This is a genomic window from Novosphingobium sp. ST904, from assembly GCF_001298105.1.
Classification (GTDB): Bacteria; Pseudomonadota; Alphaproteobacteria; order Sphingomonadales; family Sphingomonadaceae; genus Novosphingobium.
This window is the reverse complement of the sequence record NZ_LGJH01000165.1, coordinates 114,709-171,104: the sequence shown is the minus strand read 5'-3', so window position 1 is coordinate 171,104 and position 56,396 is coordinate 114,709. Positions and strand designations below refer to the sequence as shown.

Below are 56,396 nucleotides of genomic sequence, written 5' to 3'. Positions count from 1 at the left end.
ACCTGACGGTCTTCGAACTGTCGATGCCTTCGGGTTCGTGACAGGCGATCCTTTGCGCCGCCCCGGAACCGCTCCGGTGCGGCGCATGTCTCAGTATTCGGCGAGCAGGCGGCCCATGCCTTCGATCCGGTCCGCGATCCCCTGCGCGCGCAGGGCGTGCCAGTAGGTTGCGGTGTTGATCGCGATCACCGGCTTGCCCAGTTTCGCCTCGTATTCGGCCGCAAGGTCCACCATCGAGAGATTGGTGCCGACCTGCACGATGGCGTCGACATCATCCCCGTCCAGCTCTTCGATCACCTCGCGCAGGCGGTCTGGGCCGACTTTGGCGATGTCGGTCCAGCAGCGGCATTCCAGCGGCACGTCGCGCTTCACGGTGAAGCCCGATTCCTCCAGGAAATTGCGCACTTCGGCATTGGCGACCGGGTAATAGGGCGAAACGAAGCTCACCGTCTTCGCGCCGTAGGCATGAAGCGCCGCCGCCACCGATTCCGCCCCCGTCGAGGCGCCGACGCCCGCCAGTTCCTCGACCTGCCTCTTCCATTTCCGGCTACCCTCGACCCCGCCGTAGAACGTAATCGCCGACATGCCGAGCACGAGGTAGTCCGGCTTGCAGGTCATCACCGATCGCACCGCGTCCAGCGTGTTTTCGGCGATCGCCGTGGTTCCGGCGATGAAATCCTCGTTCGAGAGCGCCAGCGGGTCCTCGACATAGATGCGCGAGAAATGGTTGGTCACGCCCGCAGGGCGCATGCGCTCCATGTCCGGCTGGACCACGGTGTTGGTGGAGGGGGCGATGACACCCAGCAGCTTTCGCCAACCGAGAACGTCTCCCATTGCAGATACTCCTGTTGCGGACCGGTGCCGGTGCCGCTGGTTGATGGGGTGCCGGGGGTCTGGTTTACGACCTGGTTCAGCGGATCTCGGCCGCCTGGGCGAGGCTCTCGTACATCGCCTGCCGCAGCATGTAGGCGCGGCGGCGCGTATCGTCCTGCTTGATCGCCAGCATGGCTTCGCGGCGGCGCTTGTGCGCCTCGTCCTGCCCGCCGCGGATCATCGCCATGTTTTCCTTGGTCTGCATCTGCGTGAAGCTGTGCGTCACTTCGCGGCGCTGCCGGTCGTAAAGCGCGAGGTTCTCCTCTGCCCCCGAACCCGTCTTCTGCCCCTTGAGCACCGGCAGCAGCTTCTCGAAAAGGTTGAAGGCATCATGCACGCCCGAATTCATGCCGAAGCCGCCAAGCGGGTTGTTGAGATGCCCGGCATCGCCCGCCAGCAGCACGCGGCCCTCGCGGAAGGATTTCGCCACGCGCTGGTGGACCCGGTAGAGCGTGCGGTGCTCGGTCTTCACCATCTCCCCGTCGCCCACCAGCCTGCCGAAGATCGCGTTCTTCATCGCATCCGAGCGCAGTTCCTCGTCACTGAGCGAACCGTCGGTCGGCACCAGCACGCGCCAGAGCGTGGGCACGCGCAGCAGCACCAGCCATTCGTCCGGGTCGGACACGTAGTTGACCCAGGCCAGGTTGGGGATGTGGTCGCCCAGTTCGAACGCGGTCGAGAGGCAGAGGAAGCGTTCGGGATAAGTGAACCCGTCGAATTCGATGCCCAGCCACTTGCGCACGATGGAATTCGCGCCGTCCGCACCGATCAGGTAATCGCAGCGCATCTGCGCGATGCCGGTCATCGTCTCGACCGCAAGGTTCACGCCGTCCGCGTCCTCCTCGAAGGTCAGCAGGCGCTGGCCGAAGCGGACATCGGCATTGCCCTGCTTCTCAAGCCCCGAGGCAAGCGCACGCGACAGGTGATACTGTTCGCACTGGATGCGGAAAGGGTAGCGGGTGACGTCGTCGATCTCGGCAAGGTCGAAGTCGATCACTTCGCCCGAGTGACGGTCTCGCCAGTGATAGACCGGCGCCTTGAGCCCCTTCTCCAGCAGCATCGGCGTCACCCCGATCTGGTCGAGCATTTCCAGCGTCGGCGGATGGAACGTGGAGGCGCGCAGGTCCTGCGCACAATCGCCGTTCACTTCCAGCACCACAACGTCGATACCCGCCTGCGCCAGCAGCGTCGCCAGAACCGTTCCGACCGGTCCCGCCCCCGCGATCGCCACCTGACACCGTTCAACTGCCGCCATATCGAGCAGACTCCATTTCCTGTTCCGTCCCCCGCTATGGACCGGGCGGTCCGGCGGGGCGGGCGAAGTCGCGGAACTATCCGAGGTTCGGGGAGGCGCGCCGGTTGGCGGACACTCCGCCCGCGCGCAGCCGGTCCGGGGGGGCGGCCGGCACGGAGCGGCGCAGGCAGGACAACGAAAAGGGGCGCACCTTGCGATGCGCCCCTCCTCCCTCAACCCGCAATGATGCCCCCGATCAGACGACCGCGCAGACGGTCTTCCATTCAAGGTAGTTTTCCAGCGCCTGCCGCCCGCTGTCCCGGCCCCAGCCGGACTGCTTAACCCCGCCGATGGCAAGAGTGGCGTCATACATGGCGTGGCAGTTGATCCACACCGTGCCCGCCTTGATCGCGCTCGACATGCGGTGGGCGTTCGACAGCCCCTCGGTCCAGACGCTGGCGGCAAGGCCGTATTCGCTGTCGTTGGCGGCGGCGATCACTTCCTCCACATCGTCGAACGCCTGCGCGACCAGCACCGGGCCGAACACTTCCTCGCGCACGATCTCCATGCCGGGCTTCACGTCGACGACCACGGTGGGGGTGATGAAGGTGCCCGCCTCGCCGGTGCGTTCGCCGCCCGCCAGCATCGTCGCCCCCTCGGCCCGCGCGCGCTGCAAGAAGCCTTCGACCCGCTCGGCATGGCGCAGCGAGACCACCGGGCCCATCTGCGTATCGGCGGCAAGGCCGTGGCCGAGCTTCAGGCCCTTGGCATATTCCGCCACGCCCTCCACCACCTGGTCATGGACCGAGCGGTGGACGTAGAGCCGCGATCCGGCGATGCAGACCTGCCCGCCGTTGAAGTAGATGGCATTGGCCACGCCGGGGATCGCCAGCGAAAGGTCGGCGTCGGGCATGACGATGGAGGGCGACTTGCCGCCCAGTTCCAGCGTCACGCGCTTAAAGTTGGTCTTGGCGGCATCGAGCACCGCGCGGCCGGTGGCGGTGGAGCCGGTGAAGGCGATCTTGTCCACCCCCGGATGCGCGGCCAGCGCCGCGCCGGTCTCGCCGCCAAGGCCGGTCACCACGTTGATGACGCCTGCCGGAACACCGGCCTCCACCATCAGTTCGGCCAGCCGCAGCGCGGTGAGCGAGGTATCCTCGGCGGGCTTGAGCACCACCGTGCAGCCCGCCGCCAGCGCGGGCGCCAGCTTCATCGCGGTGAGCACCAGCGGCGAGTTCCACGGCACGATGGCCGCCACCACGCCCACCGGCTCGCGCACGGTCCAGGTCCGCATCTGCTTGCCCTGCGGCTGGTAGTTGATCGAGCTTTCGAGGGTGCTGCCCTCGATCGCCATGGCCTGCCCGGCGAAGAAGCGGAACTGGTTCACCGCGCCGGGGATCTCCGCCCAGCGGCCGACGAACAGCGGCTTGCCCTGGTCGAGCGTTTCCAGTTCGGCAAGGTCTCGATGTTCGCTTCTATAAGGTCGGCGATCTTCCACAGGATGCGCGCGCGCTCCACCGGCACGGTGGCGCCCCAGCCGGCCAGCGCCGCGCGGGCGGCCGAAACGGCGACATCGACATCGGCCGCGCCCGCCTTGGCGATTTGTCCCAGCTCGCTGCCGGTGGCCGGATCGAGGGTAGCGAAGGTGGCGCCTTGCGCAGCCGTGCCCCATGCCCCGCCGATAAGCAGGCCCTCACCGCCCGCGCGGCGGGCGAGAAACTCCTTCGTGCCGGGGCGAAGCGTGCTGAAGTCGAGTGGCATGGCTGTCTCCTTTGTTGCGACCTTTCCTAATCTGGTGAACGGCGCGGCGGCCCCCCGCCACCCCAAAAATTCGCTTGGCGGATAACTCTGTCCGAAACCGCAGCGCCCGACCCCCGGCGCGGTACGCAGACTGCAATGCGGCCTTGCCGTATTGTCATATCAATATACCATTTCATCACCCGGAGTCGTCGGCCGCAATCCGCGCCCGAGATCCGGAACCGAACACTGCCTGAGGGCAAAGCCGGATGGGGAACGCATGACCTATCGTTTGGGCGTGGACGTCGGAGGGACGTTCACCGATCTGCTTCTTTTCAACCAGGACAACGGCGAGTTCTGGCGTCACAAGACGCCATCGACCCCGCATGACAGTTCCGAAGGCATCCTGAACGGTGTCACCGCGGTCTGCGAAAAGGGCGGCATCGCCCCGTCCGACGTGGAATTCTTCCTGCACGGCACCACCGTGGCCACCAATGCGGTGCTTGAAGGCAAGGGCGCGCGCGTCGGCCTCATCACCACGCAGGGCTACCGGCAGGTCATGCAGATCGCCCGTTCCTTCGTGCCAGGCGGCCTGGCCGGCTGGATCGTCTGGCCCAAGCCCGAGCCGCTGGCCGCGCTGGAGGACACTTTCGAGATCAGCGGCCGCATGAACGCGCGCGGACAGGAAACCGCCGGAATCGACGAGGGCGAGATCCGCGCCGCGCTCGAAGCGCTCAAGGCTTCCGGCGTCGAGGCGCTGACCGTCGCGCTCGTCAACGCCTATCTCAACGGCGCGCACGAGGCGCGCGTGGCGGAACTGGCGGCAGAGATCATGCCCGAGGTGCCGATCTCGCTCAGCCATCTGGTCCTGCCCGAAATGCAGGAATACGAACGCACGCTCACCACGGTCGCCAATGCGGCGGTGCGTCCGGTCGTCGGCAAGTACGTGCGCAACTTGCGCGCATCGCTGCGCGGCGCCGGCATGGCGGGTTCGCTCTCGCTGCTGCGCTCCGACGGCGGGCTGATGTCTTCCGAAAAGTCGGAGGAACACCCCGTCTCGCTGCTGATGTCGGGTCCGGCAGGCGGCGTGACCGGGGCGATCTGGGTCGGCCGCAATGCCGGCATCAGAAACATCCTCACGCTCGACGTGGGCGGCACCTCGACCGACGTGGCGCTGATCGAGAACCTGGAGGCGCGCCGCCAGCGTACCACCGAAGTCGGCCACCTCTCGGTCCGCGCCTCGGCGCTGGACGTGAAGACGGTGGGCGCGGGCGGCGGCTCGATCGCCTATGTGCCGGAACTGACCAAGGCGCTGCGCGTCGGCCCGCAATCGGCAGGCGCGGTGCCCGGCCCGGTCGCTTACGGCAAGGGCGGCAAGCTGCCCACCGTGACCGACGCCAACGTCGTGCTGGGCTACCTGCCCGAGAACCTCCTCGGCGCACCTTCAAGCTCGACCGCGAAGGCGCCAAGGCGGCCGTCCAGACCATTGCCGACGCGCTCGGCATCGGCCTGATGGAAGCGGCGCGCGGCATCATCGACATCGTCAACGAGAACATGTTCGGCGCGCTGCGCATGATCTCGGTGCAGCAGGGCTACGACCCGCGCGACTTCGCGGTGATGGGCTTCGGCGGTGCCGGGCCGCTCCACGTCAATGCCGTATCCAAGCTGATGGGTTCCTGGCCCGCCGTCTCGCCGGTCTCGCCCGGCGTGCTCTGCGCGCTTGGGGATGCCACCACCCGCATGCGCACCGAAACCGCGCGCTCGTTCTCGCAGCGCGTGGCGGACACCAGCGAGGCCGACGTGCTGGCCCTGCTGGAGGAAATGGCCGCGCAGACCCGCGCCGAACTCGCCGCCGAAGGCATTGCCGAGGCGGACATCACCAGCCAGTTCGAACTCGACGTGCGCTATGAAGGCCAGGCCTTCGAAGTGCCGCTTTCGATCGACCCGGAAACGCTGCGCGCCGACGGCCTTGCCGGCGTCACCGCCCGCTTCGATGCCGAGCACCTGCGCCTCTTCACCTTCAACATGGACAGCGCCCATGAACTGGTGAACCTGCGCGCCGTCGCCATGGGCCCTGCCCTCGAACTGCCCTCGCCGCCGCTGGAGCAGGGAGACGGCGATCCGATCCGCGCCAAGATCCGCGACCACGAACTGTGGACCGGCACCGAAATGCAGGCCGCCGTCATCTACGACCGTGCGAAGCTGCGCGCCGGAGACGTGATCCCCGGACCCGCCGTCGTCACCGAGATGGACTCCACCACGCTGATCGAGGCCGACTGCGTCGGCACTGTCGATCACGCCGGCAACATCCTCATCAACCTCGCCTGAGGGGAGCCAAGACCATGCCCGCACGTATCATTCAGGCCACTGAAGCCCCGTTCCAGACGGTTCCCGTCGATCCCGTAACCCTCGACATCATCGAGAACGCCCTGCGCAACGCCCGCATCGAGATGGACGCCACGCTGGTGCGCACCGCGATGTCGCCCGGCATCCGCGAACAGGGAGACGCCTTCCCGCTGATCGCCGACCATCAGGGCAAGATGATCGTCGGCCAGTTCGGTTCCTACATCGGCCCCTTCCTCGAAGGGTTCGACGGCACAGTGGAAGACGGCGACCTGATCTTCCTGTCGGACCCCTATTCGGTGGGCGGCGCCATCAGCCACTGTAACGACTGGCTGGTGCTGCTGCCGGTGTTCAAGGACGGGCGCCTGATCGCCTATACCTCGATGTTCGGCCACCAGAGCGACATCGGCGGCATGGTCCCCGGCTCGATGCCGATCCACGCCACCGAGATTTTCCAGGAAGGCGTGCGCATCCCGCCCGTGAAGATCTGGAAGAAGGGTGAATACAACGAGGATCTGGTCAAGCTGGTCATGCACCAGTCGCGCACGCCGGACTGGTGCAAGGCGGATCTCAACGCGCTGATCGCCTCGTGCCGCGTCGCCGCGCACCGCGTGGTGGAAATGGTGGAACGCTTCGGCGACGACGTGTTCGTCTCCGCCACGGAAATGCTGCTCGAACGCAACCACCGCGCGATGAAGCACCTGATCGAAACCTCCATCGGCGAGGAGAAGGTCACGTTCGAGGACTACATCTGCGATGACGGCATGGGCTACGGTCCCTACCGGATCAAGTGCACGATGTGGCGCGAAAACGGCCGCGTGGTGCTCGATTTCGACGGCACCGACCCGCAGTCCAAGGCCTCGATCAACATGCTGCTGAACGAGAACATGATGCGCATGTTCTTCGGCATCTACATGATCATGATCTTCGATCCGCAGATCCTGTTCAACGATGGCTACTACGACCTGATCGACGTGCGCATCCCGGAAGGCTCGCTGCTCAAGCCGAAATTCCCGGCCGCGCTTTCGGGCCGCACGCACGTCCTGGGCCGCCTGTTCGACATCCTGGGCGGGTTGCTCGGCCAGAAGACGCCGGAATTCCTCAACGCCGCCGGTTTCTCGTCCTCGCCGCACCTGTTCTATGCCGGGCACGACAAGGCCGGTAAGTGGTTCCAGCTGTTCCAGATCGGCTTCGGCGGCATCCCCGGCCGTCCGCTGGGCGATGGGCCGGACGGACACTCGCTGTTCCCCGGCTTCACCAACGTTCCCAACGAGTTCCTCGAACGCTATTTCCCGCTGGAGATCGTCAAGTACGAGACAGTGGCGGATTCGGGCGGCGCGGGCCTCCATCGCGGCGGCAACGGCATCAACATGGTGTACCGCTTCCTCGAGAGCGGCGTGATCGCGATCCATGACGACCGCTGGTTCGTGCCGCCCTGGGGCGTCAACGGCGGCCTTCCGGGCAAGCGTGCGAAGAAGATCCTCACCAAGGCGGACGGCACGCAGATCGTGGTCGGCAACAAGCTGGAGGACTATCCGGTCGAGGCCGGTGACGAGCTGCAGTTCATCACCTGGGGCGGCGGCGGCTGGGGCGACCCGCTAGACCGCGATCCCGCGCTGCTGGCCAAGGAACTGAAGCAAGGCCTCGTCACCGCCGAAGGCGCGAAGGACTACGGCGTGGTGCTGGTGGATGGCGCGGTGGACGAAGCCGCGACGCAGGCCCTGCGCGCCGAAATGCGCAAGGCTCGCGGCGAAATCGGCGTGTTCAACTTCGGCCCGGACATCGAGACGCTGCGCGCCAACTGCCTTGCCGAAACCGGCCTTCCCGCCCCCATCGCGCCGCAGTGGACGCATGTGGCCGCTCCTGCTTTCGCAGAAGCCGCCGAATAAACAGAACACAGGAGAGAACCATCATGGCCAATCCGATTTTCCGCCAGAAGCTGGAGAGCGGCAAGTTCTTCGTCATTCCCGGCATCCAGGACATGATCACCGCGGTGATCGCCAACAAGGTCGGCTTCGATCTCGTCTATGGCACCGGCTACTGGCTTACCGCCTCGGCCTGGGGCCTGCCCGACGCCGGGATCGCCACCTACACCGAGATGAAGAACCGCATGGAAACGCTGGTGCGCACCAGCAATGCGGCGGTCATCGCGGACGGCGATACCGGCTATGGCGGCCTGCTCAACGTCCATCACACCGTGAAGGGCTACGAGGCCGCCGGCGTCACCGCGATCCAGCTCGAGGATCAGGAATTCCCCAAGAAGTGCGGCCACACGCCGTTCCGCCGGGTGATCCCGGTGGAAGACATGGTGGAGAAGATCAAGGTGGCGATCGCCGCGCGCGAGAGCGAGGACTTCCTCGTCATCGCCCGCACCGACGCGCGCCAGAGCGAGGGGCTGGACAGCGTGATGCGCCGCCTCGAAGCCTACGACAAGGCGGGCGCCCACGTCCTCTTCCCCGAAGCGCTGGAAAGCGAGGAGGAAATGGCGAAAGCCTGCTCCGCTTTCGACAAGCCGCTGATGGCCAACATGGCGAACGGCGGATCGACGCCGATCCCGCTCGCCTCGGTGCTGGAGGAGATCGGCTATGGCTTTGCGATCTACCCCTCGCTCACCAGCCTGGTCGCCTGCACCGCCATCGAGAAGTCGCTGCGCGATCTCAAGGACCACGGCATCGGCGAGCCCGAGGGCATCTTCAACTTCAAGGAGTTCTGCTCGCTGATCGGCTTCGACGAAGTGTGGGACTTCGAGAAGCAGTGGGCACCTGCTCCGGCTCCGGTGAAGTAAGCCGATGAAGCGCCGGATCGCCGCCGCCGTCCTCTCCCGCTCCGGGGACCATCCCCGGCCCTATGCCGAGAACGAGCCGCTGGCGGTCCGGCCGCTCGATCTCTCCGATCCGCTGCCCGGCGAAGTGCTGGTCCGGATCGACGCGGCGGGGATCTGCCACTCGGACCTCTCCGTCATCAACGGCGACCGGCCCCGGCCGATGCCGATGGCGCTGGGGCACGAGGCGGCGGGCACCGTGCTGGCGCTGGGCGATCCCGATGAACCGGACCTCGCGGTGGGGGACCGCGTGGTGCTGGTGTTCCTGCCGAGCTGCGGGCAATGCGCGGCCTGCCTCTCGGGCGAGGGCTACCTCTGCGCGAAAGGCGCCGCCGCCAACGGCAAGGGCGAACTGATGCGCGGCGGCAGCCGCCTCTCCTGCGAGGACGGCGTGGTCCACCACCATCTCGGCGTCTCGGCCTTCGCGACGCAGGCGGTGGTGGACCGGCGCTCGCTGGTGAAGATCGACGCCGATATCCCGCCCGAGACCGCCGCACTGTTCGGCTGCGCGGTGCTCACCGGGGTCGGCGCGGTGATGAACACGGCCAAAGTCCAGCCTGGCGAAAGCGTGACCGTGATCGGGCTGGGCGGCGTCGGGCTTTCCGCGCTGCTCGGCGCGCTGGCGGCGGGCGCGCAGCCGGTCCATGCGGTGGACCCGTCCCCTGCCAAACGCGCGCTGGCGCTGGAACTGGGCGCGGCCAGCGCTTCCGCCCCGGGCGAGGACGATGCGGCCATGGGCAGCGACGTGGTGGTGGAAACGGTCGGCAAGGCCGCCGTGCTGGCCCATGCCTATCGCTCTGCCCGGCGCGGCGGCCGGATCGTGACGGTGGGCCTCCCCAACCCGTCGGAGGATCTGGCCATCAACGCACTGTCGCTGGTGGCGGACGCCAAGACGCTGATGGGCAGCTACATGGGCTCCTCGATCCCCGCGCGCGACATTCCGCGCTACATCAAGCTCTGGCGCGCGGGACGACTGCCGGTGGAGAAGCTGCTGACCTCGGTCGGCCCGCTGGAGGAGATCAACGAGGCCATGGACAAGCTCGCCTCGGGCGAGGCGATCCGCCAGGTGATCGTGCCCGGCTGGTAAGCAGCGAATCGTTACCGCATGCAGGCGCCGGCCTTTGCGATCAGGCCCTCACGGCACCCCCGGCGCGAAATTAATTTTCGTTCCGATCAAGAAAAAGGGCGCTGGCGGAAAACTATGAACCCGTTTTGGTTCCGCCTGTCGGCATATCTATCCGACAGGCGGATATCGTCTTGATTATTTCGAGCAAAACGTCATTCCCTTGTCACTCTTCCGATAACACAAAAAACGGACGGGGTCTGACGATGGAAAAAGGGGTTCCAATTCGCTCTATCACGCGGTCAATCGCGGCGCTGAAGGCGATCAACCGCCACGGCTCGCTCTCCATGATGGAGATCGCCAAGGCATCCGAGGTGCCCTATCCCACCGCCTGCCGCATCGTCCAGACCTTGCTCTATGAAGGCCTGATCGAACAGGAACCCTCGCGCAAGCGCTACCGCGCCACGGCCATGGTGCAGACACTGGCAACCGGCTTCCAGCATGACGACGAACTGGTCCGTCTCGCCCGGCCGCACATCGTGGGCCTGACCAAGCGTCTCGGCTGGCCGGTGTCGATCGCCATCCGCGTGGGCCGCGAGATGATGCTGCGCGACAGCACCCATTCGAACTCCTCGCTGACGTTCGAACACTATTACCCCGGCTTCACCCTGCCGATCCTCGACAGCGCCTCGGGCAAGGTGTCGATGGCTTATGCGCCTGATGACGAGCGCGAGATGATCCTGCGCTTCATGCGCGTCTCGCAGGACATCGACCTCAATTACCTCGCCACCGCCGAAGTCAGCCTCGATGTCGATCGCATCCGCGCCGAGGGCTACGCCGTGCAGGGCCGCAACCACTTCAACCTCACGCCGGGCAAGACCTCGTCGGTCTCGGTGCCGATCTTCCGCAACGGCCACTTCGAGGCGGCGATGACCATGGTGTTCTTCGTGGCCGCCATGCGCCTGTCGCAGGCGCTGGAACTCTATCTCGACGATCTCAAGTCGACGGCGGCGGCGATCAGTCACGATCTGTCGAACCCCGTTCCGATGGGAAATGCCTGAAGCCCGGGATAAAAAAAAGGGAGGTCCCGATGGGCCTCCCTTTCCTGTTTCCCGATGTAGCGCCCGTTCAGAGCCGCGCGGTTACCGCCTTGGTTTCCAGGTAACCGTCCAGCCCTTCCTTGCCGAACTCCCGGCCCCAGCCGGACTGGCCGTAGCCGCCGAACGGAATGTTCGTCCCCACCGCGCCGTGGCAGTTGATGGAGACATGGCCCGACCGGATACGCTTCACCAGCCGGTGCGCGGTGGACAGGTCCTTCGTCCAGACCGAGCCGGAAAGCCCGTAAGGCGTGTCGTTGGCCAGTGCCGCCAGCCCGTCGAGGTCGGTGGTTTCCACTTTCATCACCGCCATCACCGGGGCCGAAGATCTCCTCCTTCACCAGCGCCATGTCCGGGCGGCAGTCCGTATAGATCGTCGGGCGCACGAAGTTGCCGGGACGGTCCAGCTTCCCGCCGCCCGTCACCAGCCTGGCCCCGGCCGCCTCGGCCCCCTCGATATAGCCCATGACCTTGGCGCAATGGGCGTCGGAGATCATCGGCCCCTGCATCGTCGCAGGGTCCAGCCCGTGACCCAGCGTCATCGATTCCGCGAAAGCCTTGAGCCCCGCCACCAGTTCGTCATGCACATCGGCATGGGCGAAGATGCGCGTTCCGGCCATGCAGTTCTGGCCCTGCAGGAAGAACGTGGCCATCGCCGTGCCCGGCACTGCCAGCGCAAGGTCGGCATCGGGCATGATCATGACCGGGCTCTTGCCGCCCAGTTCGAGGCTTACCTTCTTGAGATTGCCCAGCGCCGCCGAAACGATCTTGCGCCCCGTTGCGGTGGAGCCGGTGAACGAGACCTTGTCGATCCCCGGATGCGCCGCGATCGCCGCCCCGGCATCGCCGCCAAGGCCGTTGACGATATTGACCACGCCCGCCGGAAAGCCCGCATCGAGCACCATCTGGCCCAGCGCCAGCACCGAAAGCGGCGTCTCTTCCGAAGGCTTGACCACGACCGTGCAGCCCGCCGCCAGCGCCGGGGCCAGCTTGAGGATCGCGGTGGAGAGCGGCACGTTCCACGGCACGATCTGGCCAACCACGCCCACAGGCTCGCGCAGGGTATACGTCAACGCCTCGGTCTCGGCCGCGATATGGCGCGGCGGGGCAGTGGTGGTGCCCTCGATCCGCATCACCGCGCCGGCATAATAGTCGATCATCTCGACGCAGTTGGCGGTGGTGAGCCCGGCGATGAAACCGGGCATGCCGTTGTCGAGAATGTCGAGCTGGCTGAGCAGCGTGGCGTTCTGCTCCATGATCCGGGCCAGCCGGTGCATCAGCGCGGTACGCTCCGCCACGGTCATGCGCGACCACGGCCCGTCGAAGGCGCGCCGCGCGGCGGCAACCGCAAGGTCCACTTCCGCCGCGCCGCCGGTCTGCACGCGGGTCAGTTCGAGGCCGGTCGCCGGATCGCGGCTGGCCAGTTCCCCGCTGCCTTCCACCCATTCGCCGCCGATCAGCAGCTTGTGGGTCTGGCCGAGAAACGCCTCGGTTTCAGGCGCGATCTTATGGCCATCAAAGGGAACGGGGGCAAAGGGAACCGCGCTCATACCGGTACTGTCCTGCAATCGTAGTTGAACAGGCCCAGCGATTCCTCGTCCTTGGTGCCTTCAAGGCCGAAGAAGTCGGTGTTCTGGCCCTGCATCCGGTCGGCGTTGGCGTTGCTTTCCGCCTGGATGAAAGTCGCGCGTTCGTGGCGCGCGGCCTCGTAGCGACGAAGACCCTCGCCGATGGTGGCCGATGCCGCCAGCGCGCGGGCAAGGACCACGCCGTCCTCGATCCCGCAGGCCGCGCCGTGGCCGAGGAACGGCGTCATGGCATGGGCGGCATCGCCGATCAGGGTCACGTTGTCGTCGATGATCCAGCCCGGCAGCGCGGTGCGGGCGTTGATCGCCCACTTGTACATCGGCTGCTCGCAGGCCGCGGCGATCAGCTTCTGCGCATCGGTGCACCAGCCTTCGTAGACCTTGCGGACCTCCCCGGGATCGACCGGAGTGGTCCAGCCTTCCTCGTTCCAGCCGTCCTGCCGCGAGAAGAACACCAGGTTCATGGCCGTGGACCCGCGAATGTTGTAGCGCGTGATCATCGCGCCGGGGCCGATGATGATGCCGGGGAAGTCCGAAAGTTCCTGCAATCCCGGCGTCACCGGCACCAGGCAGCGCCAGGCGACATGGCCTGTGAAGTGCGGCGGCGTGGTCTCGAACCGTTCGCGGATCACCGACTTCACACCGTCCGCGCCGACGATCAGGTCGCCGGTCACGGTAGAACCGTCCACCAGCGTCACCGTATTGCCTTCGCTGGAGACCACGCCCGCGCTGGTGCGCAGATCGACGCCCGCCCGCCGCGCCGCGCCCAGCAGGACTTCGTGCAGGTCGGCGCGGTGGATGGTGACGTAAGGCGCGCCGTACTTGTCGCGCTGGTCAGATCGGTCCTTGGCGACGATGGTGCGGCCGTCCTGCCAGTGCTGGATGCGCTGGCGGCTGGGCTCCACGCCCGCGCTCGCCGCTTCCTCGCAGACGCCGATGAAGTCGAGGCCCTTCATGGCGTTCGGGGAGAGCGTGACGCCCGCCCCGATCTCGCCGAATTCACGCGCGCTTTCCAGCAGCGTGACCTTGAAGCCTTCCTGCGCAAGAGCGGCGGCGGCGGTCATGCCCGCGATGCCGCCGCCGACAATGACGATGCTTTCGGCGCGCGCCATCGTCAGGCCGCCGATCCGCCGGTCAACTGACCGGGAATGTGGCTCTCATGGTTCTGGAGATACCATTCGGCGATCTCTTCGCGGGTGGCCCACCAGACACCGGGGAGCGACTTGGCGTGTTCGATGAACTCCCGCAGCGCGCGAACGCGGTGGGCACGGCCGGAGACGTGCGGATGCAGGCCGACGTTCATGATCCGGCCGGTCTTGCCGCCTTCTTCATAAAGCACATCAAGTTCCTCGATCAGCGCATCGCGGAACTGGTCGGTGGTGAAGTTCTTTCGAGTAATGAAAGTGAAATCATTGATTTCATTGGAATATGGCACCGAAACAATCGGGCCGTTGGGCGTGCGCAGCAGGAACGGCTGATCATCGTTCATGATGTCGCAGTAGAATGTGCAGCCCTGCTCGGCGAGGATATCGGCGGTCTGCATCGTGCCCCGCAGGCTGGAGGAGAGCCAGCCCTTGGACTTGCGGCCGGTGTACTTCTCGAACTGCTCAAGGCTGCGCAGGACGATGTCGCGCTCCTTTTCCGGCTGGTGTGCGAAGTTGGTCAGCAGTTCGCCCTGTTCCCAGTTGTGGGTCAGCAGTTCCCAGCCGCGTTCGAGCACGGCGTCGGTCATCGCCTTGCGGCGTTCGAAGGTCACGGCATTGGTGGTGCAGCTGGCTGGAACGCCCAGTTCGTCGAACAGGTCGAACAGGCGCCAGATGCCTACGCGCTGGCCATATTCGCGCCAGGTGAAGTTCGGGAAATCGGGCGTGTTGCCCGGCAGCACGTCAGGCAGGATGGCCGGGCCGCCCGCGTAATAGGGCTTGTCGGTATCCTTGGTGAGGTCCCAGGTTTCGAGATTGAACGTCAGGATCAGGGCAACCCGCGCGCCGTTCGGCCACTTGAGGGGCTGGCGCTGCGGAAGGGGAACGTAATCGTATTCCATGGGACAATTCTCGCTTGCGACGTGTTGTTGGACCCGAACCATATTCCGGGCACCCTTCCCCACCCTCGCACCGCAACTCTCCGCCTTGCGAACAGCGGCTTGGCCTGTCAGCGGGCGCGGGGGCGGCACTTCATGGCATTCACATGCCGAGGACTTCAAGAGCGACGCGCTCGGACGATTCCAGAGCGCCTTCGAGGCCGCGCGCGCCCGTGGCGGTATGCTCGCCGCAGAAGAACAGGCTGCCCGCGGGTTTGGCGATCTCGTCCATCCAGGCGACCTGCCCGGGCGCGATGTACGAGAAGTCTCCGAGGTTGAACTTTTCCTGCGACCAGCTGAAGTAGGAGTGCGCGGCCAGCTTGCCTTTCGCCGCCGGACGCAGGGCCTCGATCCGGGCGACGACCATGGCCTTTACCGCCTCGGCCCCCATCCGGTCCCAGTAGTTCGCAAGGTTGGCGCGGGCCTGGACGATGAAGCCGGTGATCTGCTGCGGATCGTCGCCATAGCGCTGCGGGATGACGTTGCCGAGCACGCCGTCCGTCCACATGCCGGGCGAGAGGCCGTCCTGTTCCCAGAACGGGGCCTCGGCCGTGACGAAGACCATCGAGATCGGCTGATATCCAAGCTGCGCCACCGCCTGCGCCTGCACGCCCGAAAGGCCGGGCTCGATCCGCACGTTGCGCAGGGCGGAGAACGGCAGCGAGCAGATCACCCTGGGGGCGGAGAAGGTCGCGCCGTCAGCGCAGTGTACCGTTGCGCGGCCGCCGTCCTGCGTGATCGCCACGATCTCGCGGCCAAGCAGGACGTCGCCCTTCATCTGCTTCGCCAGCGCCATCGGCATGAGCAGGTTGCCGCCCTTCACCGCGAAGGATTTGGGCCCCGCCGCGATCTGCGCCTTCACGAAGCCGTCGTTGTACTCGCTGAGCAGGGCGGAAACGTCATAGGCGTTCATGCCGTAATAGGGCGCGATATCGTAAGAGAGGTGGATCGCCTGGTCGGACAGCCCCTGCTGGCGCAGGAAATCGTGCAGCGAGATATCGAGCTTCGCATTGACCGGGTCGTGCCACGAATTCCAGTCCTCCAGCCGTGTCTTCTGGGCGACCAGCATCGGCACCAGCTCTGCCGGCAGCACCGATTTCAACGCATCGGGGAAGGGGTTGCCCGGAAACTTCGCCCATTCCTCGCGGGTGAGCGGCTGGTCGCCGATATAGAGCAGGCTGGGCGGACCGATGCGGTAGCGCGCGCCCACTTCCTGCATCTCCACACCCGCACGCTGGGCGATATCGAGGCCGCGGCCATAGCCTTCGCCCATCGAATTGAAGCCCATTTCGGGATAGCCGGGCTGGTCCAGCAGGGTCATGATCCGCCCGCCCACGCGGCTGCGCCCCTCGATCACGGTGACCTTGAGCCCCTGCTCCTCCAGCAGCCAGGCCGCCTGAAGCCCGGAAATGCCTGCGCCCAGCACCAGCACGTCCGGCTCTCCCGAACGCGCGGCGCCCTTGCCAGCGCCCTTCGCCGGCGCCGCGCGGGGGGAGGCGACGGCGGGCAGGCCCGATGCCAGCGCTCCCATGCCGAACGCCGCCGCGCCGAGCGTGAACTTGCGCCTGTCCATCACCATGCCTGCCTGCTCCTTTGGCTCGCCGGTCCACATCGGGGAGATATCGTCCCGATGGCCTGCCGCGAACGGTTCTAGAGCCATCGACGGTACAGACGGCAGCCCGTGTTCGAAGCCGCGCTGCATGGATGCCCATCAGGCGGATAAACGGGCGGCGATTTCGGTTGAAACCCCCTGCCCGAATGCGCGAATGACGCTTGACTCTATTTGTCTGACAAATTATTTATCCGATAAATAAGAACCGAAGCTGGGAGGGGAATTATGAAATCCGCAATCCGGCGCCGCATGGGCGGTGCCAGCTTTCTCGCCATCGCACTCGTTGCCACGCCCGCCGTCGCCCAGACGGCCGGGACCGAAGGCAATACGACGGACGAGGAAATCGTCGTCACCGGCCTGCGCGCCTCGCTGCGCGACGCGCTGAACGCCAAGCGCGCGGCCTCGGTCGTTACCGAGACGATCAGTTCCAAGGACATCGGCGCGCTGCCGGACGTCACCATCGCCGATTCGCTGCAGCGCCTGCCCGGCGTCACCGCCACGCGCGATCGCGGCAACGCCAGCCAGGCGGCCGTGCGCGCCTTGGCCCGCGCCTCGTGCTCGGCCTCATCAACGGCCGCGAAGTCGCCTCGTCCGAGCCGGATCGCAATGTCCGCTGGGAAATCTATCCCTCGGAAATCGTCTCGGGCGTGACCGTCTACAAGTCGCAGTCGGCCGACATCATCTCGGGCGGCGTCGCGGCCACGATCGACATCCGCACCGTGCGCCCGCTGGACTACCAGGGCCCCGCGCTCACGGCGCGCGCCGGCGCGCTCTACAATGACAGCGGCAAGGACATTCCCGGCTATTCCGGCTGGGGTTCACGCGGCAGCGCGCAATATGTCGGCAAGATCACCGACAATCTCGCCGTCGTCGTCGGAGGCACCTTCCAGCGCCAGAAGAACGGCTACAACTCGTTCCAGGGCTGGGGCTACAACACTTACGACATCAATGGCGAAGACGCCCCCACGCTGAACGGCCAGCCGGTCAACGCACCCTGGGGCGCGCAGACCGAGATCAAGGCGCTCAAGGAAACCCGCTGGTCCACCACCGGCGCGATCCAGTGGCAGCCCACCGCGAACTGGGACATCAACCTCGATGTCCTCTACTCGAAGGTGAAGATCGACGAGCACCAGTCGCAGCAGTGGTACGGCCGCCAGAACGGCTGGGGCGACTGGGGCGGCGAGATCGGCGCCCCCGGCGATATCTACCAGGACGGCAGCTACACACTGTCGGGCAACACGATCACCGGCGCCACGCTGAACAACTATTCCTCCGTCACCAATGTCCTTGCCCGTTACCAGGAGGACAAGGACCTGTTCGTGACCGGCTTCAACGCCAAGTACGACGACGGCGACTGGACGGCCAAGTTCGACGGCTCCTACTCGCGCGCGCGCCGCGACAATTCGTGGGGCGCGATCGCCACCGAACTCTATCCGGCGAGCACGACCTTCTCGACCGGGCGCGGCTCGGTGCCCAGCGTCTCCGTCAGTTCCAACCCGGGTGACGTCAACAACCAGGTCATCCCGAGCTACTACGCCGGCCAGTACGACGGCCCGCAGCGGCTCAAGGACGACCTCGGCGCCGCGCAGGTGGACGTCTATCGCCACATCCACGACGGCTTCTTCACCGGCTTCGGCGGGGGTCTTCGCTACTCCAACCGCGTGAAGAGCTACGACGCCTATACCGCCACGGTGAACACGAAGACGCTCGGCAACCTGACGATCGATCCTTCGTACCTGACCGAATTCTCGGTGGGCACCTTCAACGTGCCCAACCTGGTCTGGGGCAATTACGAAACGCTCGCGGCCGAATACCTCGCAATCGGCACGCCCGAGCGCGACAAGTCGAAGTACTGGCGGGTCAAGGAGGATAACTTCGAAGGCTACGTGATGTCGGACTTCGCGGGCAACGGCTTCACCGGCAACCTCGGCGTCCGCTTCGTCAACGTCTCGACCCATTCGAACGCCTTCTCGGGCCGGACCTACTGGGACAACGATCTCCAGCAGAACGTCACCGTGTTCGATCCCGTGCGCGAGAACGACAAGTACTTCCGCGTCCTGCCCAGCCTCAACCTCAACTTCGAGCTGACCGACAGCCTGAAGCTGCGCGCCGGCGCCGCCCGCGTCCTGTCCCGCCCGCCGCTCGACGAGCTGCGCGCCAGTATGGCGCTGAGCAACTACCCGCCGACCAACACGGGATCGGGCGGCAACCCGCACCTCAAGCCATTCATGGCGACCCAGGGCGACCTCTCGCTGGAATGGTACTTCCACAAGGACGCGCTCGTTGCGGTGGCGGGCTATTACAAGGACGTCAGCAGCAACGTCGGCTACACGCAGACGCAGGAAACGATCGGCGGCGACACCTACCAGATCACCTCGCCGCGCAACGGCAAGGGCGGCTACATCGCCGGTGTCGAGGCGACCTTGCAGACGCCGTTCTACTTCATCCCCGGACTCAACAAGTTCGGCCTCTACGCGAACGCCAGCTTCGTGGATTCCAACGTGAAGGAACTGGCCCCGGTCAGCAATCCGTTCCCGGGCGTGGGCCTCACCAAGTTCACCGGCGAAATCGACCTGTGGTATTCCGACCATGGCATCGATGCCGCGTGGCGCTCAAGCATCACAGCCCGTTCACCGTGATCTACGGCTGGGACGCCTCGCAGCTCACCCGCCTCGAATCCGAGACGACGCTGGGCGCCAGCGTGTCCTACGCCGTGACCAAGAACTTCTCGGTGCGCCTCCAGGCCAACAACCTGACCAACCAGGTCGCGCGGTTCTACTGGAACAACGATCCCGACCAGATCGCCCGTTACGAGAAGTACGGCCGCAGCTACCTGATGGACGTGACCTTCAAGTATTGATCTCCCAACCGGCCCCGTGCGCAAGCGGGGCCGTCATTCCTGCCCTCCATGAGGGCAGGAAACACGAAAAGGGGCGCCATCTCCTCCCGGCGCCCCTTTTTTTGTGCGCGCCCGCGGCGCGAAACGCCCGCCCGCCAGCGCCATCGCCGCCAGCGATTCGCGCGCGGCGCGGAAGAAAATACAATTTTTTCAGGGTATCCCGCACAAGCCGGCGCGGGAAAATGCATCCTCTGCAACCCGCCGGAAGCCCGGAAAAGCGCGCTTTGCACCGGCACCTTATCCAACCTGTCACATTTGTGAATGGTGCCCATACGGCTCATTAACTTTGAGTACAGTCTTGGAACGACATAGGGAACTCGTCCCAAGGCATTGTTCAAGATGCTATATTTCCTGAGAAATATATACGAAATTTTTCAGAAATATTAATTCCTGAACGATGATCGCGAATATCTGCGCTCATCTCAGAACAATAACTTTGCCGTGGAGATAAGACGACCTTTGTGTCGCAGGACTATTATGAGGATTACCATGAAGTACATTGCACTTTCGGCCGCTCTTGCCGCTTCGTTTTCGGTTCCCGCCATGGCGCAGGACACCGAAGCGTTCACCGGCCCCCGCGCCGGCGTCACCATGGGCTTCGACAAGATTCAGGGCGATGAAGGCTTCTCCTACGGCGTGAACGCCGGCTACGACGTTGCCGTCGCGCCGCGCATCACCGTGGGCCCGGAAGTCTCCTTCGGCGACTCCACCACCGACAGCGCCACGACCGACGTGAGCCGCGACATCACCGCCTCGCTCCGCGCGGGCTATGTGGTCGCCCCCAAGGTCCTGGCCTTCGGCAAGGTCGGCTACACCAGCACCCGCTTCGAGCCGGTGGCCGGCGGCAACTATTCGCTTGAGGGCGTGCGCTACGGCGGCGGCCTGGAATATGCGGTGACGCCGAAGACCTACATTTCGGCCGAATACCAGCGCACCGAATACGAAGCGAACTTCGGTGGCCGTGACGCGGCAGTCGTCGGCGTGGGCATGCGTTTCTAAGAGCTTCCAACCCGCCACCGAGACGGGAAGGCAAAAGGACGGGAAGGGTTGCCCCCCCAGGGGGACGCCCTTCCCGTTTTGCGTTACTTCGAGGCCTTCACGTAAGTCTTCGAGAGGAAGTCGATGCCCGGCACCACTTCGTGCTTCCGCAGGTCGAACCAGGCGGCGTTTTCCCAGTTCGATCCGGTGCCCCAGCGCGTCTTGCACTGCGTGGAAACCCAGTCCGGCGCCCAGTAGACCACGCCGTTCCCGCCCGCATCGACCACGGTCTGCGTCAGGTCCTCAAGATACTTCAACTGCCCCTTCGGCGTTGCCGGATAGCCGGGAATCAGCGAATCCGTGCCGAGCAGGTTGGTAGAGGCATCGGCGCTATCCTCGGTGAAGGGATAGGCCGTCTCCACCACCATGACATCCGCACCGTAGCGCTTGTGTGCGGTGTCGATGACCTTGGCCAGGCCCGAGAGGTTGTATTTCGACCACTTGGAGTAATAGCTCACGCCGATGATGTCATAGTCGAGCACGCCCGCCGCCGTCGCATCGTCGAACCAGGGCAGGACGTTTTCGGGCTGGGCGATGTGCAGCATGACCCGGATCGGCTTGCCCGTCTCCTTCGAAACCTCGCGCACGGCCGCGACGCCGGCGTTGAGCAGGCTGGCATTGCGCTTCCAGTCGATCGGCTTGTCCTTGGTGCCGCCCATGACTTCGGGGTTGGTCTCGTTGCCGACCTGCACCAGTTCGGGCAGTTCCCCCGCCGCGTTCAGCTTCGAAAGCACGTCGCGCGTGTAGTCGTGCAGCGCGCGCACCTGCTGCTGGGTGTCCATCTTGGCCCAGGCGGCCGGCACGATCTGCTTGTCGCCATCGGCCCAGTCGTCGGAGTAATGGAAGTCCAGCAGTACCTCCAGCCCGGCGGCATGGGCGCGGCGGATGGTCTTGAGCACGTCCTCGTAGTTCGAATACTTCGTCCACTGCGGATCGTTCCAGATCCGCACACGCATCAGGTTTCCGCCCTTTGCCTTCAGAAGCACGAAAGGATCCACGGGCTTGCCGTTCTGGCGGAACACGGCGCCGCAGTCCTCCATCTCGTTGGCAAAGGACAGGTCGGCGCCGAGATAGAGCTTGGTCTCGGCATGAGCCGAAGTCGCCGCCAGCAGCGTGGAGGCCGCAAGCGCGGCGCGAATGACGTTCTTCACCGGTATTCTCCTGCGGCCGGTCAGTGGAAAAAGAGATCGATGGCGGCGGGCGAAAGCCCCTCGCCGGACACGGTGACGCGGGCCGAGCCGCTGGAACCGCTGCCCTGCACGATGGCCTGTGCAAGGCCGTTGAACGCCTTGCGGCTGTCGCCCTTGTCGGCCTCCAGCGAGGTGGGATTGCCGTTGCCCAGCCCGATGATCCGCGCCGGGCCGCTGACGCTGAAGCGCAGCGCATTGTCCGCCGTGGGCACCGGATTTCCGGCCTTGTCGAGCACTTCGACCCGCAGCACCGAAAGATCGGCGCCGCCTGCGGCGAGACGGACGCGCTCGGCGGTAAGCTTGAGCTTCGCCGGGGCCGATGCCGTCACCCGCTGGTCACGGGCGACGACCTTGCCGCCGTTGTACCCGCGCGCCTCCAGCTTGCCGGGCGCATAGGGCACCTGCCATTCGAGGTGGCCGTTGCGCGGCATCGGCTTGCGCCCCAGCGACTTGCCGTTGAGCAGCAGTTCGATCTCCGCGCAGTTGCCGTGCGCCCGACACCGGGATCGGCTGCCCTCGCGGCCGCCCAGTTCCAGTGCGGTAGGAGATGGACCAGCGGCTGGTCCGGCCGCCACCACGCGCGGTAGTAAAAGTAGTTGTCCTTGGCGAAACCGCAGCTGTCCATCGCGCCGAAGTAGCTGGCAACGCTGGGAAACGCCGGATAGGGCGTGGGCTCGCCGCGATAGTCGAACCCGGTCCAGATGAAGCCGCCGGCGATGTAGGGCGCGTTCGCCACGATCGTCCACCATTCCTCGGCGGTCGATGCCCACCAGGGATGCTCGGTGTCATAGGCCTTGACGATGTGCCGGGCCTCGTCGTTCTCGTACGCGCCGCGCGTGGAGACCGTGCTGCCCGTCTCGGTGCCGATCACCGGCTTGTCGGGGTGCCGTTCGTGCCAGGCGGCGATCTTGTCGGTGCGGTAATTGAAGCCGACGACATCCACCGCCTCGGCAGCGCCGCCGTCCCAGCCCTGGTCCATGGCCTGGGTGGTGAGGCGGGTGGGATCCAGCGCCTTGCAGCGCGCTACCAGTTCGGCCGAGATGCGGCGGCCGCGCTCCGAACCCTGATGGCCTTCCTCGTTGCCGACCGACCAGAGGATGATCGAAGGGTGATTGCGCGAGGAGAGGATCATCCGCTCCAGCTCGTCCATCGCCTCGGGGTTGGTGGTGTTGAGCCGCGTTTCCGCGATCATCATCATGCCCTTGCGGTCGCAGATGTCGAGCAAGACCTGCGCGGAGGGATTGTGTGCGCTGCGCCAGGAATTGGCGCCCATTTCCAGCGTGCGGTCAACGCGCCATTCGTGCAGCGCATCGGGGATCGCGGCGCCGACGCCGGCGTGGTCCTGATGGTTGCAGACGCCGAGCAGCTTCACGTTCTGCCCGTTGATGGTGAACCCGCGAACTGCGTCGAAGGTCACGGTGCGCACGCCGAACGCGGTCTCGGTCCTGTCCACCACCACGCCATCGCGCAGGACTTCGGTGGTGAGCCGGTAGAGATAGGGACTTGCCGGAGACCAGAGCCGGGGCGCCCGGATGCGTGCGGTCTGCTCGAACTCCACCTTGCCGAGCGCGCCCGGCTCGGCAAGGTGATCGGCCGCCATGGCAACCTGCCGCCCTTCCGCATCATGGACCGCGTGGCGCACGGTCACTTTCGCCGGGCTTTCGGCGTCGTTCGCCAGGGTGGTGAGGATGGTGACAGCGGCCCCTTCGCCGTCCACTTCCGCGCGGACGCATGTGCCCCACTGGGGAACGTGGCAGGCAGCCGCGCTGACCAGTGTGACGTGACGGTAAATCCCCGCCCCCTCATAGAACCAGCCCTCGCCCAGCGAGGCATCGACGCGCACCGCAAGCTGGTTGGCGCCGCCTTCGTAATCGAGGAAATCGGCGATATCGACGCGGAACGGAGCATAGCCGCTGGCGCTGCCGCCCGCCTCGAAGCCGTTCACGAAGACCTTGCAATTGCGGAACACGCCATCGAATTCGAGCCAGACCGCGCGTCCCTTGTCAGCCGCGCCCACCGGCAGGCGGCAGCGATACCAGCCAACGCTGTTCTGCGGGAATGCGCGCCCGATCGCCTTGAAGCCGTGCGCGGCGACAGCGTCTTCCTTGTCCTTCTCCGCAGGCGCGGCGGGCCCGGCGAAGGGCAGGTCCACCGCCCAGTCGTGAGGAACGCGGATTGCGCTCCAGCCGCTGTCATCGAAATCGGCCAGCGTGGCGGGCGAAACGTCGCGGCCGGGCTTGGCATACGTGCGCTGGTTCAGGCCGAAATCGAAATCCTTCGCCATGTCCGCGGCATGGCCGAGATGGAAGCGCCACCCTTCCGCCAGCTGCACCGAACGGCGCGGAGATGCCTCTGCCCGCCCCTGCGCCGTCGTTTCGGCCAGGGCAATGCCGGGAAGGCTCGCCGTGCCGAGGCCCGCAAGGCCCAGCGCCATGGCAGTGCGGCGGTCGGTGGAAATCGTCTGGTCGTCCATCATCGGTCTGGGCTCTCACGGCAGCTGCGTAGCTGGGAGGGCGACGATCCTTGCGGATCGCAGTCCTTGCCGGTTCAGGCCCTCCCGTCTTCTTTCCATTTATATGATATATATGGTTACGGCGGTCAATCGTTTGCGGCAGATCGTTTTCCGTCCTTCCCCGCCGCCCTTTGGCCTTCAGCTCTCGCCTTCGTTATGCTCGATCGCATCGAGGGCATCGACGATGATGAGCTTCATCGCATCGTGAGCAGCCTCGGGATCGCGAGACAGGATGGCATTCTTCACCCGCTCGTGAGACTCAAGATCGGCGCTGCGCCCGACGATCCGGTTGGTGTAGCGGATCGAGGTCTTCAGGGCGGTGGACACCACGTCGCGGAACTGCCCGAAGAACGGATTGCCCGAAGCGCTCAGGATCGCGACGTGGAAGGCGACATCGGCCTCCAGCACATCGTCCCGGCCTTCTTCGGCAGCCTGCATCCGGGCGAAGCCGGCAGCGATCGATCCCAGCCCTGCCTCGTCCGCCTCCCTGGCCGCCAGCGCGGCGGCGGCAGGCTCGATCGCGACGCGCAACTGGCTGAACTGCTTGAGCAGATCGATCGAAAACCGTTTTTCCAGCATCCAGCGCAGCACATCGGTATCGAACAGGTTCCATTCGCTGGAAGGCTGGATCACCGTGCCTTGTCGGGGCCGGGCACTGACCAGCCCCTTGGCCGTCAGCATCTTCACCGCTTCGCGCGTGACCGAGCGGCTGACGCCGTTCTGCACGGAAAGTTCGGCTTCCGTCGGAAACGGCTTTTCGGCATATACACCGCCGATGATCTGCGAACCCAGTCGATCGAGCAGGCCGTAAGTGAGGTTCCGCCCCAGAGAACTGCGGGTCTCCTGCTGCTTGACTTGCATCTGGTTGCGCTCTCCCATTATATCTTTAATCATATAAATAGACCCGGCGCCGCCAGCACAAGTCCTTTAAGCATTTCATTGCTTGGCACGAATGCATTTGCCCGCACCATCGCTGCCTTGGCCTCCGCGCTGGCATGTCGGCCTTTCGCAGGCTAGCAAGCCGGGATGGACGATCTGTTTTCCGCCGCTGCCCTGACCGGCCGGACCCTTGCACGCGGGGACATCCGCAACCTGTGCGGCACGCCGCGCACGCTGGCCGAATGCGATCTGGAGGAAGCCGACCTGTCCGGCCTCGACCTTTCGGGCTGGCAATTCGAACGCTGCAACTTCCGCAAGGCCGATTTCGGGGGCGCGATGCTGGAAGATACGGCCTGGAAATCCTGCCGGGGCGCCTTTGTAAACTTCATCGCCGCCGACCTCACCGGCGCGGCCTTCACCGCTAGCGATTTCAACAACGGCGCTTTCAGGAAAGCCACCCTGCATTCGGCCGCCTTCACCGGATGCAAGCTGACCGGCGCCGACTTTTCCGATACGAAAGGCGTGGAGATCCGGTTCGAGGAAACCTTGCTGATCGATGCCAAGCTGCCCGGCCACTCTTTCCGCAGGACCGTTCTGAAGCGCGTGGATTTCTCGACGGCGGACTTGCGGAAGTGCGATTTCCGGCAGGCGACCTTCGAAGCATGCAGCTTGCGCGAAGCCGGCCTCGACGGCGCCCGGTTCGACGCGCCGACTTGCGCGGCGCCGACCTCGGCGGCCTGCGCCTCGTGGACGCCGCCCCCTTTCGCGGCGCGACGATTTCGGCCGATCAGGCAGGCCTGCTTCTGCGCGAACTGGGCCTCAAGGTCAGCTAGAGCGCGTGAATCCGGCGCGGTCAGGCCGTCGTCAACGAGCCGATGCGTCAGCTCGAAGGGCCGCGACCACGTTTGAGCCGATAGGCGATTGTCCCGCTCCGGCTTTCACCCGGTGATGGAAAACACCGCGACCATATCGCTGGACCAGGTTCGACATGCGCACTAACTAAATGCTCATGTGCTCGGCGTCCTCGAACCAGTCCAACATTTCCGGCTCCTGTCTTTGCGGAACAGTTCGCTTCGACATCAACGGCAGCTTCGACAGCTTCTTCCTGTGCCATTGCTCGCGGTGCCGGAAGGGAAGCGGCACGGCCCATGGCGCCAATCTCTTCGCGACTGACGCATCGCTCCATTGGGTGGCCGGAGAGGCTGAAGTGAAAATTTTTCGGCTGCCCGGCACCCGGCACCAACGCAGCTTCTGCGTTGAGTGCGGGTCAGCGCTCCCCGATGTCCAGATGGATGGCGCACTGCTCAAGGTTCCCGCCGGCTGCCTCGATGGTCCCATCGAAATTCGACCGACAGCACACATCTGTTGCGCCAGCCGTGCAGACTGGGATGTCGATCTGGAAAAGGTTGTCACGATGGATGGATTGCCCGGCTGAACGCCCCGGATACGTGGATATCGATCCCTCGCGGAATTCGTCCAGGTGTCCCCCACGTCAAGCGACCGACAGGGACGCGCGGCGGTTGTTAAAGCGCCCTCGGCCCTGCGTCCGCTATCAGGCGCATCGGAAAAAGGCGGGTTTCAATCGGCAGGCCGTCTCGGTCGGACTTTCACACGCGCCGCGCAAGTCGCAACCGCCGCTGCGTTACCTCACCGGCAACTTCGCCTCAGCCCCTTGCCTAACGCCGCGAAATTACGGACATCTGCCAGCCTGCGCAGCGCGGATCGGGAGGCGATGACATGAGTTGGGTGCGTCGGGGCCTGCTGGAGCTTTGGGCGATGGTCATCCTCGCCGGGATCGTGGGCTTTCTCGGCCCATTCGGCACATATCTCGATGCCGAGTTTCCGGCGCGGGCCTGGAACTGGTTCACGCACCTCATGGGCGCCTATGTGCTGGTGCGCCCCACGATCTGGCTGCTGATCGCCATCGCCAATGCCACCTCGCTGCCGCGAAATGCGCTGCTGTTCTGGGGCGTTCTGCTGTCCAGTTTCCCGCTCACGCTCGTCTGGGTCTGGGGCGGGGGCGTGTTCTTCCATGCACTGGGCGGCTTTACGGGAATTCTCCCTCTCGCACTGCTCAGTGCGGTCGCGATCCTCGTCGTGGTCTGGTGGGCCAAGCGGATCGACGCCCAGTTGAGCGACGGACACCAACCTCACCGCGACCGGATCGCAAGCTTCGCGGACGATACCCCCGTTCGCGCCGCGGCGCCTGAACGCGACGAAGCCCTGGGCGAACCGCTGGACGACAGCGGCATGCCCCGGCTGCAACGCCGGCTCAGCAAGGCTTTCGCGGGACCGATCCTGGCGCTTCAAAGCGAGGACCACTACGTTCGCGTCCACGGGGCCGGGTCGAGCGAACTGCTCCTGATGCGCCTTCGCGATGCCATCGCGGAAATGGACGAATGCCCCGGCCAGCAGGTCCATCGAAGCTGGTGGGTTGCCCGCGAGGGCATCGCCTCGGTGGAATCGGACGGACGAAACCGCGTAATCCGGCTGACCAACGGCGAATTCGCCCCGGTTGCGCGGGATTCCATTTCCAGTCTCGAAAGGCAGGGCTTCCTGAAAACGTCCAGCAACTGAGAAGCTCCGGGCGGGCAGAGCGAAGGAGCCCTGCCCGCCCGGATACCGGATCAGGCGTTCAGCGTCGCGTTGTCGATCACGAAGCGGTACTTCACGTCGCTTCGCTGCATGCGATCGAAGGCTTCGTTGATATCGTGGATGTCGATCAGTTCGATATCGGCAACGATGCCCTTCTCGGCGCAGAAATCGAGCATCTCCTGCGTCTCGGCGATGCCGCCGATCAGCGAGCCGGCGATGGTCCGGCGGCGGAAGATCAGGGCGCCCACGTTCGGTGACGGGTGGGGATGCTCGGGTACGCCCACCAGCGTCATCGTACCGTCGCGCTTGAGCAGCGCGGTGAAGGCATCGAGATCGTGGCTGGCGGCAACGGTGTTGAGGATGAAGTCGAAGCTGTTCGCATGGGCGTTCATCTCGTCGGGATTACGCGAGACCACCACCTCGTCCGCGCCGAGCGCCAGCGCGGCTTCGCGCTTGCTGTCCGAAGTGGTGAAAGCCACGACATGCGCGCCAAGTGCATGGGCAAGCTTGACGCCCATATGTCCCAGACCGCCGATGCCGACCACGCCCACTTTCTGGCCCGGGCCGACCTTCCAGTGGCGCAGCGGCGACCATGTGGTGATCCCCGCGCAGAGCAGCGGCGCCACGGCGGCGAGCTGTTCCGCCGGGTGGCTGACCTTGAGGACGAACTTGTCGTTGACGACGATGGCCTGCGAATAGCCGCCCTGGGTATGGCCGGGGGCATCGGCGGTTGCACCGTTGTACGTGCCGATGAAGCCTTCGTCGCAATATTGCTCAAGGCCTTCGTCGCAGGCGCTGCAATGCTGGCAGCTATCGACCATGCAGCCCACGCCAACGGTATCGCCCACCTTGAAGGCGGTCACTTCGCTGCCTACCGCACTGACGCGGCCGACGATTTCGTGCCCCGGCACGCAAGGGTAGAGCGTGCCCGCCCACTCGCCGCGCGCCTGATGAAGATCGGAATGGCAGACGCCGCAATAGGCGATATCGATTGCGACATCGTGTGCCCCCGGCTCACGGCGTTCGATATCGAGCGCCACGAGCGGAGTGTGTTCGGTGACGGCACCAAATGCCTTCGTCATCGGAATTTGTCCTTGAAACTGAGAGAGTATGCGCGGCAGACCGTCGCCGCGCCCTTCAGGTAGGCGTCCGCCCCCGCCGGATCAGCCCGCAGGCAATCGAACAAAGCGATGAACGAAACTCATCGTGACCGTCCCTTGCAGCCAGTCGGAGCGCCGCGCCCTCACCCGCGAAAGAACCGATGAAACGGGCCAGCCGGTCTTTTTACCGATCGTCCATTTCTTTCGGCCACGATCCGCAGATGGTTCGATCGCCCGCTCCCTATTCGATCCGTGCGCTACGCCGCCGACGGTCGCGTTCCGTATGGCAGACGGTGGGCGGATACTTCCTCGTCGCGATCTGCATCGGCGGCACAGCCGGTCTGGCGCTTAATGCCTTTGATCGATGGCGTACCGAAAGCGCTGCCCGCCAGGCCCTGCTGGACACGCTGCCAGAGGGCTATGTTTTCCGGACTTGCGGCGAAGTTGAAGCGAGGGGGATGGCACCGCTTTATCGGGGTGAGCGCGGCTTCGGGCAGCACCTGGACAGCGACCATGACGGGACCGGCTGCGAACCCTACCCCTGATCCCGCCCGGTCTAGAACCCGAGCGGCCTCATTTCGCGGATGAGGTCCACCAGCAGGCGCAGGCCGGAGGGCACCTGCCTGCGGCTCGAATAGTAGACATTGAAAGCCTCCCCCATGGAGCCCCATTCGTCCAGCGCGATCGCCAGCCTGCCTTCCGCGATGGCACCCGCAATAGAAGGTTCGGCGGCTTAGATGAGCGCGGCGCCGCTGAGCGCCATGTGCAGGCCGATGCGGGAATTGCCGATGGTGAGCGGACCGGGAACGGCGAGCGCCACCGCCTCGTCGCCCTTTTCGAACTCCCAGTGATAGATGCGGTCGTTGCCGAGCCTGATCTTCATGCAGCGGTGATTCATGAGATCCTGCGGGACCTGCGGCGTTCCAAAACGCTCGAAATAGGCGGGCGAACCAGCGACGACCCAGCGCATCGGCGGCGAGATGCGCTGCACGATCATGTCTTCCGGCACCGTGCCGCCATAGCGAATGCCGGCGTCGTACCCCTGATCGATCACATCGATCATGCGGTTGTCGATCGAGAGGTCGATCTCGATATCGGGATAGAGTTCGACGAAGCGGGGCAGCACCGGGGCGAGGATCAGTTCGGCCGCATCCTCCGGCACGTTAAGCCGGATGCGTCCGGCCGGCGCATCGCGAAAACGGTTGAGCACTTCCGCAGCGTGATCGATCGCGTCGAAATGCTCGGCGATCGCGTCGCGGAACGCCTCTCCCGCCGCTGTCAGCGTAACACTGCGGTTGGTGCGGTTGAGCAGGCGCACGCCGTGGCGCTCTTCCAGCCCCTTCAGCGCATGGCTCAGGGCCGAGGCGCTGATGCCGAGTTCAAGGCTGGCCCGCCGGAAACTGCGATTGCGCGCGATGGCGAGGAAATAGGCGAAATCGGCAAGGTCCGATCGACTGAACTTCATGGAAACCTGGTTCGCCCTTCGCTGGGATGCATGGAGAGCTACTCTAGCACGGCCCCGACGCGCAGGCGCAAGATGGCCCTGCATGAAGGATGCCGCGGCCTGTTTGTGGCCGATCAGATTTTCGGGAATAAAGGGTATCTGGTGAAATGGTGGAGCCTAGCGGGATCGAACCGCTGACCTCCTGCATGCCATGCAGGCGCTCTCCCAGCTGAGCTAAGGCCCCAATCATTTCAGCGGATCAACCTGGGAGGTTCGATCCGGTTTCCCTGCCGTAACCGGCTTTGAAGGCCGTGTTCCGCTTGGGAGGCAGCCCTTTAGATCGGCTTTTCCGGCATGACAAGAGGGACAATCGCCCTGCGAAAAACTTTTTCGATCTTTTTCCACAGCCCGTTTCCGCCCTCTGGCGAGACCGCTGCAGACCGCCTGCCTTGACGATAAAGTCGACGCGCGGTTCCTTCAGGAATCCCCGTCAGGACGGATGTCCGGGTTGGGCAATCCCAACCCGGTCCGCGCGACATGTCCGGCACATCGGTGGCGTGACGAGGACAATCGCTGCGGAACGATGACCCGGGGGGACAGGTCATCCGAACCTCCTGGCTTCCTCAGGCAGCCGGCCGGCTCTACTTGAGGCCGCCGCCGATGGCGCGATAGATCTCGACCATGTTGCTGGCGCGGGTCAGCCGCGTCGTCACCAGGGTCTGTTCGGCGCTGTAGAGCGTGCGCTGCGAATCCAGCGTGGTCAGGAAATCGTCCACGCCCGCGCGGAACCGCGCGTCCGAGAGGCGATAGCTGACCCGCGCGGAATCGCGCAGCGAGGTCTGGGCTTCGAGCTGGTTGGTCATCGTCGCGCGCCGGGCAAGCGCATCGGCGACTTCCTTGAAGCCGGTCTGCACGCTCTTCTCGTAAGTCGCCACCATGGCATCATACGTCGCGCGGGCATAGCGCAGGTTGCCCTGGTTCCTGCCGAAGTCGAAGATCGGCAGGCTCGCCGAAGGTGCCACCGACCAGTAGTCGCTGCCCGACTTGAACAGGTTCGACAGGCCGAGGCTCATCGTGCCGAATGCGGCGGTCAGCGAGATCTTCGGGAAGAACGCCGCGCGGGCGGCGCCGATATTGGCGTTCGCACCGATAAGCTGATGCTCCGCCGCGGCAATGTCGGGACGGCGCAGCAGCAGGCTGGAGGGCAGGTCCGCCGGCAGGTTGGCCAGCGTGACGTCGCTTTCCGGCAGCGCGGTCGGCAAATCTTCTGCCGAAAGGCTGGTTCCCGCCAGCAGTTCCAGAGCGTTCCTGTCCTGCGCCACCAGCGTCGTGGCCTGGGCGATATCGGAACGGGCCTGATCGTAGCTGGTCTGCGCCTGTCGCACTTCCAGTTCCGAGGCGATCCCCTTGGCGAAGCGCGCCTTGGTCAGGTCGAACGTCTGGCCGAACGCCTTTTCGAGATTGCGGGCGATCTGGAGCTTTTCCTGATCGGCCGCCATCGTCAGCCACGCCGTTGCCGTTTCGGCGATGAGCGCGGTCTGCGCGGCGTTACGGTTCTCGACCGAGGCAAAGTAGCTTTCCTGCGCCGCCTTGGTGAGATTGCGCACGCGGCCGAACAGGTCGATTTCCCAGGCCGAAACCCCGACCGAGGCGGTGTAGATATCGGTCCGCCCGGATACGCCGCCGGCACCGCCCGCAGCCTGCTGGGCAAAGGGCTGGTCCTGGTAGGTCGCGCTGCCGCTCCCCGCGAGCGTGGGCAGAATATCTGCACGCTGCACGCGGTACTGGGCACGGGCCTGTTCGACGTTGGCAACGGCAATCCGCAGATCGCGGTTGTTGTCCAGCGAGGTCTGGATGACCCGCGCCAGGCGCGGATCGGTGAAGAAGTCCTTCCAGGCGGTATCGGCCGATACCGCCTGCGCCCCCTGCCCGTCCGGCGCGGCCAACCCTTGCGGGCTGGTCGCCGGAACCGGCAGGTCGGGACGGACATACTTGGGGGCCATGTTGCAGGCCGCCAGCGCCAGCGCCAGCGACGTGGCCGTAAGCGCTTTCACGTTTCGCATTTTCATGCCTCCTGAGGCGCGGCCGAAGCCTCGCCGTCGACAGGTGCCCCGTCCTTTCCGTGATGTTCACGGAACACGCGCTTCACGACGGTGAAGAAGACGGGAACGAAGAAGATGGCCAGGATGGTGGCCGAGAGCATGCCGCCCACGACAGCCCAGCCGATCGCGTTCTGGCCGCCCGCGCCCGCCCCGGTCGAAACCGCCAGCGGCAACACGCCGAAGATGAACGCGAAGCTGGTCATCAGGATCGGACGCAGGCGCAGTTTGCCCGCTTCCAGGGCCGCGGCCACGGGTGAGAGGCCGTCCCGCATCTTCTCCTCGGCGAATTCGACGATGAGGATCGCGTTCTTGGCCGAGACGCCGATGGTCGTGATGAGACCTACCTGAAGGTAGATGTCGTTGTTGAGCCCCACGAGCGTCGCCGCGATCACCGCGCCGAGCACGCCCAGCGGCACGACGAGCATGACCGCGATCGGCACCGACCAGCTTTCGTAAAGCGCGGCAAGGCAGAGGAACACGATCAGCATGGACAGTGCGTAAAGCGCCGGAGCCTGACCGCCCGAGGTGTTTTCCTCGTAGGAGATACCGCTCCATTCGAGGCCGACACCGGCCGGCAGCTTGGTGGCAAGCTGTTCCACGACCTTCATCGCATCGCCGGTGGAGACGCCGGGAGCCGGAGCACCCATGATCTGCATCGAGGACACGCCGTTGAAGCGTTCCAGCTTGGCCGGACCGTAGATCCACTCGGTGGTCGCGAAGGAGGAGATCGGTGCCATCACGCCCGAACTGCCACGCACATGGAACGCACCGATCGATTCGGGCGTCGTGCGGAACGGCTGGTCGGCCTGCACGAACACCTTCTTCACACGGTCGCGGTCAATGAAGTCATTGACGTAGCTGCTGCCCATGGCGGTGCTGATGGTCGAGTTGATGTCCGCCTGCGCGATGCCAAGGGCACCGGCAGCCGCCTGATCGACGTCCAGCTTGATCTGCGGCGTATCTTCCAGTCCGTTGGGACGGACTTGCGCCAGGCGCTTGTCACCCGCGGCCATGCCGAGGAACTGATTGCGCGCCTCCAGCAACTTCTGGTGGCCGAGGCCCCCGCGATCGACGAGCTGGAACTCGAACCCGGTCGCATTGCCCAGTTCCTGGACGGCGGGCGGCGCGAAGGCGATCACCATGCCAGACGTGATCTTCTGGAACGCCATGTTGGCACGCTGGGCCACCGCCATCACGGTGTTCTCCGCGCCCTTGCGCTCCGACCAGTCCTTCATGCGCACGAAGGCGAGGCCCACGTTCTGGCCCTGCCCCACGAAACCGAAGCCGGAAATCGTGAAGACGTCGGCCACGTTGGCCTTTTCGTCCTTGAGGTAGTGATCGCGGACACGCGCCAGCGTGCGCTCGGTCTCCTCCATCGTCGTACCGGCGGGCAGCGACACCTGGTTCATCAGGATGCCCTGGTCCTCGTCCGGCAGGAAGCCGCCGGGAAGACGCAGGAAGATAAGGCCCATGCCCACCACGATGGCGGCGTAGACCAGCATGGTCCGGCCCCAGCGGTGTTCGACCTTGTCCACCGCCTTGCCGTAGCGCTCGACGCCGCGATCGAAGGTCCGGTTGAACCAGTCGAAGAAGCGGTTGAACATGCCCGCGATACCGGTCCGCTTGCCTTCGCCGTGGCCGTGGCCGTGTGAGCTGGGCTTGAGGATCGTGGCGCAGAGCGCCGGCGTAAGGACGAGCGCCACGATCACCGAGAGCACCATCGATGAGACGATGGTGATCGAGAACTGGCGGAAGATGACGCCGGTGGAACCGCCGAAGAACGCCATCGGCAGGAACACCGCCGAAAGCACGAGGCCGATGCCGACCAGCGCGCCGCTGATCTCGTCCATCGAGCGGCGGGCCGCTTCCTTGGGGCTCAGCCCCTCGTCCTGGATGAGACGTTCGACGTTCTCGACCACGACGATGGCGTCATCGACCAGCAGGCCGATCGCCAGCACCATGCCGAACAGGGTTAGCGTGTTGATGGTGAAGCCGGCCAGTTGCAGGATCGCGAGCGAGCCCAGCAACACGACGGGAACGGCGATGGTCGGGATCAGCGTCGCGCGCCAGTTCTGGAGGAACAGGAACATGACGATGAAGACGAGCACCACGGCTTCCACGAGCGTGTGGATCACCTGCTCCACCGAGAGCTTCACGAAGGTCGAATTGTCGACCGGGAACTTGTACTTCACCCAGCTCGGGAAGTTCTTGGAGAGCTGGTCGATCTGGGTTTTCACGGCTTCGACGGTGTCGAGCGCATTCGCGCCCGGTGCCAGCTTGATGCCGAAACCGGCAGCCGGATAGCCGTTGAGCTTGGCGCCGAAGCTGTAGTTTTCCGCGCCCATCTCGACGCGCGCGACGTCGGACAGGTGGACGACGGAACCGTCGTGTTGTTGCGGAGCATGATCTGGCGGAACTGCTCGGCCGTGCGCAGGCGGGACTGCGCGGTGATCGTGGCGTTGAGCGCCTGCCCCTTGGGCGAAGGCGTACCGCCGATCTGGCCCGCCGAAACCTGCGCGTTCTGCGCCTGGATCGCCGAGGTCACGTCCGAAGTCGTGACGCCGAGGTTGGCCATCTTGTACGGGTCAAGCCAGACGCGCATGGAATATTGCGCACCCAGAAGCTGCGTGTCGCCCACGCCGTTGACGCGGCTGATCGGGTCCTGCAGCGAACTCGCAACGAAATCGCCCGCGTCCTCCTGGTCGTGAATGCCGTCATCAGCATAGACGGCCATGACCATCAGGAAGGTCGCGGTGGACTTGGTCACGCGAAGGCCCTGCAACTGCACTTCCTGCGGCAGCAGCGGCGTGGCCTGCGTGAGCTTGTTCTGGACCTGGACCTGCGCGATGTCGGGATCGGTGCCCTGCTCGAAGGTCAGGGTCACGGTAAGGTTGCCGGCGCCATCGCTCGATGACGAGAAATAGCGAAGGTGGTCGATGCCCTTAAGCTGTTGCTCGATGACCTGGGTCGTCGTGCTTTCCAGCGTCTCGGCATTCGCACCGGGATAGCTGGTGGAGATCTGGACGGCGGGGGCCGCGATCTCGGGGAACTGGGCCACGGCGAGCGAACGGATCGCCAGGACGCCCGCAAGCATCATGACGATGGCGATGACCCATGCGAAGATGGGTCTGTCGATGAAATACCGGGACATGGGTTACTTCGCCCCGCCCGCGGTCGTGATCTGCTGCGGCATGCCCGCCTTGACGACCGTGCCCGGCCGCAGGTTTACGAGACCCTCGACGATCAGCCTGTCGCCTACGTTGAGGCCCTTGGTGACGATCCACTTGTCGCCGACGGCGCGATCGGTTTCGATCTGGCGCTGCTCGACCTTGTTGTCCTTGCCCACGACCATCGCGGTAGCCCGGCCGCGCGGATCGCGCGTGACGCCCTGCTGGGGTGCGAGGATGACATTGCTGCGCAGGCCCTCGACCAGCTTGGCGCGGACATACATGCCCGGCAGCAGCAGGCCGTTGGGGTTCGGGAAGGTCGCGCGCAGGATCACGGAGCCGGAGCTCTGGTCCACGGTGACGTCGGCAAACTGGAGGCGGCCTTCGATCGGGTAGACCGAACCGTTCGGCAGGATGAGCTGGACGCGGGCGCCGTCGGCTTCGCTGACACCCCCGGCGGCCATCGCCTGCTTGAGGTCGATGATCTGGGCGGCCGACTGGGTCACGTCGACATAGACGCTGTCGGTACGCTGGATCGTCGCCAGAGCGTCCGCCTGCGCGGCCGAAACGAGCGCGCCCGGCGTGAACAGCGAACGGCCGATACGGCCCGAGATCGGCGCGCGGATGCGCGTGAAGTTCTGGTTCACCTGCGCGGCCTGGAGCGCACCTTGCTGCGCCGCAACATTGGCCCGCGCCTGCTGCGCGGCGGCGGCGGCATCATCGTATTGCTGCCGGCTGACCGCGTTGATCGCGATCAGGTCCTTGTAGCGCTGGGCCTGGAGCGCGGTGGAGCGGATCGTCGCATTGGCGGTGGCCAGCGAGCCCTGCGCCTGCGCCACGGCCGCACGGTAAGGCGCGTCCTCGATCTCGTAGAGAAGCTGGCCGGCCTGCACGTTGCTGCCCTCGGTGAACAGCCGGCGCCGGATTACACCGGTGATCTGGGGCCGGACATCCGCCGTTTCCAGCGCGGTAATACGGCCGGGGAGTTCATTCGTCAGCGCTGCTGATTCGGTCGTGAGCGTCACGACACCGACTTCGGGCGGAGGCGGCGCAGACGGCTGCTGCTCTCCACATGCACTCAGCGCAAGCGCCGAGGCGCACGCCAGAAACCCGATAATCATCGCCTTTTGCATTGGTTCATCCGTTGCGATCGTTGGGGGGCAATTTGAGAGTGAACGATCATTCACATTGCATCGCCACTAGAAATCGGCCATGGAGAATACAAGCGAAAAATACGTACGAGAACGAAAAATGGGTGCAGTGCAGCAAAAAGTACCCAGCAGGGATCGGATCCGAAACGCAGCGCGGGAACTGTTCGCAACGAACGGTTTCCACCAGACGTCGATGTCGGAACTGGCTGCTGCTGCGGAGATGTCGGTCGGGCTGATCTATCGCTCCTTCAAAAGCAAGGAAGAGATTATCGAGGCGATCGTAATTGCCGATTTCGATGAAAAGCTTACCGAACTTGATGATCTGCGTCGACGTCTTGATCAGGGCGAACTGACTGTCCTGGAAACCTTCCGGGAACTGTTCCTGCAAGTCATTGACGAAGGGCACGAGGCATTGTCCTTCGACATCCTTGCCGAAGGCTTCCGCAACGAACGAGTGGGACGCACGATCGGTTCCATGTGCGAGCAATTTCGGGATTATCTTCGCGAATTCGCGTGCGCCGCGAACCGGAATCTGACGGGCGAGGAACTGGAAGGCGCCGTCGAGATGATGCTGGGCTGCCTTTTCGGGCTCGGTCATCGCAGCATGTCGCTGCCGAGGTTGAGCGCCGAACGCACGGCAGAACACTCCGCGCGGATGATCGTCGCCGCGCTGCAATCAATATAGCGAACAGGCAATCTCGGAAACAGGCCGGCAGCCTGTTTTCAGACAGGCAAGGCCGCCCCGTGCGGCCCATGCCCAGGACCCGTTTCAGTGCGCCTTGCGGTGCTTCCCGCCGTAGCGCTTGCCGCAATATTCATCGAGGCTTGCCATTTCGCGCGCGGCGGCCACGGCAGCGGCCGAATTGCACGGCATCGCCTTTTCCGCGGCGGCACCTTCAACCGCAAGGATGCGCGCATCGACGCGATCGCGCAGTTCCTGGATGTCCGCCCGGCTGAGCACGTTCTTCTCGCGCAGGTAGCAGATCAGGCTCTGCAGGATGATGATGGCCTTGTCGCCCGAATCGACTTCGAAACCTTCTTCCACTCGTCAAACTCCTTCCCAACTCCAGGTTCGCCTGGATGTTATTGAGCGGCCTGTATTTTTCTCCTCCCGGCAGTCTCTGTAGACCCGCCTGCCGTCTGGAAGAGAACGACCGTCCAGTCAGGATAGTCCCGTGCCGCGCGTCCGTATACAAATCGATGCTATGGATATCGCCCTGCGGATAAATCGATTTGCTGGATTCGATTTGCGGGTTGCCTCGCTGCATCATCTGCGACGCTCCAAGGCAGGCTTGGCGCAAGCAAAGAATAGTTTTCGCAGGAAAGCCCGGTCGGCTGACCCCGGTCGCTTGACGCCTTAATGTCAATTAAATAGGTTGAGAATGAAGGCGAGGGGAACCTGGCTCGCTCTTCCGCAGTATTTTCCAGTCCGCGGCTTTTGACCGGGAAGCAGCTTGCTCCGCGTAACCAACAGCTAAAGCGCGCGATGCTCGGGGCGACAACGCCAGGCTTCGTGTTCCCCATAACTCAGGGGCGATACGAAGGATGAGTTTTCACGACACCGGTTTGCACCGATCCATCCGGAAATCCGGCCAAGAAAAGGTTTCGGCATGACTCTCGAAATCCGCAAGCACGGGCGCGTCGGTGCCGAAATCCTGGGCATCGACTTGTCCCGGCCCTTCGCAACCGGTGATCTTGCCGCCATTCGCGCCGCCTTCGCGGAGCATGGGGTGGTGTTCTTCCGCGATCAGTCCATCAGCGAGGAACAGCACATCGCCTTCGCCCGGAACTGGGGGGAGATCAACATCAACCGCTTCTTCGCCGCGCACCCGGGCTATCCCGAGATCGCGCTCGTCGTGAAGGAACCGGATCAGCAGCACAATATCGGCGGCGGCTGGCATACGGACCATTCCTACGATTTCGAGCCCGCGCTTGGATCGATCCTTGTCGCCCGCGAACTGCCCGCGCAAGGCGGCGCGACGGCCTTCGCCTCGATGTATGCCGCCTATGACGGCCTGCCCGAAGCCCTGCGCGCCCGGATCGAAGGCCGCAGCGCCGTCCATTCGGCGCGCCATGTCTTCGGCAGCAAGGCCGGGGTCTACGAAGCCGCGCAGGATACCCGACAGGACGGCCGCATCGGCAACTCCGGCGCGGCCGACGTGCTGGACGATCCGGTTCATCCGATGGTGATAACCCATCCGCTCAGCGGCAAGCGCGCGATCTACGTGAACCCCAGTTTCACGGTGCGCATCCAGGGCCTTTCCGAAGACGCTTCCCAGGAGTTGCTCCAGGAGATCTACGCACACTGCGTGAAGCCGGAATTCCAGGAGGATTTCCACTGGCGGGACGGCTCGATCGCCTTCTGGGACAACCGCGCGACCTGGCATTACGCCTACAACGATTATCACGGCCACCGCCGCGAAATGCATCGCATCACGATCGAGGGCGAAGTGCTGCGCTGAGGCGGCGTGGACCGATCGGCCCCGTGGGATTCCCTCGGACGGGGTCGCCAGCCCCGCACCGGAAAGCGGCAGGGGCATCGCCGTTTCTTTCGAGGGAAGCACGGTAATTGGCCGGGAATATGAACGTCATGAGCAGCGAGCCGGAACATATCAGCGCGAACGCCGGGGAGGACGACTTCTGGGATGTCGGCAGCATTGTCCGCGAACTCGCGGAGATCCGGCATCACTGGCGCACCACCAATACCCAGCATTCGGAATATGGGGTGGAGAGCTTCCCTTCCCGCGTGCGCCTTGCAAAAGTGGCCGACGAACTTTGCGGCGCGCTGTTCCCGCTCAGGCTCGGCCCCGATTTCGTCCGCCTGCACAACGAGGACACCTTCGTAACTCAGTCCCTGCAGATCGCGCTGAGCCGGCTTCAGGCCCAGTTGCGGCTCGAACTGACATATTCCTCCGGCACGCAGGACAAGGGCGCGATCGATCGCCATGCCTCGGAACTGGTCGCCGGGTTTTCCCGCCAGCTCCCCGCGATCCGGCGCCTGCTCGATATAGATATCGAAGCCGCCTATCGCGGCGACCCTTCGGCGCGCAGCCTCGACGAAGTGCTGATCTGCTATCCCGGACTGCTGGCGATCATCCATCACCGCCTTGCCCACGCCCTGCACCTGCTGGGCGTACCGCTGGTGGCGCGCATCCTCTCGGAAATCTCGCATAGCCGAACGGGGATCGACATTCACCCCGGCGCACAGATCGGACAGGGGTTCTTCATCGATCACGGCACCGGCGTGGTCATCGGGGAAACCGCGATCATCGGCGACAACGTTCGCATCTATCAGGGCGTGACGCTGGGCGCGAAGAACTTTCCCGCCGATCCTTCGGGTGCGCTGGTCAAGGCCACGCCGCGCCATCCGATCATCGAGGACGACGTGGTGATCTACGCCGGCGCGACGATCCTGGGCCGGGTGACGATCGGCAAGGGCTCCGAGATCGGCGGCAATGTCTGGCTCACGCACGGGGTTCCCGCGCACAGCCGGGTGTATCAGGCCCGGGAGAACCTGGTGACGAGCCAGAACGGCAAGGTTGCGCCCGCTCCCGGCTCGCTTAACTGACGGCCCGGCGCAGCAGGTAGACGTCCATGATCCAGCCATGGCTGGCGCGCAGTTCGGCCCGGTGCCGGACGATCTGCGGCCCGGCCGTGGCCAGCGGCCCGTGGACCAGCGCTTCATGTGCCATGCCGAGATAGGCGCCCCACCAGATCGTCAGGCCCTCTTGCGGCAGCGCGGAAAAAGCGCACATGCCATCAAGCATGACCACGACCGTTTCCGCGCCCTGCGGCCACCCATCCTCCCGAAGGCGGCGTCCGGTGGTGATCGTGACGGGTGAACCCAGAGTGTTGAGCGGGATGCAATGCGCCGCCGTCAGTGCCTGGATGCTGGTTATGCCCGGCACGACCTGCGTGCGCAGGGCCATTCCGCCCTCCGCGAGCAGGCCCGCGATCCGCAGCGTGCTGTCGTAAAGGGAGGGATCTCCCCAGACCAGCAGCGCCAGCTTGCCGCCCTGCGGCAGATGCGCACCGATCTGATCGGCCCAGACGCGGGCGATTGCGCCGTGCCAGTCTCCCACCGCCTCAAGGTAGGGCGGCACCGGCGAGCGTTCCGGCAGATCGAATTCGGCGATGCGCACGGGCTGCGTCAGCACGGCACCGCAGATCGCGCGGCGCAGGTCCAGCAGGTCCGACTTGCGTTCGCCCTTACGCGGCAACAGGATCAGGTCCGCCTGGTTCAGTGCCTTCACCGCCGCCAAGGTCAAGTGATCGGGATTGCCGGTGCCGATCCCGATGAGATGAAGGTCGATCACGCGGCCGTCACTCTTCCAGCCCGGCGAACCGGGATTCGGCCGTTTGCGGGCGGAACCGGCGGTCGTAACCTGCGGCATAGAGGCTGCTCTCGCCGGACACGCCCTGCCCCAGCGCCTTGCCCACGAGGATCAGCGCCGTCCGCTCCATGCTCCCCGCCACCGCGGCTTCCACCGAACCGAGGCTGGCGCGCACGACACGCTCGTCCGGCCAGCTTGCCCGCCACACCACGGCGACCGGGCAATCCGTGCCGTAAGCGGGGAGCAGATCCCGCACCACCTGCCCGAGATTGTGGATCGACAGGTGAATCGCCAGCGTCGCTCCGGTCGCGGCGAACCGTGTCAGGCTCTCGGCCTCGGGCATGGCGCTCGCCCGCCCGGGCGTGCGGGTAAGGACCAGCGACTGGGCCAGCGCGGGCACCGTCAATTCGGCCTCCAGCGCTGCCGCCGCCGCCGCGAATGCCGGAACGCCGGGGGTCACCGTGAACGGAATGCCCAGCGCCCGCAGCCGCCTGACCTGCTCCCCCATGGCCGACCAGATCGATAGGTCGCCCGAATGGAGCCGCGCCACGTCCTGCCCCGCGTCATGGGCTTCGCGGATCGCGGCCACGATTTCGTCCAGCGCCATCGAAGCGGTGTTCACGATGCGCGCGCCCGGCGGGCAATGGTCGAGGATGGCGGCAGGCACGAGCGAACCGGCATAGAGGCACACCGGGCTCGCCGCGATCAGATCTCGCCCGCGCAGCGTCAACAGGTCGGGCGCGCCGGGACCGGCTCCGATGAAATGAACGGTCATGGTTGAACTCCCTCGGCGATGGCGCAAGTCGCCATGCGGTCAGATGAAACGTGGCGGGGGGCGAGCAGCCTCGCGGCCGGACCGCAGGCGGCAAGCGCGGCAGCTTCGGCCACGCTGCCGGTTCCCCGCGCGGCAAGGCTTGCGGCGGAGCGGGTGATCGTGGATGCGGCGCGGAGCCGCTCGGCATCGATGGCCAGCAGCGGCAGGCCGAGACGGTCGGCCAGCGCCTTGAGCTGGGGGGCCTTGTCGCAAGGGGCGGCCAGCGCCGCAATCGGCGGCAGGCCTGCGCAGGCCCCTTCCAGCGCGCGCTCCAGAGAGACGAGGTTCGCGCCCGCGCGAAATCCGAAACCAGCCACGATCACAGCACCACGCTCCACTGGACGATCGGATAGCTTGCCCTCCAGCCGCGCTTCGCGCCCAGCGGCGCCGCTTCGGACAGTTCGATCCGCAGGAGACTGCCCCCCTCGCCCCGTGCCATTGCGCCAGCAAGGCCTCCGATTCCAGTGTGACGGCATTGGCGACGAGACGTGCGCCCGGCCTCAGCACGGTCCAGAGACATTCCAGAAGCTCCGCACAGAGCCCGCCGCCGATGAAAACCGCATCGGGCGCGGCCTGCCCGGCCAGCACGGCAGGCGCGCGGCCTTCCACCACGGACAGCCGATCGGCCCCCAGCGCCGCCGCATTGGCCCGCGCCCGCGCCGCACGCGCGGGGTCGCTCTCGAAGGCAATGGCCTGCATGTCCGGGTGCGCAAGCAGCCACTCTATCGCAATGGACCCCGAGCCGGTGCCGATATCCCACAGGGTCTCGCCCTGACGCGGCGCCAGCGCCGAAAGCGTGAGGGCCCGCACCGGGCGCTTGCTGATCTGTCCGTCATGCGCGAACCAGTCGTCCGGCAGGCCGGTGCCGCAGGGCAGAACCGCGCCGTTTCCGGCAAAACGGATACCCAGCGCCGCGGGGTGCGCGATATCGGCGAAGTCAAGCTCTTCCGCGGCCGAATGGCGTATGCGCTCGCGCGGGCCGCCCAGCGCTTCGAGCACGGAAAGCTCCGAAGCTCCGAAGCCCAGTTCCGCGAGATAACGGGCCACCGCCACCGCCGCCGCGCCGTCACGAACCAAAACCAGCGCCCTTCGCCCCGGTGCGATGTGGCGGCGCAGGCGGCCAAGCGGCGCCGCGTGAAGGCCGAGGCAGGCCGTGCCCTCGATCGGCCAGCCAAGCCGCGAGGCGGCCAGCGCAAAGACCGAAGGTGCGGGATGCGCGGTCCATTCGTCCCGTCGCAGATGCCGGGTCACGACACTGCCTGCGCCGAACCAGAACGGATCGCCCGATGCCAGCATGACCACGCGCCTGCCGCGATGGGCCAGCAGCGGTTCCAGTCCATCGGCGAAGGGCACTGGCCACGTCATCCGCTCACCTGTAGAGGCGGGCAGGAGCCCGAGGTGGCGTGCGGCGCCGGTCACCAGTTCGGCACCGGCCAGTGCCTCGCGGCTTGCATCGGAGAGACCGGAAAGCCCGTCCTCACCCATGCCGACGATGGTAAGCCATGGCTGTTCAGGAGTTTCCGGCATTTCCCATATCCTGGTTCTCGGCGGGACGACGGAAGCCAGCGCGCTGGTCGCCTCCCTGGCGGAGCGCGGGCTCACCGCGACACTGAGCTATGCGGGGCGCGTCGAACGGCCGAAGGCGCAGCCGGTGCCGGTGCGTATCGGCGGTTTCGGCGGCATCGAGGGACTGGAACGCTATTTGCGGGAACACCGGGTCACCCATCTGGTAGATGCCACGCATCCGTTCGCCGCGACCATGAGCGCGCACGCGCTGGCCGCCGCCCGGAACACTGCAACGCCGCACATCCGGCTCACCCGCCCCCCGTGGCAACCCGCCCGAGGCGACCGCTGGCAGCATGCGGCGGATATCGAGGCCGCCGTTTCGGCGCTTGCCGGGCCGCCGCGCAGGGTCATGCTGGCACTCGGCCGGATGCATGTGAACGCTTTCGCGGTGCAGGGTCAGCACCACTACCTGCTGCGCTTCGTGGACCGCCCGGAACAGGCGCCCGCGCTTCCCGACCATCATCTGGTGGTCGATCGCGGCCCCTTCACCGCCGAGGCCGACACGCGCCTGCTGCGGGACCATGCCATCGACCTGATCGTCTGCAAGAATGCCGGGGGCACCGGGGCGGAGGCCAAGCTCATCGCCGCGCGCCGCCTCGGCGTGCCCGTGCTCATGATCGACCGCCCAGCGCCCGCCCGGGGCAAGGCGGTTCACCACCCCGGCGAGGTGCTGCGCTGGCTGGGTCATGCCGCCGACCGCGGCGTGTAGAGGATCGCCTTCCCGGCCGCTCGACAGCCGGGTCCGGCTGGAACCGAGGATCACCATCGTGCGCATGTCCGCCATTTCCGGCCGGGCCTCGCCCAGCGTGACGACACGCATTTCCTCCTCCGGCGTGGAGACTGCGCGCGCGAACAGGATCAGCCGGTCCTCTCCGCATGTCTCGCGCAGGACTTCAAGGACGCGCGCAAATCCGTGCGGTCGTGCCTTCGACCGGGGATTGTAGAACGCCATCGCAAAGTCCGCCTCTGCCGCAAGGCGCAGCCGCCGCTCGATCAATGCCCAGGGCTTGAGATTGTCGGAGAGGTTGATGGCGCAGAAATCGTGGCCCAGCGGGGCGCCCGCCCGGGCGCTGGCCGCCAGCATCGCGGTGATCCCCGGCAGCACCCGTATATCGAGTGCGCGGTGCGCGGCAGGCCCCGCCTCCAGCGCCTCGAACACGGCGGAGGCCATTGCGAACACCCCCGGATCGCCCGACGACACCACCACGACCCGCCGCCCACTCGCCGCCATCTCCAGGGCATGGGCGGCGCGCTCCAGCTCCACCCGGTTGTCGCTGGCGTGAAGCGTCAGCCCTGCCCGCGCGGGGACGCGCGAAACGTATGGGGCATAGCCGACGATGTCGGTCGCCTCCGCCAGCGCCTGCGAGACTTCTGGCGTCACCAGCGCGGCATCACCCGGACCGATGCCCGCAATCGCGATCCAGCCGCTCATGGCCGGCGGCCCTGCCCGTGGATCAGCAGGATCGAGAAATAGGGCGTCACGGCCTGCGCCTCGCACAGCGGCGTAACGCGTTGCTCCGCCATGGCCGCATGTTCCACCAGCCAGGCCTCTCCCTCGCGCCCGGCGGCGGCCACCGCGCGCCGCAGCTTGTCGAGATTGCGACCGATCTTCATGACGACCAGGGCATCGGTATCGCGAATGCGCTTGCCAGATCGTCCTCGGGCAGCGTGGCCATCAGCACGGTGAGCACGTCGTCTCCCCAGGTCATCGGCGCGCCGCTGGCAGTCCACGCGCCGGACATCCCGGTGATCCCGGGGACCACTCGTGTCGGCACCGAGCCCGACAGGCGGGTGTAGAGGTGCATGAACGAGCCGTAGAAGAACGGGTCGCCCTCGCACAGGACCACGACATCCTCGCCCGCACCGGCCAGCCGCGCGACATGGCCCGCGCAATATTCGTAGAACTCGGAAAGGCAGGCGTTGTAGCGCGGGTCGGACAGCGGGATTTCCGTCGTGACCGGATACTCCATCGCGAATTCCACAACGTCTTCGCGCAGCATCCCCTCGACGATCCTGCGCGCCTGCCCGGGGCGGCCGGACTTGCGGAAATAGGCGACATGCCTTGCCTCGCGCACCAGACGGTCGGCGCGAACGCTCAGCAGGTCCTGCGCGCCGGGGCCAAGGCCCACGCCGTGAACGGTGCCCGGCTTCATTCCGCGCGGCTCCCGATGGCGTTGATCGCGGCCACGGTGATGGCGCTGCCGCCCAGCCGCCCCTCGACGATGCAGCAGGGCACCGGCATCGCCTCCCACAGCGCGGCCTTGGACTCCACCGCGCCGACAAAGCCGACCGGACACCCTATGATCGCCGCCGGGCGCGGACAGGCGGGGTCTTCCAGCATGTTCAGCAAATGGAACAGCGCTGTCGGCGCATTGCCGATCGCCACCAGCGCCCCCTGCAGATGCGGCCGCCACAGTTCGAGCGCCGCGGCCGAGCGCGTGTTGGACATGGCTTTCGCCAGATCGGGAACCGCCGGGTCGTGCAGCGTGCAGATCACCGGATTGCCGGCGGGAAGGCGCGATCTGGTGATGCCTTCCGTCACCATGCGCGCATCGCAGAGCACCGGAGCCCCGCGCGCTGCAGCCGCGATCGCGGCTTCGGCGAAGCCCGCGGAGAACCGTATATGAGCGGCCAGTTCGACCATGCCCGAGGCATGGATCATGCGCACCGCGATACGCTCTTCCTCACGCGTGAAACGCTGGAGATCGGCCTCGGCACGGATGGTCGCGAAAGACTGGCGGTAGATCGCCGCGCCATCGGTTTCATAAAGATGAGGCATCATTCGGCTCCGAAATGGGCGAGCAGTTGTGGGAGATCGAGGCCGGACCGGCATGGCGGGTCTCCGGCAGCGGCATCGATGGAAAGGTCGAAGCGGCCGTTTCGCCCGGTCAGCGTGACGCTTGCAGGGGCGGAACGCGCACAGCCCTTGGCGCAGCCGGAGACGTGAAGGCGGCCCGGAACGTGCGCGGCCAGCCGCAAGGCCAGCGGCCGCGTCGCCACGGTCGCCTGCGGGCACAGCGGTGCTCCGGGGCAGGCGTCCACGCGCATGGCCGGATCGGTAGGATCGCTGACAAAGCCATCCCCGACAGGATCGGGGAGCGGGTTCGCGCCTTCCAGAAGAAGCACCCGCCACGGGGTGATCCGCAAGGCCGCCGCCCCGGAACGTGTGACGAGCGAGGCCAGCGCCGCCGCCTCCACGCTGCCGAAAGCGGCGCCGCAGGCATGGCCCATGGCATGGGCGCCGGGGCCGATGACCGGACGCGGCGATGCGGGAGAGACCCATCCCCTGGCCCAGCCCGGCAGCTCGGCACGGTGGCGCGCCATCCTGCCGGATGCGATCCCGCCGGAGGCGACGAACCATTCCGCCAGTTCGACCAGCGCGCCGACCGCTTCGTCCACGGCAACGGGAATCCCCAGCGCCCGGCCATCCGCGCGCAGGATGAGCCAGCCGCCTTCGCCCCGTTCGATCCGAAAGTCCGCCGGGCTTCCCCCCAGGATCGGCGCGGCTCCGGCGTCCACGGCGAAACCCATCTTTCCCGGCAGTTCCGGCAGGCGAACCTGCGCACTGGCCAGCGCCTCGGCGATCCGGAACGTGTCGTCCCCCGCCGTCCAGTCCGGCGCGACGAGGATATTGCGGCGGTTTTCGGTATCGGGCCGGGCATCCACCAGTTCCAGCGCCACCAGTTGCTCCAGCAGGGCCGCCCAACCGGCTTCGGTCACACCCCGGATCTGGAGATTGGCACGGCGGCTGAGGTCGATCGCCCCGCTGCCGTATTCGCGGGCCAGCGCGCAGAGCGCCAGCGCCTGCGCGCGTGACAGGCGCCCAAGGCGCGGCCGCACGCGCACGATCAGCCCGTCGCCCGCCATCATCGGGCGCCAGGCACTGGGGCACCAGCCGCGCACGGCAAAGTCGCTCATGTGCGGCGATCCGGGCGGGAACGCTGGATTTTCAAAAGGGCACGCTTCGACGAGACGCGCATAAACGCTTTCAACCGCGCGCGGCGACGATGACCGGGGCTTGCCGACGAAGTCGGTCCGTGCGCAACGACAGGCGGGCGCGACATACGCCATCCCTGCACACCGATGCAGCCCCAGCCGCACAGGTTCGTCGCTCACGCGGAGTACCGAGCCTTGGCCTTTCCCTGGACCATGGCAAGAGCGACCGACGCGCCGGCAGGTCTCCTGGCTCACGGGTCAAAGCTCGATACGCGGCCTTCCCGGAACCGGCGCCGATGGGCGCCTTCATCCAGTGGCCGGCTCCGTTGAGGGAGCCCCGGCATCTCGCTCGCCGCTTACAGTTGCAGGGACAGCTGCGGAATGGGAGTTTCCTCCGCACCGCATTCCCATTTCAGCCCCGAAAGGCACCCGCGCGATCGTTGCAGGCCGGACGAAATCCGGCTTGCAGGTGCCGCCTAACCCAAAACGGGATCGATGCCAATCGTCAGCGCAGCCCTGCAAGCGCATCCCGGCGATATCGCACGGCGGCGGCGATACCGGGCGGCCCGATTGCGCCCGATCAATGCGGCTGACGGCGCAGGCGTCATGATCTGCCGAAACCCGGAAGTCATCGCCGATGGTGACGAAACCTCAGGTCGGGTCCGGACGTTGCACACCGAGACGAAGGAGAATCCCATGCTCGAACATGTCCCTCAATGGCTTGGCGCCCTGTTTCACAACTTCCGCGCGGGACATTCCAAGCTGGCGATCGTCCGCGCCGGGCTGGTGCCGGAAGGCGCCTTCATAGACCTGTCGAGCCCCGCTTTCGAGAACGGCGCGCGCCTTCCCGCCCGCTTCACGCCCGATGGCGAAGGCATATCCCCGCCGCTGGAATGGGGCGAGGTTCCTGCCGCCACCACCAGCCTGGCGCTGCTGGTCGAAGACCCCGACGCTCCTGCGGCCGAGCCTCTTGTCCACGCCATCGTCTGGAACCTTCCCGCAGGCACACGGGCGATTCCCGAAGGCGGCATCGGCCCTGACGACGACGGTGCGCCGGACGGGCGCGATGTGGGGCGCAACAGCTATCAGGCCGAAGGCTGGCTGCCGCCCGATCCCCCGCCGGGCCACGGCACGCACGATTACGTGTTCCAGCTCTTCGCGCTTTCCCGCGCGCCCGTGCTGGAAACGAACCCGGGCCGTTCGGAATTCCTGGCGGCGATCAAGGACCATGTCCTGGCCGCCGGAATGCTGGTGGGCCATTACGCGCGCGGAGACGGGGAACCGGCTGACGAGGAGTAGATCACGGCGGCAAAGGCGAGCGCCCCTTCGGCGCTCCCGCCCCGCTGTCATCTCCATTCGCGCAGGCGGGTTGCGCGCGCGGCCATTGTCAGCAGCGCAGGAAAGGACCGGGCCGCGTGGCACCCGGCCTGCCGCAGGACCGGATGGTCCAGCATGTTCTGGAACGCCATGGCCCGCCGGACCTGACCGCGAACCTCCGCGGCGAGCCTGCAGTCGTATCGCCGCGCGTCCTCGCCCGCCATCACGCTTTGCGCGGCGACGAAGGCACTGCGCAGGGCGATGGCCATGCCGTCCCCGGTGAGCGAGGCGGTCATCGCCCACTGGTCTCCCAGCCGCAGCACCCGGCTGTTCGCGGTCCGGGCCGGGGCCATGCCGTAGTTCAGGTTGGCGATCGTTACAGGACGGTCGAACAGCGGCTCCGCATCGGCCAGCATTTCGCGCAGCGCCGCGATCTCGTCCAGCCGGGCGCGCAGGCCCGTCCAGTCCCCGCCGGACTGCGCAAGACGGCTGCGGCGCACGACGAGGCACAAGTTGGCCCGTCCACCCTCCACCATCTGAAGTCCCGCATAACCGCCGCCGAACAGAAAGAGCATGATCGTGCCCGCCAGACGGTGCATCGCGGCAGGGGCAAGGCGGTAATGCATCTTGAACCCCACGAAACCAGCCTCCGCCCGCCCCGTGGACGCCGTGCCTCTTTCGCGCAGGGGCAGCTTGCCGCTTGCCAGCAGCAGATACTCCCCCTCTCGGTCCCCCTCGCTCGTGCGGGCCACGCAGCCGCCGAGTTCGAGTACCCTGACGCCCCGCTCCACCCGCGCGCCGGCTGCGATGGTCTCCCTCAACAGCGCCTCGTCCAGCACATGGCGGCTGAGGCCCCAGGCACCGAAGGGCAGCGGCGCCTCCGCTTCCACAGTGCCCGAAACCAGCCTGATCCGCTGGATCGGCACACCGCCCAGCGAAGCGGGGTCCACGCCAAGCTGGCGCAGATGCGCCGCCGCCTCCACCGAGAGGAATTCGCCGCAGACCTTGTGATGCGGCCCATGCTCCCGTTCCAGCAGGAGCACGTCCCGCCCCTGCCGCGCCAGCAGGCAGCCGCCGCCCCGCCTGCAAGCCCCCCGCCGACCACGAGGACATCGGCCATGTCAGCGTTCCAGGGTGAAGCGGAAGCTCTCCGCCGCCATGCCCAGCCCGAAGGCCAGCGCCAGCCCATCTCCCTCGCCCGAGCCCGACAGCATCCGCGAAAGGATGAACATCAATGTCGCCGAGGACATGTTGCCGTGATCGTGCAGCACCGTTCGCGAAGGCAGCAGCGCCTCGGCGGGTAAGCCAAGGCCGTGCTCCACGGCATCCAGCACCGTGCGGCCGCCCGCGTGGACCGCCCATAACGCGACATCACCGGGTGAAGCGCCGCGCAGGAGCCCCCGGTCGTCTCCGCGGGAGGCATCCGCCGCAAGAGCCTCGGCGATGCGGGCCGGCACTTCTCCGCCAAGGTGCATGTCGAACCCCTGATCGCGGATCGACCATGTGATGGCATCGGCCGTGCCCGGTATCGTCACCGCCCGAAAATCGCGCAGGGCGATCCCTTCCGGCCGCGCCGTCACCAAAGCCGCCGCAGCCCCATCGCCGAACAATAGCATCGCCAGCAGGTTCGCCAGATCGCCGCTCCGCTGGAAATGGATCGTACAGAGTTCAAGCGTCACCACCAGCACCCGCGCCTCCGGCGTCGAACGGACGATATGATGCGCCAGCCGCAGGGAATTGACGGCCGCATAACAGCCCATGAAACCCACCACCGTCCGCTCCACGCCGGGATCGAGTCCGGCGCCGGCAACGATCGCCTGGTCCAGCCCGGGCGCCATGAAGCCGGTGCAGGAAGCGACGATGAGGTGCGTGATCCCCGCCGCGGCGATGTCGATTTCCAGCGCCTCTATCGCGGCGAAGGCCAGACGGGGCGCGTCGCGTTCGTAAAGCGCCATGCGCTGCCCGGTCGATGGCCACGCCCCCGTCCCATAAAAGCCCGCCGTATCGGTTATCGTGCCATCGGCAAGCGTCACCGGTTCGAGGAAGGAATAGCGCTGCGCGATGCCGGAGCGGGCGGCCATGCGCTCGAACAGGCGGCGAGACCGTGCATCGGCCAGCTCTGCGCTGACGAAGCGCACGAAAGCATCGTGAACCGCGAAAGGCGGATTGGCGGTGCCGATGCGATTGATATGCGCGATAGCCGAGGTCATGCCCGTCTCCCCACCAGCACCGCGTTCAGCCCGCCGAACGCGAAGCTGTTCGAAATCAGCACTTCGGCCGAAAATGACTGAGGCTCCAGCGCCAGCGGAAGATCGCACTCCGGGTCAGGGCCGAGATGGTTCAGCACCGGGGGCGCCGTGCCTTCGACAAGGGCCATCAGCCCCAGCAGGAACTCCATCGCCCCGGTCGCGCCGATCATGTGGCCATGCGCGGACTTCGTGGCGATCACCCGGTGGCGGGGCAGGTCTGCGCCGTAGACCTCCCGCAGCGCAAGCGCTTCGGCCGCATCGTTCAGCGCGGTGCCGGTGCCATGCGCCGAAACGATGGCGGGAATGTCGAAACCGATGCATGCATCCTCATGCGCTGCGCGAATAGCGGCCGCGATCCCGGCAGTGTCCGGCGCAGTGATGTGCGACGCATCGCTCGACAGGCCATATCCCGCCAGTTCGCCATGAACGCGGGCTCCTCTGGCGCGGGCATGGCGCTCGCTTTCCAGCACGAGCACGGCCGCGCCCTCGCCCAGCACCATGCCGCGCCGATCGCGCGAGAACGAGCGGCAGGTGTCCGGCGCCAGCACGCCCAGAGACTGCCATCCCGCCATCGAACCACGCGTGAGGCAGGCCTCGGCCCCGCCCGCGATCGCCACATCGACACGGCCGCTGCGGATCATGTGCAGGGCTTCCCCCAGCGCGTGAGCGGAAGAGGCGCAGGCGCTGGACAGGGTAAAGACCGGGCCGTGGATGCCCAGCAGGATCGAGACATGCGCGGCGGGAGCCGTGATCATCGAGCTAGGGATGGTCTGGGGGTGGACCTTGGCCTCGTCCTTGCCGAAGAGCCGTTCGTAACCTGTGTCGATCGTTTCGTTGCCGCCGCTGCCGCAGCCCATCAGGACCGCCGTGCGCCGGGCCAGTGACGGATGATCCGCAAGGCCTGCATCCCGGACGGCCTCCAGCGCGGCCTCTATCGCGAACTGGGAGATCGGATCGAGGCGGCCAAGGCGGCGCAGGCGCTGCCCATCCACGCCCGGAAAGCGGATGTCGTCCGCGGGCCTGCCCTCCAGCCAGGCGGCCATGCCCACCGGCGCCGGGCCCGGCAGCGGGCGGATCGCGCCGTCTCCCTTGCGGGTACGCGCCCAGTTGACAGCGAGGCCCCGGCCAAGACCGCTCACACACCCCATGCCGGTCACGAGCACGCGGTGCCCCGAGGCGCCGGTCATCGCGGCGCGGCGCTTCCGATGCGTTCCAGCAACTGCCCCAGCGTGGTCTCGCGCGAGAGTTCCTCCGGCTGGATTTCGACCCCGAACCTGTCCTCCAGCTCGAACAGGATGCTGACAAGATCGAGCGAGGAAATGTCCAGCGTGGCCAGCGTGGCTTCCGGGCGGAGCTGCTCGGGCGGAAGGCCCGTCTCCTTGGCGATCAAGGCGATGATATCGGCATCGTGAGTCATCGGCTGTTCTCCATTGGGACGGGGGCCAAGGGCTGGAATCGGGGCTGGAATCGGAGCCGGGAAGGTCCGGCAGGGCGCGAAATCGCAAGCTCCGCCATGACCTCAGCCCGTCCGGGAAATAGGCCGGTATCCTGCCTGGAGCACGCACGCCGTAAGCGGACATTGGCTTCTCATCATGGCATCCCACCCGGATCGTAAGGACCGGAGACTGCGCGCTTTCCGCCGGTCTGGCAAGCGCGGCGAGCGACGCGGATAGCGCTTCTTCGCGGGCCGGAACGGTGCGATAACGAACCATGCTCCGCCCGCGCGGAGTCGCGTCCCTGCACGGACAATGGAAAGACCGGACATGAACACTTGCCGTCTTGTCATCGCCGCCGCCGTTCTGGCGGCTCCCCTGCCCGCCGCCTCGCAGCAACCCGGCGGAACGGCACCTGCCGAAATGCGCGTGCTGACGGTACGCCTGTCGAACTTCCAGTTCGATCCCGCCACCATCACGCTGGAACACGGCGCCAGCTACGACCTGAAGCTGGTGAATACCGCTTCCGGCGGCACGATTTCGCGGCGAAGGAATTCTTCTCGGCCGCGCGGATCGCCGAGGCGGATCGTGCCAAGGTATCCGACGGGCAAGTGCCGCTGGCAGCAGGGCAAACGGTTGAAATCCACCTCGTCGCGCCGCAGCCCGGCAGCTACAAGCTTCGCTGCACGCATTTCATGCACAGCGCCTTCGGCATGAACGGAAAGATCGTCGTGCAGTGAGCTTCCTGCCGGTTCGCGTCCGCCAGGAAGAACAGATGGACGCGGTCGATCTCGACAGCGCCGCCTATGCCGCCGTGCTGCGCGATCTGGCGCGGGTCAACCGCTGGACCTTCACGGCCCATTCCACCCTTTCCTTCCTCTCCGCGCGGTGGGAACTGGGCGCAGCTTCAGCCTGCTCGACGTCGGCTTCGGCTATGGCGACCTGCTGCGCACCGTGGCGCGCTGGGCGGCGCGGCGCGGGATCGAGGCACGGCTGGTGGGGGTGGACCTCAACCCGGAGAGCGAAGGCATAGCACGTGCCGCAACGCCTTCGGACGCGGCGCAAGGTGTCCCGATAGACTATCGGACCGGCGACTATGCCGACCAGCCCGAGCATTTCGATTTCATCGTCAGCAGCCAGGTCGCTCACCATATGACCGACGAGCAGCTCACCCGCTTCCTGCGCCATATGGAGTGTGAAGCGCGGCGCGGCTGGCTCCTGTGCGACCTGCACCGCCATGCTTTCGCCTATTACGGCTTCCCCCTTCTCGCACGGACGCTGGGGGTTCACCGCATCGTGCGGGAGGACGGCCAGCTTTCGATCGCCCGTTCGCTTCGCCCGGCCGAATGGACGCAGGTGCTCGCCGACGCCGGGCTGGGCGAAGGGACGGTGAGAGTGGCGAGGCGCTTTCCCTTCCGCATCGCGCTGGAGCGGGAATTTCCCTGATCTTACGGGACATGCCGATATCAGGGCGCCTTTTCGTGCCGGTCCTGCCCCTTGGCCCGCGCTGCGCGCTGCGCTAGGCGGCTGCGGGCAACCACGAGCAGGAATTCCCGATGGCGCAATCCACCCGCGCAACAAGGGCGCTGGAACAGGCAAGAGTCTCCTTCAGCCTCCACGCCTATGACTACGATCCTTCGGCAGAGAGCATCGGCCAGGCGGCGGCCGTGGCGATCGGCGCCGATCCTGCCCAGGTGTTCAAGACCCTCATGCTGCTTGCCGACGGCAAGCCGGCCTGCGTCGTCGCGCCGAGCAGCGGCGAAGTCTCGATGAAGAAAGCCGCCGCCGCCCTGCGCGCCAAGAGCGCCGCAATGATGAAACCCGCCGATGCCGAACGACTGACCGGCTACAAGATCGGCGGCATCAGCCCGTTCGGACAGATGCGCCGGGTGCCGACAGTGATCGACGAGACCGCCCTGCTGTGGGACGCGATCTTTCTCAACGGCGGGCAGCGGGGCCTTCAGGCCAGGCTTTCCGGCGACGATGCAGCAGCCCTTCTCGGCGCCACATTCGCGGACATCGCCGCCTGAACGCCCCCGTTACAGGCGAGAGACGAACTTCGTCGCGATCGCGGACAATCGTTCGCGGGCGCTGTCCTGATCCGCATCGCCATAAGTGCTGACCGCATAGCGGGCGCCATCGGGGGCGACCCATGCCATGGTCGCCATCGTCCGCTGCAACTTCGCGAAATCCTGATAGCGGAACGCCGCCGGTCGCCCGGCGAGGCTTTCCGTAAAGCCCAGTCCGCCGAGGTTGCCTACCCGCCCGGTGACCTTTCCGTCCTTCACGGTGACCTTCTCCCGCAATTCCCGCAGGAGAAAGGCGGAACTGTCCGCACATCGCACGAAGAATGCCGAACCGAGGTCGGCGGAATCCTCGACGACACCCGACTTCATCGTGACGATCTGCTGATCGATGGAGCCAACCACGCCGCAGTTTTCCGCCTGAAGCGCCGCATCGATCTGCGGATCGCCGGCCGATCGCGTATCCCTCTGCACCGGCGGGGAAGCGAGCGCCTGTTCGAAGGCATCGTTCATCGCCGCGTCCGGCACATTGGCGGCAAGCAGCGGCAAAGCCGCAGCGGCGGCGAGAAGTCCATGAACGATCATCACCAATTCCTTCGCTGATACGAAGTTCATATTAATGCAATTTAGCTATTGCGAGTCAATATCATAACTTTACGTCGCAGCCGCAACGATATCCGCCATGGACGCAGACGGAGTTTCGCCCTCTCGCAGTCCCTCAGCCACGGCGCTCCGGGCGGCTTGCGACTGGTTCTGGCTCGCCTTCCACTTGCCCTCAAGCCTCTCGACCGGGATCTCGATACCCGAAATTCCCCTGAGCTGACCGGCGATGAAAGCGGCGGGCGCATCGTCCACCGCCCATGGCACGGCGCGGCCGCGCTCCTGCTCATCCGTCAACTGGTCGATCTGCGCGCGCAGCCAGGCGGCATCGTCCGTAACGGATGCGCGGCCCCGCGCCTGCACGGCGATATAGTTCCACGTCGGCACGACTTTCCCGTGCTCGCGCTTGGCCGGATACCATGCCGGAGTGACATAGGCCTGCGGCCCCTGGAAGATCACGAGGGCATCGGCACCTGCGCGCAGTTCCTCCACCTGCGGGTTCGTGCGCGCCATGTGCGCGCGGAGCAAGACCGGCCCGGACGGCGGCGCCACCAGCGTGAACGGGATCAGGTTGGCCGTCAGCCCCGCCGCGCCATGCGTCACCAGCGTGGCCAGCGGATAGGCGCGGATCGCCGCGTGAAGCACCTCGGCACGGTCTTCACGAAAGGCGGCGGGACAGTACATGAGCAGGCTCCGGGAAAAAAGAAATCAGAACGCGGCCCGCGCGAGCAGCGATGCCGAAAGCACCAGCATCGTCGCGCCGACGATGGCGTCAAGGATGCGCCATGAAGCCGGGCGGGAAAACAGCGGCACGAGCAGGCGCGCACCGTAGCCGAGACCGGCGAACCAGATGAAGCTCGCGCTCGCGGCGCCTGCAACGAAAAGCGGCCTCGCCGCCGCTGATTGTGCCGCGCCCGCCGTGCCCATCAGCAGCACCGTGTCGAGGTAGACGTGCGGATTGAGGAAGGTGAAACCCGCCGTCGCCGCGATCGCCCTGCCCAGGCTGATACCGCCGCCAGACGCCACCGCCATCGCATCGGGCGCAGCCATTCGCTGGAACGCCTTGATCCCGTACCATGCCAGGAACGCCGCCCCGCCAAGCGAAAGCACCGTCGCCAGCCCCGGCACGGCCGTCAGGAACGCGCCGACCCCGGCCACCCCCGCCGCGATCAGCACGGCATCCGCCGAAGCGCAGAACAGCACGACCGGCCCGACATGCTCACGCCGAAGCCCCTGCCGCAGCACGAACAGGTTCTGCGCGCCGATCGCCATGATGAGCGCGGCGGACAGCGCGAAGCCGGAAAGGAACGGATAGGCAGCCCCCGTCATCGCGGCGCACCCTTCGCAAGTCCGGCCCACAAGGCCAGCAGGGACGCAGCCACGACGATCAACGTCAACACGCAAGGGATGGTCAGAACATTCATGTCCCTTCCAGTGCAGGCCGGCGCAGCATTAGCAAAGGTTGATTTGCTAATGCAGATGAAGCACTGCTTCATCATGCTGGACTACCCCGCCCTCGCCGCCGTCTCCGCCGTCATCCGCGAAGGCACGTTCGAGCGCGCGGCGGAAGCCCTGAACATCACGCCGTCTGCCGTGTCGC

Annotated in this window: 46 protein-coding genes, 1 tRNA gene, 10 pseudogenes and 1 riboswitch (2 of these 58 only partly in view); of the genes and pseudogenes, 23 read left to right on the top strand and 34 right to left on the bottom strand. The window is 66.0% G+C overall.

Going from position 1 to position 56,396, the window contains the following annotated elements; translation table 11 throughout:
* Positions 1-41: the final stretch of an ATP-binding protein gene (locus ADT71_RS27210; protein WP_197283148.1), read on the top strand. Its footprint begins 1,138 nt before the window's first position; the window shows 41 of its 1,179 coding nt (coding positions 1,139-1,179); the start codon falls outside the window, past its left edge; its stop codon occupies positions 39-41.
* A gap of 49 nt (positions 42-90) precedes the next feature.
* Here ADT71_RS27210 and ADT71_RS27205 read toward each other — a convergent pair whose 3' ends face one another.
* The 3 genes and pseudogenes from ADT71_RS27205 to ADT71_RS27195 all read right to left on the bottom strand — a co-directional run bounded on the left by ADT71_RS27205 (position 91) and on the right by ADT71_RS27195 (position 3,868).
* Positions 91-834: an arylmalonate decarboxylase gene (locus tag ADT71_RS27205; protein ID WP_054441881.1), complete on the bottom strand. Its 744-nt coding sequence runs from the start codon at positions 832-834 to the stop codon at positions 91-93.
* Between the two features lie 76 nt (positions 835-910).
* Complete coding sequence (locus ADT71_RS27200) at positions 911-2,128, bottom strand: NAD(P)/FAD-dependent oxidoreductase (protein WP_054441880.1); 1,218 nt, start codon at positions 2,126-2,128, stop codon at positions 911-913.
* Between the two features lie 235 nt (positions 2,129-2,363).
* A pseudogene (locus ADT71_RS27195) lies at positions 2,364-3,868 on the bottom strand (aldehyde dehydrogenase).
* Between the two features lie 256 nt (positions 3,869-4,124).
* Here ADT71_RS27195 and ADT71_RS27190 point away from each other — a divergent pair.
* The 5 genes and pseudogenes from ADT71_RS27190 to ADT71_RS27170 all read left to right on the top strand — a co-directional run bounded on the left by ADT71_RS27190 (position 4,125) and on the right by ADT71_RS27170 (position 11,132).
* Positions 4,125-6,172 (top strand): annotated as a pseudogene (locus ADT71_RS27190) (hydantoinase/oxoprolinase family protein).
* 14 nt (positions 6,173-6,186) lie between these two features.
* Entirely contained in the window at positions 6,187-8,076 is a 1,890-nt protein-coding gene (locus ADT71_RS27185; RefSeq protein WP_054441879.1) for a hydantoinase B/oxoprolinase family protein, read from the top strand.
* 23 nt (positions 8,077-8,099) lie between these two features.
* Positions 8,100-8,972, top strand: a complete 873-nt coding sequence (locus tag ADT71_RS27180) for an oxaloacetate decarboxylase (protein ID WP_054441878.1) — start codon at positions 8,100-8,102, stop codon at positions 8,970-8,972.
* 4 nt (positions 8,973-8,976) lie between these two features.
* Complete coding sequence (locus ADT71_RS27175; protein WP_054441877.1) at positions 8,977-10,095, top strand: alcohol dehydrogenase catalytic domain-containing protein; 1,119 nt, start codon at positions 8,977-8,979, stop codon at positions 10,093-10,095.
* Between the two features lie 242 nt (positions 10,096-10,337).
* The gene (locus tag ADT71_RS27170; protein WP_054441876.1) at positions 10,338-11,132 is read left to right on the top strand and encodes an IclR family transcriptional regulator; all 795 of its coding nucleotides are present in this window, start codon (positions 10,338-10,340) and stop codon (positions 11,130-11,132) included.
* A gap of 67 nt (positions 11,133-11,199) precedes the next feature.
* Here the strand turns inward: ADT71_RS27170 and ADT71_RS35225 are convergent, their stop codons facing one another.
* From ADT71_RS35225 to ADT71_RS27150, 5 genes and pseudogenes are all read right to left on the bottom strand, one after another.
* Positions 11,200-11,472: an aldehyde dehydrogenase family protein gene (locus tag ADT71_RS35225; RefSeq protein ID WP_255351704.1), complete on the bottom strand. Its 273-nt coding sequence runs from the start codon at positions 11,470-11,472 to the stop codon at positions 11,200-11,202.
* 79 nt (positions 11,473-11,551) lie between these two features.
* Positions 11,552-12,718, bottom strand: a pseudogene (locus ADT71_RS27165) (aldehyde dehydrogenase); the annotation flags it as partial.
* Complete coding sequence (locus tag ADT71_RS27160; RefSeq protein ID WP_054441875.1) at positions 12,715-13,866, bottom strand: FAD-dependent oxidoreductase; 1,152 nt, start codon at positions 13,864-13,866, stop codon at positions 12,715-12,717. The pseudogene ADT71_RS27165 and the gene ADT71_RS27160, both read right to left, overlap by 4 nt.
* A 2-nt stretch (positions 13,867-13,868) precedes the next feature.
* Positions 13,869-14,798, bottom strand: a complete 930-nt coding sequence (locus ADT71_RS27155) for a polysaccharide deacetylase family protein (protein WP_054441874.1) — start codon at positions 14,796-14,798, stop codon at positions 13,869-13,871.
* Between the two features lie 139 nt (positions 14,799-14,937).
* Positions 14,938-16,413: an NAD(P)/FAD-dependent oxidoreductase gene (locus ADT71_RS27150; RefSeq protein WP_054441978.1), complete on the bottom strand. Its 1,476-nt coding sequence runs from the start codon at positions 16,411-16,413 to the stop codon at positions 14,938-14,940.
* Positions 16,414-16,671: 258 nt separating this feature from the next.
* On the opposite strand from ADT71_RS27150, the gene ADT71_RS32475 reads away from it, so the two are divergent.
* From ADT71_RS32475 to ADT71_RS27130, 4 genes are all read left to right on the top strand, one after another.
* Positions 16,672-17,097 (top strand): TonB-dependent receptor plug domain-containing protein, encoded by a 426-nt coding sequence (locus tag ADT71_RS32475; protein ID WP_197283147.1) that lies wholly within the window; start codon positions 16,672-16,674, stop codon positions 17,095-17,097.
* Positions 17,001-19,085, top strand: a complete 2,085-nt coding sequence (locus ADT71_RS27140) for a TonB-dependent receptor (protein ID WP_197283146.1) — start codon at positions 17,001-17,003, stop codon at positions 19,083-19,085. Before ADT71_RS32475 ends, ADT71_RS27140 begins: the two co-directional genes overlap by 97 nt.
* Complete coding sequence (locus tag ADT71_RS35220) at positions 19,052-19,306, top strand: TonB-dependent receptor (RefSeq protein WP_054441871.1); 255 nt, start codon at positions 19,052-19,054, stop codon at positions 19,304-19,306. Before ADT71_RS27140 ends, ADT71_RS35220 begins: the two co-directional genes overlap by 34 nt.
* Positions 19,307-19,834: 528 nt before the next feature.
* Positions 19,835-20,344: a porin family protein gene (locus ADT71_RS27130; RefSeq protein WP_054441870.1), complete on the top strand. Its 510-nt coding sequence runs from the start codon at positions 19,835-19,837 to the stop codon at positions 20,342-20,344.
* Positions 20,345-20,427: 83 nt separating this feature from the next.
* Here ADT71_RS27130 and ADT71_RS27125 read toward each other — a convergent pair whose 3' ends face one another.
* From ADT71_RS27125 to ADT71_RS27115, 4 genes and pseudogenes are all read right to left on the bottom strand, one after another.
* Entirely contained in the window at positions 20,428-21,534 is a 1,107-nt protein-coding gene (locus tag ADT71_RS27125) for a glycosyl hydrolase 53 family protein (RefSeq protein WP_197283145.1), read from the bottom strand.
* Between the two features lie 20 nt (positions 21,535-21,554).
* Positions 21,555-22,322 (bottom strand): DUF4982 domain-containing protein, encoded by a 768-nt coding sequence (locus ADT71_RS34600; protein ID WP_231636231.1) that lies wholly within the window; start codon positions 22,320-22,322, stop codon positions 21,555-21,557.
* Positions 22,298-23,857 (bottom strand): annotated as a pseudogene (locus ADT71_RS34595) (glycoside hydrolase family 2 TIM barrel-domain containing protein); the annotation flags it as partial. The gene ADT71_RS34600 and the pseudogene ADT71_RS34595, both read right to left, overlap by 25 nt.
* A 366-nt stretch (positions 23,858-24,223) precedes the next feature.
* Positions 24,224-24,964 carry a FadR/GntR family transcriptional regulator gene (locus ADT71_RS27115; RefSeq protein ID WP_231636230.1) on the bottom strand — a complete coding sequence of 247 codons (741 nt, stop codon included), beginning with the start codon at positions 24,962-24,964 and terminating at the stop codon, positions 24,224-24,226.
* Between the two features lie 147 nt (positions 24,965-25,111).
* On the opposite strand from ADT71_RS27115, the pseudogene ADT71_RS27110 reads away from it, so the two are divergent.
* From ADT71_RS27110 to ADT71_RS27100, 3 genes and pseudogenes are all read left to right on the top strand, one after another.
* Positions 25,112-25,797 (top strand): annotated as a pseudogene (locus ADT71_RS27110) (pentapeptide repeat-containing protein).
* 170 nt (positions 25,798-25,967) lie between these two features.
* Complete coding sequence (locus ADT71_RS27105; protein WP_197283144.1) at positions 25,968-26,399, top strand: GFA family protein; 432 nt, start codon at positions 25,968-25,970, stop codon at positions 26,397-26,399.
* Positions 26,400-26,701: 302 nt separating this feature from the next.
* Positions 26,702-27,541 (top strand): LytTR family DNA-binding domain-containing protein, encoded by an 840-nt coding sequence (locus ADT71_RS27100; RefSeq protein ID WP_054441868.1) that lies wholly within the window; start codon positions 26,702-26,704, stop codon positions 27,539-27,541.
* A 50-nt stretch (positions 27,542-27,591) separates the two neighbouring features.
* Here ADT71_RS27100 and ADT71_RS27095 read toward each other — a convergent pair whose 3' ends face one another.
* Positions 27,592-28,641, bottom strand: a complete 1,050-nt coding sequence (locus ADT71_RS27095) for an NAD(P)-dependent alcohol dehydrogenase (RefSeq protein WP_054441867.1) — start codon at positions 28,639-28,641, stop codon at positions 27,592-27,594.
* Between the two features lie 179 nt (positions 28,642-28,820).
* On the opposite strand from ADT71_RS27095, the gene ADT71_RS27090 reads away from it, so the two are divergent.
* Complete coding sequence (locus ADT71_RS27090; protein WP_082370597.1) at positions 28,821-29,204, top strand: excalibur calcium-binding domain-containing protein; 384 nt, start codon at positions 28,821-28,823, stop codon at positions 29,202-29,204.
* A gap of 188 nt (positions 29,205-29,392) precedes the next feature.
* On the opposite strand, the gene ADT71_RS27085 is transcribed toward ADT71_RS27090, so the two are convergent.
* The 5 genes and pseudogenes from ADT71_RS27085 to ADT71_RS27065 form a co-directional block, all read right to left on the bottom strand.
* A complete protein-coding gene (locus ADT71_RS27085; protein ID WP_231636229.1) occupies positions 29,393-30,124 on the bottom strand; it encodes a LysR substrate-binding domain-containing protein in 732 nt (243 codons plus the stop codon).
* Between the two features lie 147 nt (positions 30,125-30,271).
* Positions 30,272-30,347, bottom strand: a tRNA-Ala gene (locus ADT71_RS27080).
* 397 nt (positions 30,348-30,744) lie between these two features.
* Positions 30,745-32,166 (bottom strand): efflux transporter outer membrane subunit, encoded by a 1,422-nt coding sequence (locus ADT71_RS27075; protein ID WP_054441865.1) that lies wholly within the window; start codon positions 32,164-32,166, stop codon positions 30,745-30,747.
* Between the two features lie 2 nt (positions 32,167-32,168).
* Positions 32,169-35,356, bottom strand: a pseudogene (locus ADT71_RS27070) (efflux RND transporter permease subunit).
* Positions 35,357-35,359: 3 nt separating this feature from the next.
* Positions 35,360-36,505: an efflux RND transporter periplasmic adaptor subunit gene (locus ADT71_RS27065; protein ID WP_054441864.1), complete on the bottom strand. Its 1,146-nt coding sequence runs from the start codon at positions 36,503-36,505 to the stop codon at positions 35,360-35,362.
* A gap of 118 nt (positions 36,506-36,623) precedes the next feature.
* On the opposite strand from ADT71_RS27065, the gene ADT71_RS27060 reads away from it, so the two are divergent.
* Positions 36,624-37,208: a TetR/AcrR family transcriptional regulator gene (locus ADT71_RS27060; protein WP_054441863.1), complete on the top strand. Its 585-nt coding sequence runs from the start codon at positions 36,624-36,626 to the stop codon at positions 37,206-37,208.
* A gap of 84 nt (positions 37,209-37,292) precedes the next feature.
* On the opposite strand, the gene ADT71_RS27055 is transcribed toward ADT71_RS27060, so the two are convergent.
* Positions 37,293-37,568 (bottom strand): hypothetical protein, encoded by a 276-nt coding sequence (locus ADT71_RS27055; RefSeq protein ID WP_054441862.1) that lies wholly within the window; start codon positions 37,566-37,568, stop codon positions 37,293-37,295.
* Positions 37,569-38,133: 565 nt separating this feature from the next.
* On the opposite strand from ADT71_RS27055, the gene ADT71_RS27050 reads away from it, so the two are divergent.
* Positions 38,134-38,985, top strand: coding sequence for a TauD/TfdA family dioxygenase (locus ADT71_RS27050; RefSeq protein ID WP_054441861.1), 852 nt, complete (start codon positions 38,134-38,136; stop codon positions 38,983-38,985).
* Positions 38,986-39,113: 128 nt separating this feature from the next.
* A complete protein-coding gene (gene epsC, locus ADT71_RS27045) occupies positions 39,114-40,091 on the top strand; it encodes a serine O-acetyltransferase EpsC (RefSeq protein ID WP_054441975.1) in 978 nt (325 codons plus the stop codon).
* Here the strand turns inward: epsC and cobF are convergent.
* From cobF to cbiE, 4 genes and pseudogenes are all read right to left on the bottom strand, one after another.
* Positions 40,084-40,839: a precorrin-6A synthase (deacetylating) gene (cobF, locus tag ADT71_RS27040; protein WP_054441860.1), complete on the bottom strand. Its 756-nt coding sequence runs from the start codon at positions 40,837-40,839 to the stop codon at positions 40,084-40,086. The two genes, epsC and cobF, sit on opposite strands and share 8 nt — an antisense overlap.
* 7 nt (positions 40,840-40,846) lie before the next feature.
* On the bottom strand, positions 40,847-41,632 hold the full coding sequence (cobM, locus tag ADT71_RS27035) for a precorrin-4 C(11)-methyltransferase (protein WP_054441859.1): 786 nt from the start codon (positions 41,630-41,632) through the stop codon (positions 40,847-40,849).
* Positions 41,629-41,988, bottom strand: coding sequence for a cobalamin biosynthesis protein (locus ADT71_RS27030; protein ID WP_369818354.1), 360 nt, complete (start codon positions 41,986-41,988; stop codon positions 41,629-41,631). Before ADT71_RS27030 ends, cobM begins: the two co-directional genes overlap by 4 nt.
* 2 nt (positions 41,989-41,990) lie before the next feature.
* Positions 41,991-43,198: pseudogene (gene cbiE, locus ADT71_RS27025) on the bottom strand (precorrin-6y C5,15-methyltransferase (decarboxylating) subunit CbiE).
* On the opposite strand from cbiE, the gene ADT71_RS27020 reads away from it, so the two are divergent.
* Positions 43,197-43,946 (top strand): cobalt-precorrin-6A reductase, encoded by a 750-nt coding sequence (locus ADT71_RS27020; RefSeq protein ID WP_132468923.1) that lies wholly within the window; start codon positions 43,197-43,199, stop codon positions 43,944-43,946. The pseudogene cbiE and the gene ADT71_RS27020 sit on opposite strands and share 2 nt — an antisense overlap.
* Here ADT71_RS27020 and cobJ read toward each other — a convergent pair.
* From cobJ to ADT71_RS27000, 4 genes and pseudogenes are all read right to left on the bottom strand, one after another.
* Positions 43,922-44,669: pseudogene (gene cobJ / locus ADT71_RS27015) on the bottom strand (precorrin-3B C(17)-methyltransferase). The gene ADT71_RS27020 and the pseudogene cobJ overlap by 25 nt on opposite strands.
* Positions 44,666-45,390, bottom strand: a pseudogene (locus ADT71_RS27010) (precorrin-2 C(20)-methyltransferase). The pseudogenes cobJ and ADT71_RS27010 overlap by 4 nt, the downstream one beginning before the upstream one ends.
* The gene (locus tag ADT71_RS27005; RefSeq protein WP_054441974.1) at positions 45,387-46,016 is read right to left on the bottom strand and encodes a precorrin-8X methylmutase; all 630 of its coding nucleotides are present in this window, start codon (positions 46,014-46,016) and stop codon (positions 45,387-45,389) included. Before ADT71_RS27005 ends, ADT71_RS27010 begins: the two are co-directional and overlap by 4 nt.
* On the bottom strand, positions 46,016-47,155 hold the full coding sequence (locus ADT71_RS27000; RefSeq protein ID WP_054441856.1) for a cobalamin biosynthesis protein CobG: 1,140 nt from the start codon (positions 47,153-47,155) through the stop codon (positions 46,016-46,018). Before ADT71_RS27000 ends, ADT71_RS27005 begins: the two co-directional genes overlap by 1 nt.
* A 236-nt stretch (positions 47,156-47,391) precedes the next feature.
* Positions 47,392-47,621, bottom strand: a riboswitch (cobalamin riboswitch).
* 248 nt (positions 47,622-47,869) lie between these two features.
* Between ADT71_RS27000 and ADT71_RS26995 the strand changes: the two genes are divergently transcribed.
* The gene (locus tag ADT71_RS26995) at positions 47,870-48,472 is read left to right on the top strand and encodes a YbhB/YbcL family Raf kinase inhibitor-like protein (RefSeq protein ID WP_054441973.1); all 603 of its coding nucleotides are present in this window, start codon (positions 47,870-47,872) and stop codon (positions 48,470-48,472) included.
* A gap of 47 nt (positions 48,473-48,519) precedes the next feature.
* Here ADT71_RS26995 and ADT71_RS26990 read toward each other — a convergent pair whose 3' ends face one another.
* The 4 genes from ADT71_RS26990 to ADT71_RS26975 all read right to left on the bottom strand — a co-directional run bounded on the left by ADT71_RS26990 (position 48,520) and on the right by ADT71_RS26975 (position 52,156).
* Complete coding sequence (locus ADT71_RS26990; RefSeq protein ID WP_197283143.1) at positions 48,520-49,533, bottom strand: NAD(P)/FAD-dependent oxidoreductase; 1,014 nt, start codon at positions 49,531-49,533, stop codon at positions 48,520-48,522.
* Positions 49,534-49,611: 78 nt separating this feature from the next.
* Positions 49,612-50,700 (bottom strand): type III polyketide synthase, encoded by a 1,089-nt coding sequence (locus tag ADT71_RS26985; RefSeq protein WP_054441855.1) that lies wholly within the window; start codon positions 50,698-50,700, stop codon positions 49,612-49,614.
* Positions 50,697-51,926: a beta-ketoacyl synthase gene (locus tag ADT71_RS26980; RefSeq protein WP_054441854.1), complete on the bottom strand. Its 1,230-nt coding sequence runs from the start codon at positions 51,924-51,926 to the stop codon at positions 50,697-50,699. Before ADT71_RS26980 ends, ADT71_RS26985 begins: the two co-directional genes overlap by 4 nt.
* A complete protein-coding gene (locus tag ADT71_RS26975; protein WP_054441853.1) occupies positions 51,923-52,156 on the bottom strand; it encodes an acyl carrier protein in 234 nt (77 codons plus the stop codon). Before ADT71_RS26975 ends, ADT71_RS26980 begins: the two co-directional genes overlap by 4 nt.
* Before the next feature lie 627 nt (positions 52,157-52,783).
* Between ADT71_RS26975 and ADT71_RS34590 the strand changes: the two genes are divergently transcribed.
* The 3 genes and pseudogenes from ADT71_RS34590 (at position 52,784) to ybaK (ending at position 54,202) form a co-directional block, all read left to right on the top strand.
* Complete coding sequence (locus ADT71_RS34590) at positions 52,784-52,912, top strand: plastocyanin/azurin family copper-binding protein (RefSeq protein ID WP_231636273.1); 129 nt, start codon at positions 52,784-52,786, stop codon at positions 52,910-52,912.
* A 35-nt stretch (positions 52,913-52,947) separates the two neighbouring features.
* Positions 52,948-53,618, top strand: a pseudogene (locus ADT71_RS26970) (methyltransferase domain-containing protein).
* A 110-nt stretch (positions 53,619-53,728) separates the two neighbouring features.
* Positions 53,729-54,202 carry a Cys-tRNA(Pro) deacylase gene (ybaK, locus tag ADT71_RS26965; RefSeq protein ID WP_054441852.1) on the top strand — a complete coding sequence of 158 codons (474 nt, stop codon included), beginning with the start codon at positions 53,729-53,731 and terminating at the stop codon, positions 54,200-54,202.
* Between the two features lie 9 nt (positions 54,203-54,211).
* On the opposite strand, the gene ADT71_RS26960 is transcribed toward ybaK, so the two are convergent.
* From ADT71_RS26960 to ADT71_RS26950, 3 genes are all read right to left on the bottom strand, one after another.
* Positions 54,212-54,781 carry a hypothetical protein gene (locus tag ADT71_RS26960; protein WP_132468870.1) on the bottom strand — a complete coding sequence of 190 codons (570 nt, stop codon included), beginning with the start codon at positions 54,779-54,781 and terminating at the stop codon, positions 54,212-54,214.
* 69 nt (positions 54,782-54,850) lie between these two features.
* Entirely contained in the window at positions 54,851-55,480 is a 630-nt protein-coding gene (locus tag ADT71_RS26955) for an FMN-binding negative transcriptional regulator (RefSeq protein ID WP_054441850.1), read from the bottom strand.
* A gap of 24 nt (positions 55,481-55,504) precedes the next feature.
* Entirely contained in the window at positions 55,505-56,125 is a 621-nt protein-coding gene (locus tag ADT71_RS26950) for a LysE/ArgO family amino acid transporter (RefSeq protein WP_054441849.1), read from the bottom strand.
* A gap of 144 nt (positions 56,126-56,269) precedes the next feature.
* On the opposite strand from ADT71_RS26950, the gene ADT71_RS26945 reads away from it, so the two are divergent.
* Positions 56,270-56,396, top strand: the 5' end (the start) of a protein-coding gene (locus ADT71_RS26945; protein WP_279388368.1) for a LysR family transcriptional regulator ArgP. It continues 794 nt past the right edge of the window; the window shows 127 of its 921 coding nt (coding positions 1-127); its start codon is at positions 56,270-56,272; its stop codon lies beyond the right edge, outside the window.

What these genes read in the sequence shown, in the direction of transcription:
- ADT71_RS27170 (WP_054441876.1), top strand. Translation starts at nt 10,338, where the DNA reads ATGGAAAAAGGGGTTCCAATTCGCTCTATCACGCGGTCAATCGCGGCG.
- ADT71_RS27150 (WP_054441978.1), bottom strand. Translation starts at nt 16,413, where the DNA reads ATGGTGATGGACAGGCGCAAGTTCACGCTCGGCGCGGCGGCGTTCGGC.
- ADT71_RS27050 (WP_054441861.1), top strand. Translation starts at nt 38,134, where the DNA reads ATGACTCTCGAAATCCGCAAGCACGGGCGCGTCGGTGCCGAAATCCTG.
- ADT71_RS27005 (WP_054441974.1), bottom strand. Translation starts at nt 46,016, where the DNA reads ATGCCTCATCTTTATGAAACCGATGGCGCGGCGATCTACCGCCAGTCT.
- ADT71_RS32475 (WP_197283147.1), top strand. Translation starts at nt 16,672, where the DNA reads ATGAAATCCGCAATCCGGCGCCGCATGGGCGGTGCCAGCTTTCTCGCC.
- ADT71_RS27090 (WP_082370597.1), top strand. Translation starts at nt 28,821, where the DNA reads ATGAAACGGGCCAGCCGGTCTTTTTACCGATCGTCCATTTCTTTCGGC.
- ADT71_RS27155 (WP_054441874.1), bottom strand. Translation starts at nt 14,798, where the DNA reads ATGGAATACGATTACGTTCCCCTTCCGCAGCGCCAGCCCCTCAAGTGG.
- ADT71_RS26950 (WP_054441849.1), bottom strand. Translation starts at nt 56,125, where the DNA reads ATGACGGGGGCTGCCTATCCGTTCCTTTCCGGCTTCGCGCTGTCCGCC.
- ybaK (WP_054441852.1), top strand. Translation starts at nt 53,729, where the DNA reads ATGGCGCAATCCACCCGCGCAACAAGGGCGCTGGAACAGGCAAGAGTC.
- ADT71_RS34600 (WP_231636231.1), bottom strand. Translation starts at nt 22,322, where the DNA reads ATGGTGGACGATCGTGGCGAACGCGCCCTACATCGCCGGCGGCTTCAT.
- epsC (WP_054441975.1), top strand. Translation starts at nt 39,114, where the DNA reads ATGAGCAGCGAGCCGGAACATATCAGCGCGAACGCCGGGGAGGACGAC.
- ADT71_RS26955 (WP_054441850.1), bottom strand. Translation starts at nt 55,480, where the DNA reads ATGTACTGTCCCGCCGCCTTTCGTGAAGACCGTGCCGAGGTGCTTCAC.
- ADT71_RS27105 (WP_197283144.1), top strand. Translation starts at nt 25,968, where the DNA reads ATGCTCATGTGCTCGGCGTCCTCGAACCAGTCCAACATTTCCGGCTCC.
- ADT71_RS26985 (WP_054441855.1), bottom strand. Translation starts at nt 50,700, where the DNA reads ATGACCTCGGCTATCGCGCATATCAATCGCATCGGCACCGCCAATCCG.
- ADT71_RS35225 (WP_255351704.1), bottom strand. Translation starts at nt 11,472, where the DNA reads ATGAAAGTGGAAACCACCGACCTCGACGGGCTGGCGGCACTGGCCAAC.
- ADT71_RS27065 (WP_054441864.1), bottom strand. Translation starts at nt 36,505, where the DNA reads ATGCAAAAGGCGATGATTATCGGGTTTCTGGCGTGCGCCTCGGCGCTT.
- ADT71_RS27100 (WP_054441868.1), top strand. Translation starts at nt 26,702, where the DNA reads ATGAGTTGGGTGCGTCGGGGCCTGCTGGAGCTTTGGGCGATGGTCATC.
- ADT71_RS27205 (WP_054441881.1), bottom strand. Translation starts at nt 834, where the DNA reads ATGGGAGACGTTCTCGGTTGGCGAAAGCTGCTGGGTGTCATCGCCCCC.
- ADT71_RS26960 (WP_132468870.1), bottom strand. Translation starts at nt 54,781, where the DNA reads ATGATCGTTCATGGACTTCTCGCCGCCGCTGCGGCTTTGCCGCTGCTT.
- ADT71_RS26975 (WP_054441853.1), bottom strand. Translation starts at nt 52,156, where the DNA reads ATGACTCACGATGCCGATATCATCGCCTTGATCGCCAAGGAGACGGGC.
- ADT71_RS27180 (WP_054441878.1), top strand. Translation starts at nt 8,100, where the DNA reads ATGGCCAATCCGATTTTCCGCCAGAAGCTGGAGAGCGGCAAGTTCTTC.
- ADT71_RS27085 (WP_231636229.1), bottom strand. Translation starts at nt 30,124, where the DNA reads ATGAAGTTCAGTCGATCGGACCTTGCCGATTTCGCCTATTTCCTCGCC.
- ADT71_RS27160 (WP_054441875.1), bottom strand. Translation starts at nt 13,866, where the DNA reads ATGGCGCGCGCCGAAAGCATCGTCATTGTCGGCGGCGGCATCGCGGGC.
- ADT71_RS27075 (WP_054441865.1), bottom strand. Translation starts at nt 32,166, where the DNA reads ATGCGAAACGTGAAAGCGCTTACGGCCACGTCGCTGGCGCTGGCGCTG.
- ADT71_RS26980 (WP_054441854.1), bottom strand. Translation starts at nt 51,926, where the DNA reads ATGACCGGCGCCTCGGGGCACCGCGTGCTCGTGACCGGCATGGGGTGT.
- ADT71_RS27175 (WP_054441877.1), top strand. Translation starts at nt 8,977, where the DNA reads ATGAAGCGCCGGATCGCCGCCGCCGTCCTCTCCCGCTCCGGGGACCAT.
- ADT71_RS27200 (WP_054441880.1), bottom strand. Translation starts at nt 2,128, where the DNA reads ATGGCGGCAGTTGAACGGTGTCAGGTGGCGATCGCGGGGGCGGGACCG.
- ADT71_RS27060 (WP_054441863.1), top strand. Translation starts at nt 36,624, where the DNA reads ATGGGTGCAGTGCAGCAAAAAGTACCCAGCAGGGATCGGATCCGAAAC.
- ADT71_RS26995 (WP_054441973.1), top strand. Translation starts at nt 47,870, where the DNA reads ATGCTCGAACATGTCCCTCAATGGCTTGGCGCCCTGTTTCACAACTTC.
- cobM (WP_054441859.1), bottom strand. Translation starts at nt 41,632, where the DNA reads ATGACCGTTCATTTCATCGGAGCCGGTCCCGGCGCGCCCGACCTGTTG.
- ADT71_RS27185 (WP_054441879.1), top strand. Translation starts at nt 6,187, where the DNA reads ATGCCCGCACGTATCATTCAGGCCACTGAAGCCCCGTTCCAGACGGTT.
- ADT71_RS27095 (WP_054441867.1), bottom strand. Translation starts at nt 28,641, where the DNA reads ATGACGAAGGCATTTGGTGCCGTCACCGAACACACTCCGCTCGTGGCG.
- ADT71_RS27000 (WP_054441856.1), bottom strand. Translation starts at nt 47,155, where the DNA reads ATGAGCGACTTTGCCGTGCGCGGCTGGTGCCCCAGTGCCTGGCGCCCG.
- ADT71_RS27115 (WP_231636230.1), bottom strand. Translation starts at nt 24,964, where the DNA reads ATGGGAGAGCGCAACCAGATGCAAGTCAAGCAGCAGGAGACCCGCAGT.
- ADT71_RS27130 (WP_054441870.1), top strand. Translation starts at nt 19,835, where the DNA reads ATGAAGTACATTGCACTTTCGGCCGCTCTTGCCGCTTCGTTTTCGGTT.